Origin of the sequence: Methylopila musalis, assembly GCF_042679725.1 — a bacterium.
Classification (GTDB): domain Bacteria; phylum Pseudomonadota; class Alphaproteobacteria; order Rhizobiales; family Methylopilaceae; genus Methylopila; species Methylopila musalis.
This window is the reverse complement of record NZ_JBHTMX010000004.1, coordinates 1-56,777: the sequence shown is the minus strand read 5'-3', so window position 1 is coordinate 56,777 and position 56,777 is coordinate 1. Positions and strand designations below refer to the sequence as shown.

Genomic DNA, 56,777 nt, shown 5'->3' with positions numbered 1-56,777 from the left:
TCGACATCTCGGCGACGAGCGCTCGTGCTCTCTCCGCCGCGGCGCGCGCCGCCGGGGGCGGCCTATACCTTGCGTTGCTCGCATGCCTGCAGTCGGTCCACCGGCGGCTGACCGCCCAGCCCCGGCTGGTCGCCATGACGCCGGTCGCCAACCGCGCCTTCGCGCCGGAGGCCGAGGATCTCGTCGGCTGCTTCGCCAATGGCGTGATCGTCGCGCCGCGTATCGACGGCGGCGCGACGCTGTCCGAGGCCCTGGTCTCGATCCGCGCCGACACGCTCGCGCGCCTCGACGAGCAGTCCGTCCCCTATGATGAGGTGATCGCGGCCGCGGGACAGCCGCGCGTTCCCGGCGCCTATCCGGGAGCGCAGATCTTTTTCGCCCTTCAGGACGCAGGCGCTCTGCCGACGTCGTCGACTCTTAGGGTCGAACTCGGATCGATCCCCACCTCGCTCGGGCGACAGGACCTGTTGATCGAGCTGCGCCACGCTCCGGACGGGGGGCTGTCGGTCCGGGTCAATTTCGACGGACGCCTGTTCCGGCAGGCGACGGCCGAGGCCTACGCGGAGTTCCTGCGCCGGACGATCGAGGCGGCCGCCATGGATCCCGCCGCTCCGCTCGGCGAGGCCCCCACCCGCCAAGCGGACGTCGCGGTCTCGGGCGAAGGCCGCCGCGAGGCCGCGAAGCGCGCCGTGACGATGCTCGGTCTTGCCGCTGGCTCCAGAGTGGGCGTCGCCGTCGCCGACAGCTCTTCTGAGATCGAGGACCTCGTCGCGGCCTTCGAGAACGCCAGCGTCACGGTTGTCCGCCTCGAACGAGCGAACGACGCGTCGGTCGACCTCGTCATCGCCGCCCGTCCAGAGGCGCTGAGAGGGGCGACCTGCCCGACCCTGCTCCACAACCATATGGCGCGCGGCGCGCGCGCCATCGTCGGCACGTCCGCCATGGGATTGCTCGCGCTGGTGGAGCCCACGGACGAGGCTTTCGCACCGGTCCGCGCCCTGCGCGACGACCTCTCGGTCGTCGCAGCCAGCGGCGAAGAGCTGCTTCCCGACCTTCCCGGCAAGCTCTCGGTCGGCGGCGGCTCGCCGCTCGGCCCCTGGGCCCGACGCGATGGAAACGGCCTCATTTCTCTGAGAGTCGACCCGCAGGGCGCCGACGCGCTGTGGATCAACGGGCGTCTCGTTGATCTCGACCGCGCCGCAGCCGAGATCATGGCGCGGACGAATGTCGCCGACGCCGCGCTCGTGGCGCGCGAACATGCATCGGGGACCGAACTCGTGGCCTGGGTCGAACCCAACGGCTCTCCCGCTTCCGCCGCGACCGAGGCGGCGGTGCGGACGTCGCTCGCAGGCCACGCCACGCCGGACCATGTCGCCCGCGCAGCCGGCCTTCCGCGCGACGTCGACGGGCCGGCGCGCCGGCGACGCTCGACGGCGGACCGCTTCCCGAAGCTTTTCCGAGTGGGGGATGGAGTCCGACGGACTGGCTCGTCGACGCCGGCGCTCCTCGGGTGCTGCGGACGCTGGAGGCTGACGGCCGCGAGACGGCGACCCCGCACCACGAGGTGCTGGACGAGGCTCTGCGCTTCGCCGCCGGGCTGAGGCGGGCGGGTCTCGGAGCGGGCGACGTCGCGATCCTCGCGACGACCGACGTGCGCCAGTTCCTGGTCGCGTTCTTCGGCATGACGACGGCCGGCGTCGCGGCCGCGCCGACCGGCGCGCCGCGACTGTGGACGCGCGAGGATCCGGTCGCCGCGCGTCTCGCGCATATCGCGCGGCTGAGCGGGGCCCGCGCGGTCCTCCTCGACTCGCCCGGTCTGGGGGAGGATCTTCTGCCGCCAGGCCTCGTCCGCCTCTCCTTCGAGGCCTCCGGCGGCGACGGCCTCGCCCGGAAGGACGTCCACCGCTGGAGCGCAGACGACACGGCTCTGTTCGCCTGCACGTCGGGCTCGACGGGGGCCCCGAAGGGCGTGCCCCTGTCGGCGAGAAACCTCTGGACCACGCCCGTGGCGCTTGGTCCGGCGCTCGGGCTCGCGGCGGGCGAGGTCGCCGTCAACCTCACCGGCCTCGACCATGTGGCGTCGCTGATCGGGTTCTGCGGGGCCGCCCTCAACGCGGGAGCATCGCTCGGCGTGATCTCCGTCGCCCGCTTCCTGGCGGAGCCGCAGGACGCACTGAAGAGGTTCGAGGACTGGGGCGCGACGGTGTCCTGGGCGCCGGACTTCGCGTGGGGGCTCGTGGCCGACCAGTTGTCCCGGCCGAGCTCCGGAGTGCTCGACCTGTCGTCCTTCCGCGCCCTGTTCTCGGGCGGGGAGTGTCCGCTGGAGGCCACGTTCGCCCGGCTCCGCCCGGCTCTCGAACGCCACGGCGCGCACGGGGTCGAACTGCGCACGTCGTGGGGGATGGCCGAAACCACCTCCATGTTCACCTTCTCGCAGCCATGGGACGGGAACGAGAGCCATCTCCAGCGGTCCGGCGTGGTGGACAGCGGTTTCCCGCTTCCAGGCGCCAGGGCCCGCGTGGTGGACGAGGCCGGCGTTCCGGTCGCCCAAGGCGAGGTCGGACGCTTCGAAGTCGCCGGCTCCTCGGTGTTCCAGGGCTACCTGACCGACGGCGAAACGCCCGCCCCGACCGGTCCGGACGGCTGGTTCGCGACCGGCGATCTCGCGGCGATCGAACGCGGCCGCGTTATGATGCTCGGACGGGAAAAAGACGTTCTGGTTCTCGCCGGCCAGAACGTCGCCCAGGTTTCGATCGAAGATCTGGTCAACAGACTAGACGGCGTTGAGCCCAGCTTCACCGTGGCCGTCTCGGCCCGCGAGAGGCTCTCCGGCCGCTCGTCCCTCATTCTGTTCTTCGCACCGAAAGCCGAAGCGACGGCGCCTGATGATCTGGCGGCTGCGACCCGGCGCATCGCCGGCGCCGTCGGCGCCGCCTATGGCGTGCGGCCCGACGTCGTGCTGCCGCTCGACAAGGCCAGCATTCCGAAGACGGGCCTTGGCAAGCTCCAGCGGACCCTCCTGCGTGAGCGGTTCGTGCGCGGCGACTACGACCACGTGCTGAGACGCATGGACCTGCTGCTCGGCAACGACCGTACCGTGCCGGCGCGGCTTCACCTCCGCCGACGCGCCGTCCGGCGCATCGTTCGCCCCCTGTCTTCGTCCATGCGCCCGGTCATCCTCGTCGGCGAGCGGCGGCCGGCCGAGCGCCTCGCTTTGGCGATCGTCGAAGCGGGCGCGAAAGCGGTCCGCTGCGCGAGCATGGAGGAGGCCGTCGAGCGGCTGCGGCCGAACGGCGCCGTTCTCGTCGATCTCGCGGCGGCGGCCGCGTCGGACCCGCAGGAGCAGGCGCGTCGCGTCGAAGTCGCCCGCCGGGCGGCGCAGGCGGCGGCCGGGGCCCCGCTGCGCCTCGTCTGGCTGGATCGCATGGAAGACGCCGACGCAGGAGGAGCGCTGGCTGCGACCTTGCGCCACGAATTCACGAACGTTTCGACGCTCTCTCTGACCATTCCAGATGCGATCGACGATACCGCCACAGCGCGTCTCGCCGATGCGTTGCTGACGTCTCCGGGACAGCAGACGTCATGGGCCACGCTGCGTCCTGACGGCGCGATCGAGACCGATGTTCTGGAGCCGGCGCCGGCGGTGGACAGCGGCCTCTGGGCCGCGCCGCCGGACGACGCCCTGGTCCTCGTTCCGGGCGGCGCCGGCGTCGCGGGTCGAGTTCTGCTGCCGCAGCTTCTCGCCTGGACGTCCTGGCGCTTCCTGGTGCTCGGGCGGCGCCCCCGGTCCGAGATCGAAGCGGCGCTCGGCGAGATCACCTCCGCCACGGCCGACGCCCAGGGTCGTCTCGCCTATCGCCGGCTCGACGCCGGCGACGCGACGGCCATGGCGGCGTTGGCCGCCGAAGGACCCAGCCTCGCGATCAATCTCGCCGGCGCAGCCACCAGATCTCCGATCAGCGAGGTTTCGGCGGAGGTTCTGGCTCGGAGCGTCGAGGCCCGCCTGGCCGTGGCCCGAGGCCTCGACGCCGCGCTGAGGCCGGCGGGAGGCGCGGCCGTGCACGTGACGTCCGTTTACGCCGACTTCGGCCGGCGGGATTTCCTCGCCTACGGTCTCACCCACGCGGCCCACGGGCGCTGGATCGCCGAACGGCCGGCGGACGGCGCCCGGCATGTCGAACTGCGGTGCGGCCAGTGGCGCTCGCCGGACGGCGTCGACGAGCGGGCGACGCATATGGAGCGGCTGGGTTATGGATCAATCGACGGCGCCTCGGCCGCGGCCGCGGTCCTGCGCGCGCTGTTCGGAGGAGAAGCCGGGCTCGTGCTCGGTCTCGACCGGAACGGCTCGGAGATCCGCCCCCACGTCGCGGCCGGGTTCACCCCGCTGGACCGGGTGGTGCTTCGTCCCTCCGTGACTGTCTCCCCGGCGCTCCTACGGGCGATAGAAGACGGCGCAGCGGCCGAAGGGCTCGCCGACCTTTGGCGGGAGGTTCTGCCTGAGGGACCGCGCAGCCGCGGGGACGACTTCTTCGATCTTGGCGGTCATTCGCTCGCCGCCGCCCGGCTCGTGGCGCGCGTGCGGCGCGACTTCGACGTCGATCTCTCTGTCCGTTCGGTGTTCGAGACGCCGGCTCTCGCCGCGATGGCCGACCTGGTGGGGAGACTCGAGGTCGACGCCAGACGTCGGGCGGCGTCCATCGAAGAGTTCGTGCTCTGAATCAGAAATTTCCCGCAAGACATTGATTGTCATGGAGGAGAAGGATGCCTGTCGGCTATCGCGGTCGCCAGATCGAGATCCACACCATCAACACCCGCACCAGCGATCCGGAGGTTTACTGGCGCGATTTCAGCGCCTTGGTTCGCTTGACCGAGCAGTCCGGTTTCGATGGCATGCTGTGCTTCTCGGCGAACGAGACGCTCATCGACCCGTGGCTGGCCGCGCATTACCTGATCATGAACTCCCGGCGGCTGACGCCGATCGTGGCCGTGAACCCGATCTATATGCACCCCTACGCGGCGGCGAAAATGGTGTCTTCCTTCGCGTATATGCACGGGAGGCGAGCGGCGCTGAACCTCATCACGGGCACGGCCCAGCGCGACCGCGAGGTTCTTCACGACGCTATCGAGCATGATGATCGTTATGCGCGGCTGACCGAATACGCTGAGATCGTGCAGGCGCTGCTGACCCAGCCGCGGCTGACGGACTTTCGCGGCCGCCACTACGATCTCACTCAGGCGATCATCCTGCCTCAGCCGCCTGAGCCGTTGCGCCCGACCTTTTTGGTCGCGGGCCATTCGCCCGCCGCCGAGGCGACCGCGCAGGCCGTAGGCGCGGTGCGGCTGAGGATGCTGGCGCCGGAGCTCGAGGACGGGCTGCCGTCCGCCGCATCGGGGCTCGGCGCGCATTTCGGCGTGGTGGCGCGGGAGACCGAGGAGGAGGCCTGGGCCGCGGCCAGGCGTCGCTATCCGGACGCGCCCGAACTCGAGGGCATGCTGGAGTTCGTCATGGACGAGTCCGATTCCGCCTGGAAGCGGATCCTGTACGAGCGCGTGATCGCCCGGGGCGCAGCCCGGCCGGGCTACTGGCTGGAGCCTTTCGGGCAGCTCCGGGCGGACTGTCCCTATTTCGTTGGCTCCTACGAGGCGGCGGCGGCTTCGCTGGCCGCCCACGTGGAGCGAGGCGTCGACTGGTTCATCCTCGACCTGCCGCCCGAGGAGGATGAATTCGTCCACGCGGCCAAGGCGTTCGCGATGGCGTTCGAACGACTGGGGATTGACCGCGCCGAAGCCGCCTGAGCGGCGTCTTCCGGATGCGGCGCCCCGCATCCGGAAGACGGTCAAGAAAGGGTCAGGCGGTCGCGTCGGCGATGGCGAGATACGGCTCCATGAGGGTCTCCCAGCTCGGAGCCGGGCGCTGCAGCGGTTCCGACACCCACGTGTAGTTCAGGAAGCGCCGCCAGGTGACGTTCTCGTTGAGCGTGCTGCCGCCCCACGATCCGCATGAGATCGTCGAGGTGAACGGCATTCCGTTCCCGAAGCTGCCCGAATTGCCGAGCCCGGTCGACTGGTTCACCATCATCCGGCTGACCTCTGCGGCTTCCGCGAGCCTTTCGACATGGGAGGCGTTGGAGCTGTGTATGCCGCAGCTGTGGCCGCGGCCGGCGATGGCGGTCAGCCGGCGCACCAGCGCGACGGCCTCGTCGAAGCCGCCATATGTGGTGAACCCCATGATCGGCGAGAGCTTTTCGCCGCACATCGGGTCGCTCTCGGGGTCTGCGCCGATGTCGGCTGCGAGGGCGCGCGTGCCGTCGGGCGCCTCGACGCCGGCGAGTTTGGCGATGCGCGTCGCCGGCTGGCCGACCGCGCCGCGGAACAGCTTGCCGTCCGGCCAGACCGTGGCGCGGAGGCGCGCGCCTTCAGCCGCGTCGCAGAAGTGAACGCCGCGGGCGGTGAGTTCGGCGCGCATCAGGCCCGAAATCGCACGGGCGACGATGAGGGTGCTTTCGGCCGAGCAGGAGGTCCCGTTGTCGAAGGTCTTGCCCGCCACGATGGCGTCGGCCGCCTGGGTGAGGTCGGCCGTCTCGTCGATGATCACCACGGCGTTGCCGGGTCCGCCCGAATAGGTCGGCCGCCCGGCCGCGGAAGCGCGCCTGACGGTCGCCGCCCCTCCCGTCGCGATCACCATGTCGCATTGTTCCGCGAGCTCGACGGCGCGGCTTCTGGCCGGTTCGGTCAGAAACTGGACGAGGTCGACCGGGGCCCCGGCCGCTTTCAGGCCCTGCCGGATTACCTCGACAGCCGCCGCCCCGGCCGAACGGACGCCGGGATTGGCGCAGATAACCGCCGCGTTGCGGGTTTTCACAGCTGTCATCGCGTTGACCGTGATGGCCGCGATCGGAGCCGTCGCGGGCGTCAGCACGCCGATCACGCCGATCGGCTTCGCATAGCGGCGCAGACGCCGCTCAGGCTCAGCCTCGATCAGACCGAGCGTCTGAACGCCGTGAAAATCGGAGAGCGCGCCGTGGACGCGTCTGCCGAGCTGAACGAACGCATCCTCCGGCGAGCCGATGCCGGTCTGCGAATAGGCGCTGCCTGTGAGTTCGCGCGCGGTCTCCGGCCGGCAGATATGCCATGCGATCGCCGCGACGGCGGCGTCGACGCGTTTCTGCGGCCAGTCGGCGATCGTCCTTTGCGCCGCCCGGGCGCCGGAGATGAATTCCGAGACGGGCTTCGGCAGGACTGCGGAGCGTTCGACGGCGCGGATAGTGCCCATGTGTCGTCGCCTTCTGGCAAGCGTCAGAGAAATGTGTCGACGCGCGAGAGCACGTGATCCACGGCGTCCAGCGCGAGGTCGAGATCGTCCCGCGGGATGGTGAGCGGCGGCGCGACGAACAGCAGATCGCCCTTCGCGATCACGATCACACCGAGCGACAGCAGGCGCCGGAAGAGATCCTCCGCCAGCGTCGCCGTCTTCGGGCGGGCGCCGGCGAGGGGCGCCCGGCTCGCCCGGTCGGAGGTGAGCTCGATCGCGGCGAACAGGCCTTTTCCGCGCACGTCTCCGATCGACGGATGCGCAGCCTTCATGCGTCCGAGACGGTCCAGCGCGTAAGCGCCAAGTTCGGCCGAGCGCTCGACAAGGCTCTCGGCCTCATAGACGTCGAGATTTGCGAGCGCGGCGGCGCATGCCAGCGCATGGCCCTCGGTGGTGAGGCCGCCGACGAACGGTCGGTCGAGGAATGAATCGCGGAGGCGTTGGCTGAGCGCGACGACGCCGAGCGGGACGTAGCCGGAGGTGATCCCCTTGGCTGTGGTCAGGATATCGGGGACGAGTCCGTGGTCGTCGCATGCGAACCAGGCTCCGCTCCGGCCCCAGCCGCTCATGGTCTCGTCGGCGATCAGCAGCGCGCCGAAACGGTCGCAGAGCGCCCGCAGTCCGCGGAGGAAGGTCGACGACAGGACATAGAGGCCGCTGGTTCCGATGATCGGCTCAACGACCACGGCGGCGACGCGATCGGGACCCTCCTGCTGGAACGAGGCCTCGACGGCCGCGAGCGCCGCCTCGTCTTCCTGTTCGGGAGAAAGCTGGCCGAAGGGCGAGCGGAACTGCCCGGGGGTGTGGAAGCGCGCAACGCCCGGCGTCACGGGCTCCGCCATCAGACGCCGAGGATCGCCGGAGATCGAAGAGGCGCCGGCGGTCGCGCCATGATAGCTCTGCCAGGCCGAGAGGATCTTGGGACGTCCCGTCGCGGCGCGCGCGACCTTCAGCGCCGTCTCGATCGCGTCGGATCCGCCGTTGCAGAAGAAGATGTGGTCGAGATCGCCCGGAGTGCGCTCCGCCACGCGGCGCGAAAGCTCAAGGCGCGCCTCGGTCGCAAAATACGGGGCGACATAAGCGAGGCCGGCCGCCTGCCGCTGGATCGCCTCGCGCACCCGAGGATGACCGTATCCGATATTGACGTTGATCTGGCCCGAGCCGAGATCGACATAGCGTCGTCCTTGCCGGTCCCACAGGGCGGCGTTCTCGCCGCGCTCGAACTGCAAGGGCGCACGCTTGCTCTGCGGCCGCCAGCCGTAGACGACGTGAGGATCGTCGACGGCGCGCCATTCCGTGGGGCGCGAGGCGGTCATGCGCTGAGCCGCGCTGCGGCGCCCGTCGCTTCGAGCCGCGCTTCGGCTTCTGCGCAGACGACCGCGAGAACGTCGGCGGCGGCCTCGTTCAGGTAGAAGTGGCCGCCGGGAAACATGCGCACCGAGAAGTCGCTCGAGGTGACCGCGCCCCAGGCGCGCAGCCCCTCTTCCGTTGCGTCTTCGTCGCTGTCGCCGCACACCGTGAGCGTCGGCGCCGCGATGGGAGGCGTGATCGAAACGGGATTGGTCTCGATCAGCTTGAAGTCGTTCCGCACGATTGGCAGCACGATATCCATCAGTTCCTCATTCTCGACGATCTCCCGCTCCGTGCCGGCGAGGCGGATCATCTCCTGCCGAATTCCCTCGCGGCTTTTGAGATGGACCTGACGTGACGGGGCGACCTGCGGAGCTGGTCGTCCGCTCGGCGCGAACAACAGCGGCCGCACGCCCGCCGCCTCCAGCTCCCGGGCAACTTCGAGACCGATCGCAGATCCCATACTGTGGCCGAACAGCACCATCGGCAGATCGGCGTGCAGCGCGATCTGGGCTGCGGCCGCGCGGGCGATCTCGCCGATGTCGTCGACCAGAGGCTCGGCGATGCGCACGCCGTGACCGGGCATCTCCACCGGCCAGATCTCGACGTCGTCGGGAACGAGGCGGCCCCAGGGCCGGAAATAGCTGGCCGCGCCGCCCGCGAAGGCGAAGCAGAACAGCCGCCAGCGCGGCGCGGCGCGCAGCGTCCTGTGCGGGAACCAGAGCGGCGAGGATGAGGTCATGGCGGATCTTCCGAGGGGTCAGGCGTAGACGGGCTTGGGCACGAAGCCGCCGCGGATCAGGTATTCGACCGTCTTGCGCAGCACCTCGCGATCGGTGGACTTGAGGTCCATGCCGAGCGCGGCGAGGCGGGCTTTGGTGCGCACGCCGTCGACGGTGAACAGATGTCGGTGGTCTCGGCCGTCCGCGTTCGCCAGCGGCAGCAGACCGCCGAGACTATCGTCCGAAGGATCGGCCGCAGCGCGCGCCTTGAGCCGCTCGATCCACAGGGGAGGCTGAACGGTTTCGATCCGGTAGCCCAGCGAGCGGAGCACGTCCGCGACCGTCTCCCAGGACAATGGCTCGCCGCCGGTGATGTGGTGGACGACCGGCGCGGCTTCGGGATCGCGCGCGAGCGTCAGCATGGCCTCGACCACGCGGTCGACAGGCAGCAGGTCGAGCGGACGCGACGACCGGGGCGCGGCGCCGGAGGCGACCATGCCGCGCACCACGCGCCAAGCGATTTCGCCGGGATCGATGATGCCTTCGACGCTGTCGCCGCTGATCGGGGTCATCCGGTGAATCGTGACCGGGAGGCCGCGCCCGATGGCCCTCCGCATGACGGCGTCGGCCGCCCAGCGGCTCTTGCGATAGCCGTTTTCCAGCCCCTGGAAGGACGTGAGGTCCGTGTCTTCGTTGACGCGGAGCCCTTCCTGGTCGGCCATCGAGTGATCGATGATCGCGAAGCTTCCGACGGCGTGCATGGGCTTCGGCTTGCGATGGACGCAGAGCCGCAGCATCTCACGCACGCCGAGGACGTTGGCGGCCCGCAGCTTGCGATAGGGCTCCGTCATGTTGATGCGCGCGCCGGCATGGACGAGCACGTCGGCGCGGCGGGCCAGATCCTCCCAGTCGCCCGCCGACAGGCCGAGCTGGGGCTGATCGAGCGCGCCGGGGAGGATCTCGACGCGCTCGATCAGGTCGAGCCGTCCGAAGCCGAGCGCCGACCAGTCTTCGGCGAGGATCCGGCGGGACGAGGCAGCGTCCGAGCCGGCGCCCAGATAGATGACCTTGAGGTCGCGCTCCTGCAGAAGCCGCCGCAATATCCAGTGCGACAGCATTCCGCCGGGTCCGGAGTGGAACACGACCGCTTCGCCGGCCGGCCAGCGCGGCGTGACCGCGCCCGGCGGCGTCAGGACAACGTCCGCGATCGACACGTCCGCCTCGATCAGCGCGGCGTCGTCGGCTTCTCCGGTCGGGTCGCCATTCGCGATGACGTTGTCGACGTTGCGCGCGAGGCCGGCGAAGGACGGGTCCGCGAAAGCGGTTCGGAGCGGGAACTTGATGGCGAAGCTCTTGCCGATGGAGAAGGCGAAGCGCCTCGACGAGACCGTTGGACGCCTTCACGGCCGCGAGGCTGCCGGTCACGATGTTGCTCCCTGTCTTAGGCGGCGCAACCCGGCCGACTGTCCGTCCCCTGCCGCGCCCTGCGCGTTAGTGAGCGCCGCGTAAGCGGGACACGACCCCAGAAGTTCGTCATGCACGCCTCGGCCGACCACACGGCCCTTATCGAACACCACGATCTGGTCGGCGGCCGCGACGGAGCGCAGCCGATGCGCCACCACGATCACCGTCTTTCCGGCGCACACTGCGGCCAGCGCCTGACGGATCTCGTGCTCGGCGCCCGGATCGATCGAGGCGGTGGCTTCGTCGAGCAGGACGATCGGCGCGTCCTTGAGAATGGCGCGGGCGATGGCGATCCGCTGTCGCTCGCCCCCGGAAAGCAGCGCGCCGCCTTCGCCGACGCGGCTCTCGTAGCCATGTTCGAGCGCGGCGATGAAGTCGTGGCAGCGGGCGGCGCGCGCCGCCGCCTCCAGTTCGGCCTGCGTCGCCTCGGGCTTCGCCAGCCTGAGATTGCCCGCGATCGTGTCGTCAAACAGGAACGTGTCCTGGAACACGATCGAGAACAGGCCAGCGCGCGTCGCCGAAGACATCCGACGCAGGTCGACGCCGCCGATGCGGATCGCCCCCTCGTCGACGTCCCAGAACCGCGCGAGCAGATTGAGCGCGGTCGTCTTGCCCGAACCGGAGCCGCCGACGAAGGCGTGCAGCCGGCCAGCCGGCAGCAGAACGTCGAGCCCGGACAGCGCGCGGCGGTCGCCGTATGAGAAGCCGACGCCGGCGAACTCAATGTCGAGGTTCGTCGGGACCTTCGGCTGCGACGGCTCCGGCAGCGGAGGCAGGTCCATTATCTCGCCAATGCGGCGCATGCCGAGTTCGAGCTGCCGACGCTGGGAAACCAGTTCGAACGCGTCCGAGATCGGGCCGTAGAACACCAGTCCGACCACGAGGAACAGCAGAAGCGTCGGAAGCGCCAGCGAACCCGACGAGACCAGCAGGCCGCCCACGAGCAGGATGGCGCAGAAGCCGAGATCGAGCAGGGTCGATCCGGTCGCGACGGTGGGCGTCAGCCGCTTCAGGGTCGCCCGCGCCAGGTCGCGATGCCTGTCGAAGGCGTCGCTCAGCGCCTTGTGGCGCAACCCGCCCAGCCCAAGAGACCTGATGGTCGCTACGCCCTGCAGGTGGTCAATGGTGCGGCTGGCCAGCGTTTCCTTCGAAGCGTTCGTCTCCTGCACGACGCTCCGGAACACCCTGTCGCCCCACGCGACCGCCAGCACGAACAGCGGCAGCGTGGCGGCGGCCGCCAGAGCGAGGCGCCAGTCGATGGCCAGCATCACGACGAAGGCGAGCGTTGGGGCGACCAGCACGCGCATGACCTGCGCGGGCGGCTGCACGAAGCTCAGCTCCGTCGTGTTCTGAATCACGATATGCTCGAGCGCGCCGCTGTCGCGCGAGGTCAGGACGCCGAGTGGAATGCGGCGGAGGTGGCGCGCGAGCTTTCGCTGCAGGCTCGCGGCAGCGCGGCTCTGGACCTTCCAAAGCGTCCTGTTCGCGAGCACGTTCACTATCGCCTGCCCGACGAAGCAGCCGGCGACGATACCTGTGTAAAGCCACACCTTATCGGACGTCAGCGTTCCCGCGAACACGTCGCGAAGAGTCAGCACGGTCGCGACGACCGGGGCGCCGAGCATCAGTCCTTCCAGGAAGAGGAGCGGCAGCGCCTGACGCACCAGGGCGCCGCGCATCGGCCCCGCAAGCCTGAGGAAGAGCTTCAGCACGCCGGCGCCTGCGAATGGCGGCTCGGCCGGCTCCGGATCGCCCTGACGGGCCGCCGCGACGCCGACGGGCGTTGCGGTCGGAGCTGAGGCGGCGGCTCCCGGCAGTGACCAGCCTTCGCTCGCCTCATAGGCTTCGCACAGCCGGGCGTAAGGCGGGAACGAGCGGAGAAGCTCCAAGTGGCCGCCCCTGGCGGCGATCCGGCCTGCGTCGACATAGAGGATCTGATCGGCGCCGCGGATGGTGTCGAGCCGGTGGGCGATCGCGATGACCGTTCGCCCCTGAACGAGTTCCGACAGCGCCCTCAGCACCTGCGCCTCGTTGTCGGGATCGAGCGCGGAGGTGGCCTCGTCGAGCACGACGATCGGCGAATCGCGCAAAATCGCCCGGGCGATCGCGACGCGCTGTCTCTGGCCGCCAGACAGCCCCCGGCCGCCCTCGCCCACTCCGGCGTCGAGCCCACCGGGCAGCTCCTGAGCGAAGGGCGTCACCTGCGCTCTCCGGGCGGCGTCCTCGATCTCGGCGTCGGATGCCTCCGGCCGTCCGGATCGGATGTTGGCGCGGATCGTGTCGTTGAACAGCCAAGCGTCCTGAAGGACGAAACTCACGGTCTTCGCCAGCGTCTCGGGCGCGATGTCGCGAATGTCGACGCCGCCAATCGTCACCGCGCCCTCGTCCACGTCCCAGAACCGCGCGCCGAGACGCGCGATGGTGCTTTTTCCGGCTCCGGACGGACCGACGATCGCAGTGACGGCGCCGCGGCGCGCGACGAAATCCACCTTCTCGAGCGTGGCGTGCTCCCCATAACGGAACGACACGTCGTGAAAGGCGACGTCGTATCCGGACGGCGTCCTCGGCGTCTCCGCGCGCGAAAGCTCCGGCGCGTCGAGAACCGCAAAGATCTGCTTGCCGGCGGTCTGAAGGCGCCAGGCGAAGGCGCCGGCCGTCATCAGCAGCTTCTGCACCGGCGCGGTCATGCCAAGGCCGACAAGCAGAAACAGCACGAACGTCGGCGCGTCCGCCGCGCCGGAGAGATGCATGAAGCCGCCGACAGGGATCAGCACCAGAATGTTGGCCCGCAGGCCGACATAAAGCAGCGCGCCCGGGCCGAGAGCAGCCGTCGAAAGCCGGAGCGTCGCCTCCTCCAGCCTGTCGACGCCTTCTTCCAAGGCCTTCGCCGGCGCCTCGGCGTTCAGGAAGGCGCGAATGACCTTGATGCCCCGAATATACTGCAGCGTCGCATGCTTCAGGCTCGTCAGCGCCTCCATGTAGGTGGCGTTGAGCGCTTTGACGGCGATGAGGGTCAGCGGATACACGACAACCAGCGCGGGGAACATGGCGAAGGCCGCGCAGGCCAGCCGCCAATCCACGAACGCCAGCATCGCAGCCGACACGACGGGGACGGCGAGCGCCGAGGCGATGTCAGGCGCCGCGTGCGCGATCGCATCCTCAATCTGCTCGACGTCCTCATGGATCGTCTTCTTCAGCTCCGCCGTCGAGCGGCTGGTGACGAAGCCGAGCGGCAGCCGGTCGAGCTTCTCGACGAGCGCGACGCGCAACGCGTGCAGCACGTCATACGCCGCAATGTGCGAGACGTAGCTGGCGGCCGCCTGCAACGCTCCCTTCAGGGCGATGGCCGCGAAGGCCGCCGCCGTCCACCCGAACAAGGTCGGGGTCTCGAGCGCGTCCGCGGCGGCGAGCACCGCGATCTTGTAGACGATGAAGAAGGGCGCGAGCCCGAACGCCGTTCCAAGCACGGCGAGCGCCACGGACAGCGCAAGCGCGCCGCGGTGGGGGCGGATGAAGCGGTTCATGTCGCCTCGTTCGGTCTGAGCTGGGGACGGAAAGCGAGCGCGCACAGAACCGCGAGCGCCGCGGCGAGCGCGGATCCGGCGAAGATCGTGGGATAGCCGAGCGCGTCGCCAGCCTGTCCCGCGATGAGACCGCCGACGAGCCGGAAGGCGGCCTCGAGCGACGTCATCAGGCCGTAATCGGTCGCGGCGTGCTCGACGTCGGCGAAGCCCATGTAGAGCTGATAGGTCGCGACCATCAACGCGCCCGACAAAGCGCAGTCGAGGACGACCAGCCCGGCGACGCCAACCGGCGGCAGGGCGCCGGACAGCGCGAGCGCGGCGAGCGTCAGGCCCTTGAGAGCGTAAAGGCAGGCGATGGCGACGAAAGCTCCCTTCTGGCGGACCAGCCAGCCCGCCAGAAGGCTGGCCGGCAGGATCGATCCCAGGCCGAGCGTGCTGATGATCCAGCCGACCTCGGAGGCGGTGAAGCCGCGGTCGATCATGATGGCTGGCAACAGCGCGTCAGCGCCCGCCGCGCCTCCGGCCAGCACGATGAGCAGAAGGAGCCGTCCGAAACCGGGCCGGACGAACAGGCCCTTCCAGGCAGCCCACGCCCCGTCCCGCGCCTTGCGCGCGAAACTCCCGGCCGTCGTGGCCGGTTTCTCGAACCAGGTCGAGAAGGACAGGCCGGCGATGATCGCGGACACCACGGCGATCGCTCCGACCCAGCCGTAGCGATCGCCGAGCGTGAGGATCAGTCCGCCGCCGAAGACGCCGCCGAGCGTCACACCGGCCACCTGGGCGGCGTTGGCGAGCGCGCGCTCCTTCGTCGACGAATTCTCGATCAGCCACGCCGCCAGAACGACCTGCAACGTGGCGCCGACCGTCGCGCTCAACAGCGAGATCGCGATCAGCGGCCATTGCTGCGAGCCGGGCGGAAAGAAGGCGACGAGCAGGAACACCGCCGCCATCATGATCGGCAGCGCGCGCAGCCAAGCCACGCGAGAGTGGAAGGGCGCGGCCGCCGGATTGTCGAAGTAAGGCGCCCAGAGCCACTTGAGCGCCCAAGGGATCCAGATGACGTAGGCGAGGCTGACCGTGGCGAGCGAGGCGCCGCTGTCGCGCAGCATCGCGGGCACGCCCACGGTGAAGAAGTAGCCTGGCATGCCCTGCACGATGTTGAGCATGCCGACGGTGACGAGACGGCCCGGATTCATGACCGGCCGCCCCTGTTCGCCACGACTGTCACGCCGTCACCACGCATAGGTGGAGCCGAGGCCGATCACCCGGCCGCGGCCTACCGCCATGGCGTGGGCGTTCGCCGCATAGGTCGCGCCGAAGAGCTGGGGCCGCTTGTCCAGCAGATTGTTGGCGAAACCGTAGACCTGGAACTTGTCGATCGTCCAGCCGAGCCGGGCGTTGACGAGATGATAGGCTTTGAGATCGAACGAATTGGCCACGTCGGCGGCGCGTTTGCCGACATACTGATAGTCCGCGCGGGCGAACACATCGCCGGGAAGACCGATCGCGACGCCCGGCAGCACATATTGCGCGCCGAGCGTCACTGTGACGTTGGGCGTGTTGGGCACCTCATTGCCATTCTTGTATGTCGTGGTCGGCGTTTTCTTGACGTTCTTGAGTTCTGACTCAGTGACTCCCAGTCCTCCGCGCACCGTGAACCGTTCGGAAAGCTGGGCGCTGCCTTCTAGCTCGAAGCCGTAGCTGTCGTAGTTCTGATTGGCGAAGAAATACTGGAGCGCCCCTCCGTCGATCAGATAGCTGATGATCTGGCCGTCGGAGACATCGTTGTAGAACAGGCTCGCATTGAGCTTGGCCTTTCCGTCCAGGAACTCGCTCTTGGAGCCGATCTCGTAGGTCCAGCCGGTCGACGGTTTGAACGGCTCGTTCTGCTGATAGAGCGGCGAGCTGATGGTCGCCTTCTCAAAGCCTCCGGACGCATAGCCGTGCGCGACCGAGGCGTAGGTCATCCAGTTGTCGGTCCAGTCGTAGGAGACCGCCGCCCGACCGGTGAGATAGGTGTCGGAGATCCGGTCCCGCTGCCTGAACGGCGCGCCATCCACGGCCGGCATATAGTCGGTGCGGAAGTTCTGCCGATCATGTGCGAGGCGCAGGCCGCCTGAAATCTTCAGCCTGTCGGTAACGGGCACGGTGACGTCCGCGAAGCCGGCCCAGGTGTCAGAAACAATGTCCGTATCGAAATCGCCGTTCGCATAGGGCGAGTATGTGCGCGCCACGCGTTTCTGGTTGTAGTCCGATCGGAAGTAGGCCCCCCCGACGACCCAGGTCAGCCAAGAGTCCTCGGCCGAGTTGAACCGGATCTCCTGGTTGAACACCTTTTCATGTTCGCGCGTGTCGACCTTGTCCGCGTCTGGATTGGTCCAGAATCCTTGAATAGGAATAGGCGAAATGAGATCCATCAGGAACGTGTCGGAATAGTCGTAGCGCGACCGCAGCCGCATGTCCTGGAAGCTGGTGGTCGATGTCACTGTGAAGGCCTCGAAACGCTTCTCCACCTTCAACGAGAGGTCGCCGCGACGACGCTCGCTCCATGGGATGATGTCCGAGCCGCTGGCTGGATATTTCGGATGTTCGAGCAGCAGCGAGAATCCGCCGGTGCGCTTGTCTTCGTCATAGGAGCCGCCGAACGTCACCGTGAGGTCGTCGCCCGGCGTGAAGCGAAGGGATCCGCGCACGGCGCCGATCTTCGCTTCGCCCTCCTTGCCCCCCACGATCCTGTTCGGCACGTCGCCGTCGATCCCAGAGGCGCGCGCAGCGATGCGGCCAGCGACGCGGTCGGGGACGATCCAGCCTCCCGCCACGGCTTCGGCGAGCCGGTGACCGTCCGAGCCGACCTCGCCGGTGACGCGGAAAGTCGGCGTCCCGTCGGCCTCGTTGGTGACCACATTGACCATGCCGCCGAGCGCGTTACGGCCAAAGGTGGTGCCCTGCGGCCCACGCAGGACCTCCACCTGGCGCACGTCGAGCAGCGATGGGGGGTAACCATAGGCGGTGGTCGGAACGCCATCGACCGCGACGCCTACCGTGTTGTCCAGCGAGTTGAGCGGCAAGCCCAGCGGCCCGACGCCGCGCATGTTGAGAAAGTCCTGCCCGGTCATGCCGACGGAACCGAAGGACAGGTTCGGCGTGTCCCGCGTGATGTCGGCGCCGGGATCCGAACTCAGCGACGGAACCGACGCGCCGCCCAGCACGCTGATCGAGACCGGCGCCCTCTGCGGATCTTCGATCCGCTTGCGGCCGAAGACGGCGATCTCGTCGAGAGCGATCTCGCCGTCCTGCTCCGCCTCCTGGGCAGGGGCGGTCGTCGCCGTCACAAGCGCCGTCAGGCTGACGCCGAAAAGAACACTCGCACGAACGTGGCGACGCATTGACCTGAGCCCCTTGAAAGCCCGCCGGCGCGCGGCGACGCCGCCCTCGCCCGACGTGCCGCGAGGGTCACCCGCGCCGACATGGCTACTGCTGATGACGGGCGGAGCATGGCGGCAAGATCCGCCCTCGCCTACGCCGCCAACTTTCGTTCGCCCGGATATCGCTTTCGCGAAATCAAATCCGGCCCGCGGCGACCTTTTCGCAGCTCGGCGGAAAGCCGTAGCGGCGTCGATAGGCCGTGGCGAAAGCCGCCGGATTGCCGAAACCGACAAGATAGCCCACCTGCGACACCTGCATCGGCCGGCTCCTCAGCAGATCGCGCGCCAGCTCCAGGCGACGATTGCGAATGTATTCGAAGATGGTCACGCCATGAACCTGGCGGAACTGGCGGGTGAGCGTCGTCGTGTTGATGCCGGCGCTTCGCCCCATCTGCGCCAACGAAGGCGGATCGACGATGGAATCGTCGATGATCTTCGTTAACGCCATGACCCGCTCGTATTCGACCTCGCTCAAGCCGTGCGACGGCGCGTCGTCGTCGCTGTCGTGTTCGGCGAGCAGACGCGCCGTCTCGGCGATGAAGGCCAGCGCGCAACCCTGCAGGAAAAGACGGCTCAGCGCGCCGACGTAAGGATTGCCGAGGCTCAGGCGGGCGAGTTCGATCAGCCGGGCTGACGGCGGCAGCCATCTGAGCATGAAGGCGTCCGTCAGCATCGCACGGAGGGGCTCAAGCTGAACGCCCTCCTCCTCGTCCCGGATGGATTCGAAGAACGACGGATAGAGGCGGAAACCGGCTCCGGCGCAGTGCGTCCCCGCCCTGCAATTGCCTATGCAGCGCGCGCCCCCGCCGAATCCCATCACGATCGGGCAGGACCGCGGCAAAGTGAGGGAGCCATAACCTGAAATGTCGAGCTCGCCATCGTCGCCCGAGATCAACACGCCGCAGAAAATCGACGGCGTCTCCTCAACCTCGAGCCGCACGTCGACGAGATATTTGAGATCATAGCCGCTGGCGAAAAGGCCCGGCTGCACCTGTTTGGCCAGCATGAGACCACGCGCCACGGAATTCTCGACCCGATCCACACCGGCGTCATATGTCACGAGATTCTGGCTCAGGGTCTCCGCGATCACCGGAAGGTCATCAGCACGATAAGCGATCGGGTCCGCGCAAAAGAATTGATTCATTCTAGATAAACCCACAACCTTCGACCAAAAACATTGTTACTAAATATCAAGAAATAGCAACGAAATTTTTCTACTTTAGGATTGCTATAATAACCAACATCTTTTCGTTGGACATCGCAGGAATGTACTTTTCTGAGGGTCCCGCGTGTTGACAGCCGGGGTGCGGGGAGCGGGATCGTTCATGGCCTCCGCGACACCCTACAGCGGAAAACCGACCCTAAAGGCTACGGCCCGCGCGAGAGGCGCCGCGCGATCTCCCAGCCGTCAAGCAGCCGGCGTTCCTAGAGCTCGCCGAGCTCGAGGATCTCGGCAAGCACATGGGGGGACAGGTCGTCGGACGCGATCTTGAAGCGGCTCTGGCGCGGATGACGGGGATTGGACGAGTCTCGCCCGTCGAGGACGTCGAGGTGCGTATCGGCCGCGCCGGCGGGCTGCAGGCCACGCTTGCGCAGAGCCGCGAGCATAGGCGCGCGAGACGGGTCGCCGAGCGTCCGTGGCGAGGGCTGGCTAGTCCGCCGCCGCCCCGACAACGCGCTGCCGTTCGGCGGCGACATAGGCCGCGAGCTCGTCCGGCGTTCCCTTCGGGAAGGCCTCCCTCAGGTGGTCCAGGAACGCCGACACGCGCGCGCTGAGCAGCCGTCTCGTGGGATAGAGCGCCCAAAGCGCTGTCTGGACGCCTTCGACGTCGCCCCAAAGCGTCATCCGCCCGGCCTCGATGTCGGGGCCTGCGAGCGACAGCGGCAGGCGGGCGACGCCTGCTCCCGCGACGACGGCGTCGCGCACCATGACGAGCGACGACAGACCGAGCGTCGGATGGACCGCGACAGTCGACGGACCGTTCGGAGTGGTCACCCGCCATGTCTCCACGCCGCCCACGGCGCCGCGCACAACGGCCGGAACGGGCCTGCCGTCCGTCGGGCAAGCGACGCCGGGACCCGCCACCACCACCAGTCGGTCGTGAAGGAAGGCGCGGCCGACGAGATTGGCGTCGGGTTCGGGGTTCACCCGGATGACGAGGTCGTAGGCCTCCTCGATCATGTCGACCGGGCGGTCCTCGACGGTCACCTCGAGCCGAACGTCGGGATGCTTCAAGGCGAAGCCCGCGGCCAGCCTGCCCATGGCCGTCTGGGAGAACAGCAGGGGCGCGCTGATCCTGAGCCGTCCCCGGGGACGAGCCCCTCCCGACGCGATCTCGATCGCCGTCTCGTCGAGCTCGGTGAGCAACGCGCTTGTCCGCTCGCTGAGGGCGCGGCCCTCTTCGGTGAGAGTGAGGACCCGCGACCCGCGCTCGAACAGCCTCAGGTCGAGGCTCGCCTCAAGTTCGGCGACCCGACGCGACAGGGTCGCCTTCGGCCGCCCGGTCGCGCGGGCGGCTTTGCCGAAGCCGCCGTGACGGGCGACGAGGTTGAAATCCGCAAGGGCGAGAAGGTCCATGTGTTCCACCAGCGAGACGGTGCGTCCAAACATAGCGCCTATCGCCTCGTCTGTGGATCACCGAATTTGGGGATGTCCAAACCCGAACAGGAGCGACCCCAATGACCATCCTCGTCACCGGCGCCACCGGCCGTGTCGGCCGCCACGTCGTCGACCAGCTCGTGCGCCGCGGCGCGGCCGTGCGCGCGCTGACCCGCGACGCCTCCAAGGCGACCTTTCCAGACGGCGTCGACGTCGCGCAGGGCGACCTTCTCGACATCGACGCGATGCGCCGCGCCTTCGACGGCGTGACGTCTCTGTTCCTGCTGAACGCGGTCACGGGCGATGAATTCACCCAGGCGATCGTCACGCTCAACCTCGCCCGCGAGGCCGGGGTCGAGAGGGTCGTCTACCTGTCGGTGCTCCACGCCGACCGCTTCTCGAACGTGCCGCACTTCGCCGTGAAGTCGGGGGCGGAGCGGATGCTCGAACAGATGGGCTTCAGCGCCACGATCCTCCGTGCGTCCTACTTCATGGACAACGAGGTCATGGTCCGCGACGTCATCCTGAACCATGGCGTCTATCCCATGCCGATCGGCGGCAAGGGCGTGGCCATGGTGGACGCGCGCGACATCGCCGAGGTCGCGGCCATCGAACTGATCCGCCGCGACCAGGCGGCCGGCAAGCCGCCGATCGAGACCATCAATCTGGTCGGTCCGGACACGCTGACGGGAGCTTCGGCGGCGGCGATCTGGTCCGACATCCTCGGCCGCCCGATCGTCTATGGCGGCGACGACCCGAGCGGGTTCGAGCAGAACATGGCCGCCTTCATGCCGAAGTGGATGGCCTACGAGATGCGGCTGATGGCCGAGCGCTACGTCAGCGACGGCATGGTTCCCGAGGCGGGGGATGTCGATCGGCTGGTCAGGATCCTCGGCCGCCCCCTGCACAGCTATCGCGAAGCCGCCGCTCGCCTCGCCGCCGCGGCCGCGGGCTGAGGGGAGCCCAAGACGCCAGATCCAGGCGGTCCGGCGCGCCCGGCCGCCTGGATCAGCCAGACGCGACGCCCGTCAGGGCCGGAGCTTCTGCGCCTCACGGACCAAGACCGCGCCTTCGCCGCGCGCCGCGCCTGCCCCGCACGCGTGACGCGCGTCCAAAGAACGGCACCCTCTTGGAATATACCTTGAGTACATAAAAATTATGGATTTTGTCGATTAATTGCGTCTCGCCGGGCGGCGGACGCTCGACACTGGCCTCGATCGCGAGCCGTCGCGGACGAGGACCCTTCATGTCACACGCCGTGTTCCAGCTCGACGGCATCACCAAGACCTATCCCGCCACCGGCGCCGAGGAGGCGTTCGTCGCGCTGTCGCGGGTCGATCTCGACATCGCGAAAGGCGAGTTCCTGTCGATCATCGGGCCGTCGGGCTGCGGGAAGACCACGCTGCTGAACCTGCTGGCCGGGTTCCTGAAGCCGTCCACCGGCACGGTGTGGCGGTCGGGCCTCGCGAACCCCGCCCCCGGCCCCGACCGGACCATGATGTTCCAGGACTACGCGCTCTATCCGTGGATGACGGTGGCGGAGAACGTCGGCTTCGGCCTTCTCGCCAAGAGCCTCCCCCGGCGCGAGCGCGACGAGATCGTCCGGCATTTCATCCGGCTCGTGCGGCTTCAGGGCTTTGAGGACAAGTATCCCGACCAGCTCTCCGGCGGCATGCGCCAGCGCGTCAGCATCGCCCGCGCGCTCGCGCCCGATCCCGCCGTGGTGCTGATGGACGAGCCCTTCGGCGCGCTCGACTCGCTGACGCGCGACGAGATGCAGGAGGAGCTGCTGTCGATCTGGGCGGAGACCGGAAAGACCTTCGTGCTCGTCACCCACAGCATCGACGAGGCGGTGTTCCTGAGCGACCGGGTGATCGCCATGTCCGCGAAGCCCGGCCGCATCCAGACCGTGCTCGACATTCCGCTCGCCCGCCCCCGCCGGCCGGACATCCGCACCCGCGACGCGGACTTTCTCGAGCTGAAGCAGACCATCTTCGACCTGCTGCACCATGGGCGCGGCGCGTCCCATGGTCCGTCCGCCGGGGGCCACTGACATGTCCGCATCCGCCGTCTCCACGGCGCAGCCGGCGGCGAAGGCCGTCCGCCGCGCGCCGTCCCTTCGGGCGATCCTGACGCGGGCGCAGGGCGCGCTGGTGGTCGTCGGCCTGCTGCTCGCCTGGGAGGCCTCGGCGCGGGCCGGCCTGATCAACGTCAACCTGCTGCCGGCGCCGAGCGCCGTGCTGGTCGCGCTGCGCGACCTCTGGGACGCAGGCATGCTGGTGGACGACGTCACGGCCAGCGTGACGCGCGTCGCCATCGGCTACGCCATCGCCGCCGCGCTCGGCGTCGCGGGCGGCCTCGCCCTCGGGCGGTCGCCGCTCGCCGCGCGCCTGCTGCTGCCGATCATCGAGCTGGTGCGGCCGATCTCGGTGATCGCCTGGATCCCGATCGCCATCCTGTGGTTCGGGCTGGGCGATCGTCCGGCCTGGTTCCTGATCGCGCTCGGCGCGTTCTTCCCCATCTTCACCAACGCCTACGACGCCGCCCGCGCCCTGCCGGAGATCTACACCCGGGTGGCCCAGTGCTTCGGCGCGCCGCGCGGACTGGTGATCCGGAAGGTGCTGATCCCGGCCGCCACGCCGCAGATCCTGACGGGGCTGCGCATCGGCCTCGGCGCCGGCTGGGCCTGCGTCATCGCCGCCGAGCTGATCTCGGCGACCTCCGGGCTCGGCTACATGATCCAGCTCGCGCGGACCACGATCGAGATCGAGAAGGTCCTCGCCGGAATGGTGATCATCGGCCTGATCGGTTTCGCCATGAACGGCGCGATGCTCGCGCTGGAACGCTTCCTCGTGCGCGGCGCGACCCCGCGCTGACCTCAAGCCTCCAAGGACCTCGACCCATGAAACGACGGACATTCCACGCCGGCGCGGCCGCGGCCGTCGGCGGCGCCACGCTCGCCCGCCCCAGCCTCGTGCGCGCCGCGGCCGATCCGCTGCAGATCCGCCTCGGCTACCAGACGCTCTACGGCGGCGTCGGCGAGGTGTTCGAGACGCTGCGCCACACCAACATCCTCGCGCTGCACGGCATCGAGGCCAAGTTCAGCACCTTCACCTTCGGCGGGCCGCTGGCGGAGGCCGCGGTGGCGGGCAGCATCGACAACATCTCCGGGGCCGACGCGCCGGTGCTGCGCGGCTCCTCGCGGGTTCCCGGCACCAAGATCTTCCAGCGCACCCACGACTTCCGCTTCGCCGTGATCGGGCGGCCGGACTTCGAGGGCGGGCTGGCGGAGCTGAAGGGCAAGCGGCTCTCCGGTCCGTTCGGCACCACCGTGTTCCCCCGCAGCGTGCGCGCCATCGTTGCCGCCGGGATCAAGGAGCCGTTCAAGGAGATCCGGATCATCAACCAGGACATCGCCGAACAGGCGGATTCGCTGAAATCCGGCCTGGTGGACGCGGTCACCACCTGGGATCCGACCTACGAGCGCCTGCTGCAGCAGAAGATCGGCAAGGAGATCTGGACCAGCAAGGTCGGCGACGGCGCCGGCTATCAGGCCGTCACCGGCCCGTGGATCAAGGCGAACGGCGACGACGCCCTGGTGCGCCTGCTCAAGGCCTGGACCATCGCCACGTGGTGGACCTCGAACAACCTCGCCCAGTCGCGCGGCTGGTTCGGCGAGACCTCGCGGCTCGACGCCTCGCTGGTGGCGCCGGGCGCCGCGGCCGACCGCTACCTGCGCGCGCCGGTGAAGGACGCGGGCGCGATCGACCTCACGGTCACCCCGGACGAGATCGAGGGCACCAAGGCCGTGCTCGCCTTCCTCCGGGAGCAGAAGCTGCTGACGGCCGAGATCGACGCCGCCGCCTTCTACGACAATGGCCCGCAGGCCCGCGCCCAGAAGGAGATCGCGGCCGGCGACCACATCGACCTCGCCAAGATCGCCGCGACCTCCTGACCGGGGCCGCGCCCTCAGGCGCCCGAAGCGCCGGCCGGCCTCACCGCCGGCCGGCGCTTTTCGCATGCGAAGGACCCATGACCGACACCGCCGTGCTCTACCGCGTCGAGGACGGCGTCGCCGTGCTCACGCTGAACCGACCCGACGCCCGCAACGCCGTCACGCAGGAGATGATGCGCGATCTCCGCAGGGCGCTCGCGGAGGCGAACGCCGACGACGCCGTGCGCGCCGTGGCGCTGCATGGAAACGGGCCGTGCTTCTCCGCCGGCTTCGACATCAAGGAGCAGATCGAGAACCGGCCGACCGGGGCCGAGGCCTGGGACGGCATCCTGCGGAACGAGTTCGAGACCGTGATGGGGTTCTGGCGCTCGCGGAAGCCCACGGTCTCGGCGGTCCACGGCGCCTGTTTCGGCGGGTCGCTCCAGCTTGCGACCGCCTGCGACCTGACCATCGCGTCCGAGGAGACGCGGTTCGCAGAGCCTGAGCTCCAGTTCGGCGCGACCGTGGTGGCGCTGACGCTGCCGTGGCTGGTGGCGCCCAAGATCGCCAAGGAGATCATCCTCACCGGCGAGGCGAACCTCTCCGCGCGCCGGGCCTACGAGATCGGGCTCGTGAACCGGATCACGCCCACCGGCGCAGCGCTCGACGAGGCGCTGTCGGTCGCGCGCCGCATCGCGGCGATGGACCCCGGTCTGGTCCAGCGCACCAAGGGCGCGATCAATCTGGCGTTCGAGGCCGCCGCCATGAGCGACGCGCTCGAACAGGCGCTCGCCATCGACCTCGAGATCGAGGCGGTCGGATCGCCCGACAAGCTGCGCTTTCTGGAGATCGCGCGCACGCAGGGGCTGAAGGCCGCCTTCGCGTGGCGCGACAGCCGCTTCGCCCGCGACGGAGACTGACCCGGCCGCGGGCCGCGCGTCTCAGGCGACCGCGGGGTCGACTGTGCGCGCGGCGTCGAGCAGGCGGACGATCGCCGTCCGGTCGCCCTTTCCGGTCGATCCCGTGGGTATGGCGTCCACCACATGGATGTGGTCCGGCACCTTGAACCGCTCCACGCGCTCCGCGGCCCAGGCCTTCAGCTCGTCGGAGGTGACGCGCGCGCCGTCCTTCAGCCGCACGAACAGATGGATCGCCTGGCCGAGCCGCTCGTCCGGCGCGCCGGCCGACAGGGCCGCCTCCACGGCGGGATGGCCCTCGAACAGGTGGTCCAGCTCCAGCGGCGCCACCTTGTTCGCGCCCCGGGAAATCACGTCCTTGATGCGCCCGGTCAGCTCCACGATTCCGCCGCGTCGCTCGCGGCCGAGATCGCCGGTGCGGTAGTAGTCGTCCTGAAAGGCGGCGGCCGTCTGGTCGGGGCTGTCGAGATAGCCCGACATGCCGAACGGCGTCCGGATCTGAAGCTCGCCCTCCTCGCCGAGCGGCGCGGAGGAGCCGTCGGCGCGCGCGATGCGGAACGTCACCCCGGCGGTCGCCCGGCCGATCGTCCCGAACCCGTCCGGCGTCTCGGCGCTGTCGAAGCAGAAGTCGCAGGAGCCGGTCTCGGTCGAGCCGTACATGTCGACGATCGCGGCCTGGGGCGAGGCCGCCGCCACCCGCCGCCCGAGCGCGGCGCCCAGCGGCTCGCCGCCGGTGATCCAGACGCGCAGTGGCGCAGGGTAGGCGGAGGCGTCCGAGAGCATGGTTCGGAACATGGTCGGCACGGCGGTCGCGACCGTCGCGCCGTCGCGGACGGCCTCGTCCATGGCAGCGGGCGAGAACCGCGGCACGAGGGTCAGCCGGGCGCCCGACAGGATCGAGACGAGGCTGACCCAGATGCCGAACACGAAGGTGAGCTGCAGCGGCATCACCGAATGGTCGGCGGGCGTCAGCGCGAGACGCTGGGTCAGGACGCGGAGCTTGCCCGCGAACTCCTTCTGCCCGAGCAGGACGCCCTTCGGCGTTCCCGTGCTGCCCGACGTGAAGATGATGAGGCCCGTGTCCGGCTCGTGCAGGCGGGGCTCGGCGCGGGAGACGCGGCGCGCGCGCCCGTCCGTGACCACGATCCGGGCCGACACCCTCGCCACGATGCGATCGACGGCGGGCTTCGGCGACGAGACGTGGATGGGCGTGACCGCGAGGCCGAGACGCCACGCGGCGTAGTAGGCCGCAAGGTCCGCCGGCGCGTTGCGGATGCGGATCGCGACCGCCTCGCCCGGCGCCGCCTTGAGCCGTCGCAGGTCGGCCTCGGTCTCGCCCGCCAGCGCCTCGAACGCGGCGGCGTCGAGGCGGACGTCGCGATCCCCGACCGAGAAGGCGCCCTGCGCCACGGCTCCGGAGATCAGGTCGGCGAGGGGGAAGGTCATGGGTCGTGCGCTCGACGGGTTGGCGGCGGGGGCGAAGGGTTCGGTCATGCGCCGAGAAAGACGCGCGCGATCCGGGGGTCGTCCCGGAGGTCCGGCGAGGGACCGGAGGCGACCAGACGCCCGCTCTCCAGCACATAGGCCCGGTCCGACATCGTGAGCGACAGCGTCACGTTCTGCTCGATGAACAGGATCGCGACGCCTTCGGCGCTCAGCGTCCGGAACACCTCGCGCAACTGCCCGATCACCTGCGGCGCGAGGCCGAGGAAGGGCTCGTCCACGATCAGCAGGCGCGGCAGCGACATCAGCCCGCGGCCGAGCGCCAGCATCTGCTGCTCGCCGCCGGACATCTCGCCGGCGAGCTGCCCCCGCCGCTCGCGCAGCTTCGGGAACAGGCCGTAGACGCGCTCCAGCGACGCCGCCCGGGCGGCCCGGGCGCGGGGATGCCAGGCGCCGAGCCTCAGGTTCTCCAGAACGGTCAGCTTGGGGAACACCGCCCGGCGCTCCAGCACATGGGCCACGCCGCTCTCGGCGCGGCGGTGGGTCGGGCGCGCCAGAAGGCTTTCGCCGTCCAGCCGCACGTCGCCGCCGACCGCCGTCACCAGCCCGCTGATGGCGTTGACCACGGAGCTTTTGCCCGAGCCGTTCGGCCCGAGCAGGGCCACGGTCTCCCCTGCCCCGACCGTGAGCGAGACGTCCCAGACGACCTGATAGTCGCCATAGGCGACCTGCAATCCCTCGACCTCAAGCAGCATCGGTCGCGGTTCCGAGATAGGCGTCGATGACCGCGGGCGTCGCCCGCACGCTGTCGGGGGCGCCGAAGGCGATGCGCCGCCCGCTCCGCAGCGCGAGCACCCGGTCGGCGAGCCGCATCAGCACCTGCATGTTGTGCTCGATCGTCACCACCGTGACGCCCCGCTCCTTCAGCGACAGCACCAGATCGACCAGCCCCGGGATGGTGCGCTGGTCGACGCCGCCGGTGACCTCGTCCATCAGCAGCAGCTTCGGCCGGGTCGCGAGGCCGCGGGCGAGTTCGAGCCGCTTGCGCTGCCCGGTGGAGAGCTCGCGGGCGAAGCTGTGGCGCTTCTCCAGCAGATCGACCTGGTGGAGCGCGTCGAGAGCGGCGTCCCGCGCCTCCGCGAGCGACGCCGTGCGCGAGATCGCCCCGACGATCACGTTCTCCGTCACCGTCATGTCCGCGAACGGCTTCAGCTTCTGGAACGTGCGCGCGACGCCGGCCCGGCTGATGACGTCGGGGCGCAGCCCGCGCAGCTCCCGCCCCTCCAGCAACACAGAGCCGCGATCGGGCCGCTGGAACCCGGTGAGCAGATCGAACAGCGTGGACTTGCCGGCGCCGTTCGGGCCGATGACGCCGAGGATTTCTCCGCGCTCGACCTCGAAGCTGATCCCGTCGTTCGCGGTCAGGCCGCCGAAGGCCTTGCTCAGATCGGACACCACCAGCAGCGCGCTCATGCGGCGCGCTCCCGGCGGCGGAGGCGTTCGCCGAGCAGGCTGAGGACGCCGGCGGGACGCCAGACGCAGATCGCGAGGATCAGCGCGCCGTAGATCAGCAGGTCCGCCGCCCGGCCCGTGCCCCCGAACAGGCCGCGCGCATACTCCTGCAACGGCACCAGAATGAGCGCGCCGACGATCGGCCCGAGCACCGTGCCGCAGCCGCCGAGCACGGTGACGAGCACCACCATCGCCGACAGCTCGACCGAGAAGAAGCGCTCCGGATCGAGCGACAGCAGGTAGACCGACAGGAACGAGCCCGACACCGACATCAGCGCGGCGGAGATCGCGAAGGCCACCACCTTGTCGCGCGCCACGCGGACGCCAAGGCTCGCGGCCGCGTCCGGCTCGTGCCGGATCGCCTGCAGGCGATAGCCGAGCCGGCTGCGTCCGAGCGCCCAGGCGACCAGCGTCGCGCCCGCCGCGAGCGTCGCCGCCATGCCGTAGTAGGGCGTCTTGGAGCCGAAGAACTGCAGGCTCCACCACGGGTTCGCGCGATCGAGCGGCAGCAGCAGGCCGGACGCCGCGCCGACCCATTCCCAGCGCGCGAAGACGATCTGCAGGCTGAAGCCGACGAGCAGCGTCGCAAGCGTGAAGTGGTGGCCCTTGAGCCGCAGCGTCGCCACGCCGATGAAGGCCGCGGCGAGGACCGACAGCGCGACGCCGACGACGGCGCCGACCCACGGCGTGACGCCGTAATGGGCGTAGAGCACGCCCGTGGCGTAGGCCCCGAGGCCGAAGAAGGCGGCGTGGCCGAGGCTGATCTGGCCCGAGAACCCGGCCATGATGTTCCACGACTGCGCCATGGCGGCGTAGAGGAAGATGGTGATCAGCACGTGGAGCTGGTGGCTGTTCTGGGTCGCCAGCGGCGCCGCGAAAACCGCGACGGCGCCGAGAACCAGCAGGGCCTTCGCCCAGCCGGGGACGGGCGGGTGCAGCGGCTCGGCCTTCGCCTGCGCGAGACGATCGTCGGGAGCGCTCATGGTCACGCCCGCCCGAACAGGCCGTTCGGCCGCGTCAGCACCACCACGAAGAACAGCGCGTAGACGATCAGCGTCTTGTAGGACGGGTCGATGAAGACGCCGCCGACCGACTCCACCAGCCCGATCAGTATTCCGGCGTAGAGGCTGCCGAACAGACTTCCGAAACCGCCGAGCGCGACCGTGACATAGGCGAGCGGCGCGAAGTTGATCGCGACGTCCGGGAAGATGTAATAGAAATTCGACAGCGCGGAGCCCGCGATCCCGAGACAGCCGAGGCTGATCGCCCAGCCGAGCGCGTAGGTGCGGTCGGTGGGCACGCCGAGCACCGCGGCGGCCTTGGCGTTCTGCGCGGTGGCGCGCAGGGCGAGCCCCGTCTCCGTGCGCGTGACGAACAGCCAGAGCGCCACGAAGGTCGCCACGCACAGCACGCCCGCGAGCGCCTGGGGGCGGCCGACGAAGGCGTCGGCGATCTGGAGGCGGCCGGCGGCGAGCGGCTCCTGGATCAGGCGGTAGTCCGGCCCCCACAGGAACTGCGCGCCGGCGCGCAGCGTGATGGCGAGCCCGAACGTGCCGCAGATCTGCACCAGCATCGGCGCGCCGAGGAAGCGCCGGATCAGCCCGTAATGCACGAGCACCCCGGCGATCGCCAGCAGCGCGACCACCGCCGGCAGCGACAGGAGCGGATCGATCCCGCCCAGCGCCCAGAACCAGAACGAGGCGTACATGGCCAGCATGAGAAACTCGCCATGGGCGAAGTTCACGATCTCCATCAGGCCGAACACCAGGTTCAGCCCGACGGCGACCAGCGCATAGATCAGCCCCATCAGCAGGCCGCTGATCAGCGCCTGAACCAGCATCTCGGTGGTCATGGTCGCCTCCCCGCCCCCATCGGCCGCCGGCTCAGATCTCGATCTCGAGACCGTCGTGGGTCGCGACCACGTTCGCGGCGGCGAGCGCGTCCGCGTGCTCCGCGAAGCCCTGCTCGCGCAGCGACAGGATGTGATGCACCGCCACGCGCTTCAGGCCCGCGCGCTTTACGAAGGCGAGCAGCTGCTCCGCCGGGAAATGGGCGCCTTCGATGAAGACGAGATCCGCCGCGCCCGCATGGGGCTCGATCTCCTCGATCGCGGCGAGATCGCTCGAATAGAGCGTCTTCCGGCCATCGGACTCCACCAGGATGGAGTAGCTGTCACGCACCGCGTCGGTGCCTTCGAGCTCCGGATAGTACTCGCGGATGTGGTTGTTCGGGATCGCGGTGAGCGTGAAGTCGGGATCGTCGTGGAACACGCCCTCGCCGAACGGCAGAACCTCGATGCTGAAGTTCACGAACACCTCGGGGCGCAGATAGAGCACGGCGAGGTAATCGCGGATCACCTTCTCCACGCCCGCCGGCACGTAGATGCGCAGGACGTTCTGGATGTTGTCGTAATCTTCCGCCGCCGGATGGCGGATCTGGGAGCGGTAGGTCGGATCGGTCCGCGTCAGCAGCGCGCGGGCGTAGATCGGGTCGATGTAGTGGTGCTTGATGTGGGCGAGCTGGCCGATGCTCGTCACATGATCGGCGTGGAGATGCGTCAGCACCACCGTGTCCACCGAGGCGGTGTCCACGCCGTGGTGGAACAGCAGCTCGCTCGCCGGCTGGGCGCAATCGAGCAGAAGCGTCCGGGCGCCCTTGAGAAAGGCGAGCGTCGTGTTGAAGCGGCCTTTGGCGGGGAGAGCCGCGCCGGAGCCGAGAACCAGCACCTTGGTCATGATCTGTCCGTGACGTCGATGGGGAGAGAACCGTTCGCGGACGCAAGGCCGGCGGAGCGGGCGGATGGCCGCGAACGGGTCTTCAGAAAGGATGAAAGGAGGCGCGGAAGGCCTTGAAGCTTAGAGCTTGGCGTCCTGCGCGGCCTTCTGCGCCCAGTTCGGCGCCGGATAGACCAGTTTGCAGACCGCGAGCTCGGCCGGATAGAACGTGCAGTACTTGCCGTTCTGGACCTGGATCATGATCGAGCGGGCTTTGACGTTCTGGCCGGTCTGATCGAACTTCACGCCCTCATAGGGCACGACCAGCTGATCGGACGGCAGATCGGTCGCGGCGAGCGCCGCGCGGATCTTCTCCGGCTCCACCGAGCCCGCCCGGTTCACCGCGTCGAGCAGCACGTAGATCGAGGTGAACTCGCGGGCCGGGATGTCGGTCAGCTCGCGCCCGTTGGAGTGCTTCTTGAACAGCTCCTGCACCTTGGCGATCAGCGGGAAGCGCTGCGCCAGATCGCCGTTGAAGGGGGAGCGGGTGATGGCGCCTTCGGCGTCACGGCCGAGCGTCTTCAGGAAGCTCGGATCGACGAAGCCGGCGCCCTGGGCGATGACCAGCGGCGGGTTGTAGTCGAGGTCCTTGGCGGTCTTGTAGAGCAGGATGCTGTCGGCCGTGAAGCCGGTCTGCAGGACGACGTCGGCGTTGGCGGCCTTGAGGCGCTGCACCTCGGAGGTGAGGCTCGGGGTCTGAACCTTGTAGGAGATCGACTCCAGCACCTTGACGCCGCGCTCCTTGGCGACCCGGTTCTGCACCCGCGCGCTGTCGGAGCCGAGCGCGCTGTCCTCGTTCAGGATCGCGACGGTCTCGATCTTCTTGCCGTAGAGCTTCTCGAAATCCTTCAGGAAATCGAACTGGAACCGCACAAAGTGCTCGTCATGGGGCGTGGTGCGGAAGAAGTACTGGAAGCCGCGGTTGGTCAGCGACGGGGCCGACGACGAGCCGTTGACGAAGGGCACGGCGGCGCGCTCGCTCACCTGGCTGATCGGCGCGCTGACCGACGACATGATGCCGCCCAGCAGCACGTTGACCTTCTCTTGGGCGATCAGGCGCTCGGCCTCGCTCTGGCCCACGTCCGGCTTGCCCTGATGGTCGGCGACGACGAGCTCGATCTTGCCGCCCTTGAGGCCGGGAAGCCCGCCGCCCTTGGCGAGCGGCAGCGGCAGGTCGGCGCCCTCGTTCACGATGTCGACCACGGTCTTGAGCGCCGCGAGCGAGTCGACGCCGAGCTGCGCGTTCGGACCGCTCAGGGCGTAGAGCACGCCGATCTTGAGATTTTCCTGCGCGACGGCCTGAGACCCGAACGCAAGCGACGCCACCGCCGCCGACAGAAGCCACGTTTTCATGTTCCAACCCCGAAGCTCGCGCGCCCCCATGGCGCGAGATTCATTCGACAAAAACCATCGAATGTGTCGGCTGGAACGTGGCAAGCCGGACCGCCCCGCTAAAGCAATTAATTTTCTCCCCGCTCGGGTCCTACGGGCGAAATCCGTGGAAAGACGCGCAAATCCCTACGCGTCAGGCCCGGCTGCGGCGGGCGAGCCAGAACGTGGGGCCCGCGACCGCGCCATAGGCGACGAAGCCCGCAAGGCCGAGCAGGGCCGCCGGACCGAGGTCCGGCAGCGCCGGGATGACGCCGCGGGCGATCGCCGCATGGTCGCCCGCGAGCGCGATCACGCCGATGGCCGCGATGGTGGCGACGGTCAGCCCGACCACGTTGACGACGAAGCGGCGGTCGGCGGCGAACCCCTCGCGGCGGGCGAGCAGGCCGAGCAGGATCGCGAAGTTCACCCAGGCCCCGATCGAGGTGGCGAAGGCGAGTCCCGCATGGGCCCAGGGGCCGATCAGCGCCAGCTTCAGCCCGAGATTGACGAGGGTCGCGATCGCCAGCGCCTTCACCGGCGTCGCGGTGTCGCCGGAGGCGTGGAAGGCGGGCGTCACGCAGCGCAGCGCCACGATCGCCGGCAGGCCGAGCGCGTAGGCCTGAAGCGCCGCGGCCGATCCCGCCACCGCCTGCGCGTCGAAGGCGCCGCGGCCGAACAGCGCCGCGACGGTTGGAGCCGCCGCCGCCGCGAACAGCGCCACGAAGGGCAGCGTCAGCCCCCAGGCGCCTTCGAGCGCCCGGTTCAGGCGGTCCCGCGCGCCGCCCTGGTCGTTTTTGGCGAGCCGGCGCGACAGTTCCGGCAGCAGCACCGTGCCGATGGCGATGCCCACCACCGCCAGCGGCAGCTGGTAGAGCCGGTCGGCGTAATAGAGGTAGGACACCGACCCGGTGGGCAGGAACGAGGCCAGGATCGTGTCCGCGAACATGGCGATCTGCACGCCGGCGGAGCCCAGAACCGCCGGCCCGAAGCCGGTGAGGAAGCTCTTCACCCGCTCGGTGATCCGCGGCGCCTTCAGGCTGAGCCCGAGCCCGGCGCGCTTCAGCTCCGCCAGCACCAGCGCGAGCTGCGCGACGCCCGAGACCAGCACCCCGACCGCCAGCGCATGGGCGGGCGTCGGGAACAGGTCGGAGGCCACAAGCGCCGCGATCATGCACAGGTTCAGCAGGATCGGCGTGGAGGCCGCCACCGCGAACCGGTCATGGGCGTTGAGCATGCCGGTGACGAGCGTCATCACCGAGATGAACAGCAGATAGGGGAAGGTGACGCGGGTGAGCGTGGTGGTGAGGTCGAGCTGGTCGGGCTCGGCGGTGAAGCCCGGCGCAAGCGCCGCGACCACCAGCGGCGTCGCGGCGAGCGCAAAGCCGAGCAGCGCCAGATGGGTGACGACGGTGATCGACAGCACGTCGTCGGCGAAGGCCCGCGCGGCGCCCTCCCCGTCCTGGGTCAGGGCCTTGGTGTAGCGCGGCACGAAGGCGGCGTTGAAGGCGCCCTCGGCGAAGATGGCCCGGAAGTGGTTCGGCAGCCGGAACGCCACCATGAAGGCGTCGGCCAGAGGCCCCGCGCCCAGAAGCGCCGCCATCATGACGTCGCGGACGAAGCCGAACAGCCGCGAGACCAGCGTCAGACCGCTGACCGAGGCCACCTTGCGCCACATGAACCCTATCCCGCCCCGAACGCACGCCCGCGCCGGTGAATCGGCGCGTCACGGGGCGCGACCGTAGCCGCCGGGCGCCGATCCGGAAAGGCGGCGCCCGGAGGAAACGAGACCCGGCCGATCAGGCGGTCGCGGGCGCGCTGTCCGCGGGGAACAGGGCGTAGCGCTGGAACACCAGACCGACCGTGTCGCCGACCGAGATCGGCGCGTTGGTGGGCAGCAGCGCCTCGACGCGGGTCTTGCGGGCGCCGACCTCGATGTCGGCGCGGCGGTAGGCGCCGGTGCGGCGCAGCGCCGCCACGGTGCCGGCCACCGTCGAGGAGCCGTTCAGCTCCTTCACGGTCACGTCCTGCGGGCGCACGAAGAACTTCGCCGGCCCGTCCTGCGCCGAGACGCCGGACACCGGCAGCGGCGCGCCGTCGAGCGCGGCCGAGCCCGCCTGCACCGTGACCGGGATCGCGCTCGACTCGCCGATGAAGGCGTAGACGAACGGGGTCGCCGGGCTGTCGTAGATCTCGTCCGGGGTGCCGATCTGCTGGAGGTCGCCCTTGTGCAGCACGGCGACGCGATCCGCGAGCTCCAGCGCCTCCTCCTGGTCGTGGGTCACGAACACGGTGGTGTGGCCGGTCTCCTTGTGGATCTGACGCAGCCAGCGGCGCAGGTCCTTGCGCACTTGGGCGTCGAGCGCGCCGAACGGCTCGTCCAGCAGCAGCACCTGCGGCTCGATGGCGAGCGCGCGGGCCAGCGCCACGCGCTGGCGCTGGCCGCCGGAAAGCTGGGACGGATAGCGCTTCTCGAGCCCGGTGAGCTGGATCAGTTCCAGCAGCTCCAGCACCTTGCTCCGGATCTGGCCTTCCGCCGGCCGACGCGCCTTGTCCCGCACCCGGAGACCGAAGGCGATGTTGTCGAACACGGTCATGTGCCGGAACAGGGCGTAATGCTGAAACACGAAGCCGACGTTGCGCTCCTGCACCGACTTCGACGAGGCGTCGATGTCGCCGAACAGGATCTTGCCGCCGTCCAGCGACTCCAGGCCGGCGATGGCCCGGAGCAGCGTGGTCTTGCCGGAACCGGACGGCCCCAGCAGGGCGACGAGTTCGCCCTCGCGGATGTCGATGCTGACGCCGTTCAGGGCGGCGAAGGAGCCGTACTGCTTGCGGACGTCGCGGATCTTGAGCTCAACGGACATTGGAACGCCCTCACTTCCTGTGTTTCGAGGAAATTTCGTCGCCGTAACGCCATTCCAGCAGCGACTTCACCACAAGCGTGACGAGCCCGAGCCCCGCCAGCAACGTCGCCGCCGCGAAAGCCGCGACGAAATTATAGTCATTATAGAGAATCTCTACCTGCAATGGGAGAGTGTTCGTGAGGCCGCGAAGGTGGCCGGACACCACGGACACGGCGCCGAACTCGCCCATCGCGCGGGCGTTTGAGAGCAGCACGCCGTAGAGCAGCGCCCAGCGCACGTTCGGCAGCGTCACCGACCAGAAGGTGCGCCAGCCGTTGGCGCCGAGCGAGAGCGCCGCTTCCTCCTCGCTCGTGCCCTGCTCCTGCATCAGCGGGATCAGCTCGCGGGCGACGAAGGGGAAGGTCACGAACACGGTGGCGAGCACCAGGCCCGGAACCGCGAAGATGATCTGCAGGCCGTGCTTGTCGAGCCAGGGGCCGAAATAGCCGTTGGCGCCGAACAGCACGATGAAGCAGAGGCCCGACACCACTGGCGAGACCGAGAACGGCAGGTCGATCAGCGTCAGCAGGAAACTCTTGCCGCGGAACTCGAACTTGGCGATCGCCCAGGACGCCGCGAGGCCAAACACCACGTTCAGCGGCACCGCAATCGCCGCCACCAGCAGGGTGAGCCGGATCGCGGCCTGGGTGTCGGGATCCGCGAAGGCCTCGAAATAGGCCGCCACGCCGTTGCGGAACGCCTCGGCGAACACCGCGAACAGCGGCACCACAAGGAACAGGGCGAGGAAGCCGAGGCCGAGCCCGATCAGCAGCCGCCGGGCGGACGAGCTTTCGGAGGTCGGATTGGAGAGCGGGCGGGCCGCAGGGGCGGCGGCGACGTCAGCGGACATGTCCGAGCCTCCGGCGGGTCCAGGCTTCAAGCAGGTTGATCAGCAGCAGGAGCGCGAAGGAGATCAGGAGCATGATCGTGGCGACGGCGGTCGCCGCGCCGTAGTCGAACTCCTCGAGCTTCATGATGATGATGAGCGGCGCGATCTCCGACACGTAAGGCACGTTGCCGGCGATGAAGATGACCGAGCCGTACTCGCCGACCGCGCGGGCGAAGGCGAGCGCGAAGCCGGTGAGCAGAGCGGGGAACAGCGTGGGCAGCACGACGCGCAGCAGCGTGACCGGACGATCGGCGCCGAGCGTCGCGGACGCCTCCTCGAGCTCCTTGTCCAGATCCGTCAGCACCGGCTGCAGCGTGCGCACCACGAAGGGCAGCCCGATGAAGACCAGCGCCACGAAGATGCCGAGCGGGGTGTAGGCGACCTTGAACGGCAGCCACTGCCCGATCCAGCCGTTCGGCGCGTAGATCGCGGCGAGCGCGATGCCGGCCACCGCGGTCGGCAGGGCGAAGGGAAGGTCGACGGCCGCGTCCACCAGACGGCGTCCGGGGAAATCATAGCGGGTCAGCACCCAGGCGAGGATGAGGCCGAACACGGCGTTCAGCAGTCCAGCCAGCAGCGACAGGCCGAAGCTGACGCGCAGGGCGGACAGCGTGCGCGGATCGGAGGCGATCTGCGCCAGCCGCTCCACGCCGAGCGATCCCGCCCAGAGGATGACGCCGCCGAGCGGCAGGAGGATGATGAGCGTCAGCCACAGCCAGGTGAACCCGAAGGTCAGCCCGAAGCCGGGCAAGGCGCTGGGCGTTCGAAACGTCGTTCGACTCATGAGAATTCAGGTCTCGTGCGGCGGACCGCGTCCACGGAAGATCGCCGCGCGGCGTTCGGGGAAGGACCCGGCGCGCGCACGGCGATCAGAAGGCGAAACATCGTTGGGCCGGGCGTTACTTCGGCTTGAAGATCTGGTCGAACACGCCGCCGTCGCCGAAGTGCTCGGTCTGGGCCTTGGCCCAACCGCCGAAGGCGCCGTCGATAGTGACGAGTTCGAGCTGCTTGAAGCGCTCCACGTCGGCCTTGTTCGACACGGTCTCGGGCTTGGCCGGGCGGTAGAAGTGCTTGGCCGCCAGCGACTGGCCCTCGGGCGAGTACAGCAGGTTCAGGTAGGCCTCGGCCGCCTTGCGGCTGCCGTTCTTCTCGACGTTGGCGTCGACGATCGCGACCGGCGGCTCGGCCAGGATGGAGATCGACGGGAACACGATCTCGAACTTGTCGTCGCCGAACTCCGCGAAGGAGAGATAGGCCTCGTTCTCCCAGGCCAGCAGCACGTCGCCGAGACCGCGCTGGGCGAAGGTGGTGGTGGAGCCGCGCGCGCCGCTGTCCAGCACCGGCACATGCTTGAACAAATCGGCCACGAAGGCCTTGGCTTTCTCCGGATCGTCGCCGTTCTGCTTAAGGCCGTAGGCCCAGGCCGCGAGATAGTTCCAGCGCGCGCCGCCCGAAGTCTTCGGGTTCGGGGTGATGACCTCGACGCCCGGCTTCACCAGATCGTCCCAGTCCTTGATGCCCTTAGGGTTGCCCTTGCGGACCAGGAACACGATCGTCGAGGTGTACGGCGAGGAGTTGTGCGGGAGACGCTTCTGCCAGTCGGCCGGCAGCTTGTTCGTGGCTTTGACGATGGCGTCGATGTCGGAGGCGAGCGCCAGCGTGACGACGTCGGCGTTCAGACCGTCGATCACGGAACGGGCCTGCTTGCCCGACCCGCCATGGGACACCTGAACCTTGATGTCCTGTCCGGTCTCGGCCTTCCAGTGCTTCACGAACAGCGCGTTGAAGTCCTTATAGAGCTCGCGCGTCGGATCGTAGGAGACATTGGTGATCGTGGACTGGGCGGCGGCGGGTAGCGCGCCGAAGGCGATCGGAGCGGACAACGCCAGCGCGGCGAGCAGGCGAGAGGCGGAGCGACGGTTCATTTCAGGTCTCCAGGAACACTAAGGCTTATTCCACATTCTCCATCGCGTTTGTCAACTTAAAAGGCGCGCCATGCGCGGCCTTTGACCTTAAATACATTCTATATATGTTTATTAAGCGAGGCGGGATAACCGCGCGGAGCGGGATTGCGTCTCTCCCGCGCCGACACTATAAGGCTCGCCAGTCGGAGTGTGGCGCAGCCCGGTTAGCGCACTAGTCTGGGGGACTAGGGGTCGTGGGTTCAAATCCCGCCACTCCGACCATTTCTTTTTCACTGCGAGGCGCGGCGAGATGCGGCGACGAAGCGTTTCCCCAGAACGCCGCAGACAGACGCCACCGCCGAGGACCGTTCGCCCGTATGGAAGACTACAAGGCCCTGCTTGAGCGCATGAAGGCCGCGCAGCTCGCATTGCTCGCCGCCGCCGCCAAGGCCCGCACCCTTCCCTCCGAGGGCGCCCTGCGCAAGATCGCGGATCTCGAAGTGGCCATCGGCGCGCTCGAGCATCTGATCGACGAAGGCGCGCTCAATTCGGCCTGACCGCCGGGCCATCTCTGAAGGAAACATGAAGATTTCGGCTTGCGCCGGAACCGCTGCCGGGCTGCGCGCGTTTGGTTCGCGAAGTCAAGGCCAGAGCAGCCCCATGTTTTATGTTTTTCCCGTTCGTTCCACCGATCTCGACAACGCCATCACCGTCGCCGTCGATCCGGCGCTGGAGCCCGCTCAGGCGGCGCAGGCCGACGCCGCCCTCGACGGGTCCGAGGATGTGGACTTCGTCGACGACACGCTGCTGAACACGGCGCCCCACAACGCCATTGAGCGCCAGCTGTTCACCGGCGATATGGTGGGTCTCGCGCTCATGTCGGGCGCGATCATCTGGACCGCCATGGGCGCGATCGCCTGACGTCTTCATCTCCACAGCGCGCGTAAGGCCGCATGCACGATCCAACCGGGCGCGCGGCGCCAGAGAATCCGTCGAGCCCCGACGCGGCTCTGAACGTTCTCTATGTGGACGACGACGACGACATCCGCGCCGTCGTGGAGATCGCGCTCGGCATCGATTCGAACATGACGACCGCCTGCGTGTCGTCGGGACAGGCGGCGCTGGACGCGGTGGCGGAATTCCGGCCCGACATCATCCTTCTCGACGTCATGATGCCCGTGATGGACGGGCCGACCACGCTCGCGCTGCTGCGGACCCGGGAGCCCGCCGACGCGACGCCGGTGGTGTTCGTCACCGCGCGCACCCAGGAGCGCGAGGTGGAGCGGTTCCTGGCGCTTGGCGCTGCGGGCGTCATCGCCAAGCCGTTCGATCCCATGACGCTTGCGGCGCAGGTGCGCGCCTTCCTCACGCCCGCGGGCTGAACGCGCGGTCAGGGCGTCCGGCGCAGGAAGGTTCCGAAGGCGCGCGGCCCGTCGCCGGTGGCGTGTTCCGCCTCCACCTTCAGCGTCGCCACGTCGATCACGCTCAGGCTGTTGCCGAACCAGTTCGCCACATAGACCCGGCGCCCGTCCGGCGACGCCTCGATCCCTTCCGGATACTCGCCGACCTCGATCTCGGCCACCGGCTTCAGCGTGGCGAGATCGAAGACCGACACCTGCGAGGCGTACTGGTCGGTGACGAAGCCGCGCCCGCCCGCCAGCGCCACCGCATAGGGCCGCTCGCCGACCTTCACCGCGCCCACGACCTTGCGCGCGGCGATGTCGATCACCGACACGTCGTTCGAGCCCACATTGGCCACATAGGCGCGGCGGCCGTCCGGCGCGATGGTCACGCCGAAGGGCCGCGCGCCGACCGCGATCTGGTCCACCCGCTTGCCCGCCGCCAGATCCACCACCGAGACCTGATCGGAATCCCGGTCGGCGGAGAGCAGCAGCGCGCCGTCCGGCGTCACCGCGAGGCCGGACGGCGAGACGCCCACGTCGTAGCGGGCGGTGATCTTGCCCGCAGCCGGATCGACCGCGAGCACATGGGCGGCGTACCAGTCCGCCACATAGACCGTGCGGCCGTCCGGATGGACGGCGACGCCGAGCGGCCCGCCCTCGAGCGGGATGCGCGCCGTCACCGCGCGGGCGGCGGCGTCGATCACGGCGAGGGACTTGCCCTCGGGGCTGGTGACATAGGCGCGCGCGCCGTCCGGGGCCATGGCCACGCCCGCCGGCTTGCCGCCGATGGGAATGGTCGCGACCGTGCGGCCGGACGCGAGGTCGATCACCGACACGTCGTCGCCCGTCTGGTTGGTCACGAAGGCCTCGTCGCCGTGGGCCGCGCCCGCCGCGAGGGCGAGCGCCAGCGCCGCGGCGCAGAGACGGCGCACGCGCCGCGTCCTCACTGGCCCTTCTCGGCCTTGTCCTTGAGCGACTTCAGGCTCGCCTCGTACAGCCCGTCCACGGCCTTGATGGCGGCGGCGTCGCTGAGCTCGGCCGGCGGATCGTTGTTCGGATAGCCGCGGTAGAACGCGCCGTTCCACACCACGGTGGACTTGTCGCCCTCGCCGGTCACGGTGATGTTGGACGAGTAGTTGGTCACCGGCAGGACCTTCACGTCCACCTCGGTGATGCGGTAGGCGAGCGACTTCTTCTCGGCGTCGTACTTGGTGATGGTCTCCTTCACCGTCGCGCCGTCCTTCAGGGTCAGCGTGCGGGTGGCGTCCTTGTCGTTGCCGCCCTGCCCTTCGGTCTTCTCCACCACCGGAATCCAGCTGGCGTCCTGGAAGTTGCCGACGATGGTCCACACCTTGTCCGGCGCGGCGTTGATCTCGATGGTCCGGCTGGTCTTCTGCCGGGTCGGTCCGTGGGCTTCCGCCGCCCCCGCGAAAGCGAACACGAGCGCCGCCGAGGCGGCGAGAATCTGGAGCTTCATCGGTTGTTTCCTTCCATCACGGTCGTCGGCGCCGCGGGGGCTGCGGCGGGCGCCGTTCGGCCTTAAGCGGCCGCGACCGGCATACAACCAAAGCTGAAGTTCTGGATAAAGCCCCCAGGCACTTGTTCCTTCGCCGAACCGGTCAAAATCGGCATCCGACGCCCAGCATCGCGCCCTTCTCGTCGAGGGAATCGCGCCCGGCCACGCTGACGAAGCCCGCCGCGTGCACGAACAGCCACGAGCGCAGATCATAGACCGCGCCGGTCTGGATCTTGTGGGTCCGCTGCTTCAGCGGGTACGGCCCGCTCCAGCGGCCGAGGCCGATGGCGCTGAAGCTCTGCGTCAGCCACAGCCAGCGGGAGCCGCGCTTGCGCCAGCCGAGCGTGGCGTCGAGCCGCGCCTCGTCGGCGGGGTCGCCGAAGCGCGCGCGGTAGCCCGCCGCCACGTCCACGAAGCCATCGCCGCCGAAGGCGGAGAAGCTTCGCGCCACCAGCACGCGGGCGTCGAGCTGGTCGTCCTGCTCGCCGACAGCGGCGAAGCCGTCGCCGCGCTTTGCGCCTCCGAGCGCGCCGGAGCCCTGCGCGGAGACGACCCAGCGCCCGTCCGTCCAGAGCCGCGCCCGAAGGCCGATCTCCGTGCGGCCGAAGCCCTGACGCCGGGACGTTTCGTACTCGTCCGCGGACGAGATGCGCTGCAGCGCGCCTGCGCCGACCAGCGTGAACGCGTCGGTGAGGCCATACTCCACATAGAGCTGGAGCTCGCGCTTGGAGAAGCGGCCGCGGGGCTTCAGCCGGCCGCGGCGGTCGTAATAGGCCGCGCCTTCGCTGGCGTAGCCGGACAGGATCGCCTGCCCCTGCCCCGCGGGCTGAGTGTAAGCGCCCGCCTCCACCTCCGCGCCGCACAGCGCGAGCGCCGACGCCATTCCCCCAACGACCGCCCGCACCACTCTCACGCGCCCCGCGCCCGTCGTCCCCGCACATCAGGACGAGCAGCGTTGAGCGTGACTCAACCGCGGGGCGTCGGCAATCCGGTGATTCGCTTAGTCGGCCGCCAGCGCCGCGACGCGGTCGGCGAAACCGGCCGGCCAGACGCGGGCTTCCGTCGCGGACAGGATCTCCATCTCCAGCGCGCGGGCCTGCGCGCCGAGCGCCGGCAGGCCGACGGTTCCGGCGGAGCCGGCGAGACTGTGGAGATCGATGCGGAGCGCGTCCGCCGCCGCCGCGTCGCCCGAGACCGCCGCCCGCGCCAGGGCGGCGTTTCGCGCCACGCGCTCGGGAAGCTCCGCCAGCAGGCGGCGGCGCACGTCGGCCACCACCGCCTCGATCCGCGCCCGCGCGTCGTCCGCCGTCGAGGGCATGGCGGTCAGTAATCCCACTCCACCGCGACGCCCGCCGCGCTGTTGCCGGCGGCGCCGGTTTCGCCCTGCACCTTGATGTTCTTGGTGACGTCGATATCCACCGTCACCTTGCTCGATTCCGGCGTCGTGCCCTGCTTCACCCCGAGATAGATGTTGTCGGAGATGTAGCGCCCGACGCCGACCGACGGCCCGCTGCCCTGCCCGTCGCCCGCGGTCACGTCCAGCACGTCCACGCCGAGGCTCTTGCGCACGCTCTCGAGCGCCCCGCCGCCGCCGGACGTATACTGGGCGATGCCTTGCGCGAGCTGCAGCGCCTCGCTGGCGCTGAGCTCGCCGGCCGCCTTGTTGAACAGCAGGCGCGCCAGCACCTCGTCGGTGGGCAGCGCCGGCTGGGAGGTGAAGGTGATCTGCGGCCGGGAGGCCGTGCCCGTCACCACAACCTGCGCCGTCACGTCCTTGGCCTGCGTCTCCGCGAGGAAGTCGATGGTCGGGTCGAGATCGCCCGCGAACGACAGCGAGCCGCGGGTGAAGGTCAGCCGCTGGCCGATCACCACGATCTGGCCGCGCCCGGAGCGCAGCTCGAACGCGCCCACCGGCTGCGGGTTGGCCGAGGTGCCGCTGAGCTTGATCTGGCCGCCCGCCTCCGCCGTCATGCCCATGCCGCGGATGAAGATGCGGTTGTTGGCCTGCACGTCGATGTCGAGCGTGGCGACGAAGCCGTCCTCCGCCTTGGATCCGGCGCGCTTGCCGGCGTTGGCGGCGTTGAGCTGGCGCTGGATGCGGGCCGGCGCGTTCTTGTGGCGCACCCCGTCGAGCGGGGTGTACTGGGCCGGCAGCCGGTCCGGGATCTGCACCTCGACCGAGCGGGCGTTGATCGTGCCCGACACCACCGGCCGGCGGGCCAGCGGCCCGCGCAGGCTGAGATCGCTGTCCACCACGGCGGTGACGATGTCGGTGCCCACCACTTCCGCGTTCTGGGTGCGGATCTGGATCTCGCCGGGGAAGCCCGCCGCGGGATTGACCGCCACCCGGCCGGAGCCGGTGATCGAGCCGCCGTTGCGGGTGGTGGCCCGCAGAGTGCGGATTTCGATGTTCGGCCCGTTCGCCACCACCAGCGCCTGAATGGCGCGCAGCTGCACGCCCGAGGCCCGGTTGGAGTAGGAGGCGTTGTCGAGCCGCGCCGAGCCGTTCACCACCGGGCTCGATGTCGCGCCCGAAACCTTCACGTCGAAGGTCGCGGCGCCGTCGATCCGGTCGCCGGACACCGACAGCGTGTCGTTGAGGAAGGCGAGCGGCGCGCGGCCGTTGACGGCGAGATCGAGATTGCCCTGCCCGAGCGGCGCGGAGCCGGCCGCCGTCACCCTGAGGCCCCCGGCGCCGGTGACCGTGGTGTTGGTGGTCACGCGCTGGCCCTGAAGCTCGCCGCGACTGTCGATCTGGGCCTGCGGCACGCCGGCGCTGCGGGTCTGCATGGTCGAGAGGTTCGACACCTTCAGCGAATAGGTGCCCCGCGGCGCGGAGACCGGGCCGGTGACGCGGGCGTCGCCCTGCAGCACGCCCTGCGCGCCGAGCCCCGGCGAGAAGCCGTTGGCGAGCGCCAGCGGAACGCTGCGCAGCTCCACTGTCATGTCGAGATCGCCCTGGCCGAGCGGCGCGGAGCCCACCGCGCTGACGCGCATGCCGCCCGCGCCCGTGAGCAGGGTGGTGGTGGTGACGCGCTGGCCCTCGAGCTTGCCCTTGGTGGTCACCTGCAGCGGCGGCACGCCCTTGGCCTGCGCGGCGGTGAGGTTGGTGATCTTGAAGTCGTAGCCGCCGGTCGGCGCGCTCACCGGACCCGTCACCTTGGCGCCGCCCTGCAGCACGCCGCCGAGGCCGAGCGACGGCTGGAAGGCGTTGGCGATGGCGAGCGGCAGCGCGGCGACCGCCACATCCATGTCGAGATCGCCCGCGCCCACCGGCGCCGAGCCCTTGATGGTGGCGCGCACGCCCCCGCCGCCGGAGATCACGGTGTCGGTGGTGACGCGGTTGTCCGCGAAGCCGCCGCGGCTGTCGATGGCGACGCCCGGCACGCCCCGCGCCTGCGACGAGGTGAAATCGACGACCTTGGCCGTGTAGGTGGCGCGCGGCGCGGAGACCGGACCTTCGACCCGCGCGTCAGCGTTCAGCTTGCCCGCGAGGCCGAGCCCGGAGACGAAGCCGTTGGCGAGCGAGAGCGGCACGTCGCGGGCCGCGACGGTGAGGTCGAGGTCGCCCTGCCCGAGCGGCGCGGAGCCGAGCGCGGTCAGGCGAAGCCCCGAGCCGGTGACCGCCATGTCGGTGGTGACGCGGCGGTCGGCGAGCTGGCCCTTGGCGGTAACGGCGAAAGGCCCGGCGCCCTTCGCCTGCGCGGCGGTGAGGCCCGCGACCTTGAAGTCGTAGGCGCCGACGGGCGCCGTCACAGGGCCGGTGACCTTGGCCGTGCCGGACAGCGCGCCGCCGAGGCCGAGCGTGGGCGCGAAGGCGTTGGCCAGCGCCAGCGGAAGCTGCGCGATCGCCACATCCAGATTGACGTCGCCGGCGCCGAGCGGCGCGAGTCCCTTGATGGAGGCCTGCACCCCGCCGCCGCCGGTGATCTCGGTGTCAGTGGTGACCCGGAGGCCCTCCAGCCGGCCCTTGGTGGCGATGGTGACGGCGGGGACGTCCTTCGCCACGGAGGAGGTGAAGTTGTCGATCCGGGCCTGATAGGTCCCGCGCGGCGCGGCGATGGGGCCGCCAATGCGGGCGTCGCCGTTCAGCAGCCCCGCGAGACCAAGGCCCGGCGAGAAGCCGTTGGCGAGCGACAGCGGCGCCTCACGGATCTGCACCGTCATGTCCAGATCGCCCTCGCCCACCGGCGCGGAGCCCACGGCCGAGACGCGCAGACGCTCTGCGCCCGTGATCACGGTCTCGGTGGTGACGCGCTGGTTCTCGAACCGGCCGGTGGAGGTCACCTGCAGCGGCGGCATGCCGCTGGCCCGGGTCTGCGCCGCCGACAGGTCTTTGCCGCGCACGTCGAACACCGCGACCGGCGAGGCCGCCTCGCCCGTGACCTTGGCGTTGGCGGTCAGTTCGCCCGCAAGGCCAAGCTCGGAGGCGAAGGCGTTGGCGAGCGCCAGCGGCAGCTCCCGAAGCTTGAGGTCGAGATCGAGCTTCGGGCCGGCGGTTCCCGCCACCTCCAGCGCGCCGCCCCTGCCGGTCTTCAGCGCGAAGCTGTCGAACAGCACGGTCTGCTCCACCACTCGCACCCGCGCGGGCCGCGCCAGCGCCGCCGTCTGGCCGCCGCCCTTGAGGTCGAGCTTCGACAGCTCGATCACGGTGGCGGCGGGCGCGTAGAGCACCCGGGCGGCGGTGGAAAGCGCCGAGCCGAAGCCCGCCACGTCCGCGGTCACGTCCATGCGGTCGGGCTGGCCGACCGCCTTCAGCGACAGCGTGTCCACGAGCTGGCCGCCGGCGGCCAATCCCTTCGCCTGCACAACGCCGTCGAGGGAGATCTTGCCAAGCGGGTCGAACACCGTGGCCGCCACGTCGAAGGTCTTGACCCGCGCGCCCGGCGCGATGATGTCGGCGCCGTCGGCCTTGATGACCGCGCGCTGGGCGCCGTTCTCGACGCTCAGGACCACGTCGCTCTTGAAGCCGCCGGCGAGTTCGGTCAGCGCCAGCGCGCCCACCTCCGACAGGTCCGGCGCGCCGATGGCGAGACGTCCGGTGGCGAGGCCCGCCGGCGTCACCGCCACGTCGCCCTTCACCGTGGTCGAGGCGATGGCGAGATCGAGCCCCTCCACCCGGCGCACGCCGTCCGCTTGCGTGACGAGGCGGCCCGAGCCCGTCACCGGCTTGCCGTCGAGCGAGCCGCCGAGACGCACCACGCCGCCGACCGCTCCGGTGACGTCGGTGGCGTCCACCTCCACCTTCAGGTCCTTCAGCGGGCGCTGCATGGCGGCGCCCTCCGGCACGGTCAGCGCCGCCTTGACGGCGAGCGCGTCGAGCTTGCCGGTGATGGCGGCGTTCAGCAGCGCGCGGCCGAAGGCGCGCTCGTCCACCTTGGCGAGGTCGGCGATCTCGCCGTCGATGCGCACGTCGGCGTTCTGGTCGGTGGCGGAGCCGTTCGCCGTCAGGCGCACATGCCGGCCGTTCAGCTTCAGCGCGTCGAAGGCGAAGGCGCCGTTCTCCGCCCGTCGCAGGCCGCCGTCGATCGCGACCTCGCCGCCGGTCAGCCCGTCCACCTGCGCGACGCCGGTCGCGAGATTCCTTGCGCCGCCCTTCAGCGCCACGTTCAGCCGCGACAGGTCGTACGCGAGGTCGAGGTCGGCCGCGAGATCGACGGCGCCGGCGAGCGTGCGGCCCGCGAGCGCGGAGAACATGGCGGTGTCCGGCGCGGACAGGGTGGCGCGGCCCTTGGCGGCCTCGGGCGACACCTCGCCCACATAGGACGCCTTGGCCTGGCCGAGCGCGAGATCGGCGCGCTTCACCGTGGCGGCGCCGTTGAGGTCGCTGTCCACGTCGGCGTCGAGCGACAGGTCGCGCCCAACGCCCGCCATCAGCGCGTCGTTGGCGAAGCGCACGCCGCCGGCGCGCAGGGCCGCGGTGGCGGCGACGCGGGAGCCCGGCTCGGTCAGCGGGCCGTTCGGCGTCAGGTTCAGGGTGAGGCGCGCGGTGTCGACGCCCGCCTGCGGCGCGTTGATCCCGGTCCCGTCCAGCTCGGCGATCACCACCGGCTGGGTGAACGGCCCCTTGGCCGTGCCCTTCAGCGCCAGCGCGCCCCAGCCGACGCCCGGCGGCAGCAGGGTCGCGAAGCGCGCGCCCTCGCCGGCCTTCAGGTCATAGGCCACGTCCAGCGTCCTGGCGTCGGGGTCCACCGCGCCGGTGAGCCCGAGCTTCAGCGCCGCGCCCGAGATCGTGACGCTGTTCAGACGGATGGCGCCCGTATCCGGCACGACCGCGTCCGCCACGATCCGCGTTCCGCCGGCGGCGAGCTCCGCATAGGCCGGCGGCAGCAGGCGCGCGACGTCGCCTTCCATGGTGAATTTCAGCGCCCGCTCGCTGCCGGCGCGGCCGAGATCGAACTGGCCGTCGATGCGGCCACGGTCGCCCGCGGTGATCACCGCCTGCGCCTTCAGCGCGTCGAGCGTGCCGCCGCCATCGATTCCGATGTCGATGGGCGGCAGGCCGGGGATCTGCGCCGCGCGGGCGATCAGGCCGCCCGCGGGCTCGCCGCCGCGCAGCGACAGCTTGATCCGGTCGGAGGCCGGCACATAGGCCGCGTCGCCCTTGAACTGGCCCGCCACGCCGTCGGTGCGCTTCACGTCGAACTGCAGCGCGAGCCCCTGCGACGGCTCCCGCAGCGTCAGCGAGGCGAGCGCGGTGAGCTTGGCCGGCACGCCGATCAGCGGCTCCGCCAGATCGAGCTCCTGCAGCGAGAACCGGCGGAGGTCGATCTCGATCGGCAGTTCGGGGATCAGCGGCGCGTCGGGGTCCGACACGGGCTCGGGCTCAGTGGAAGGAGCGACGATCGGCGCGCGGGCGACCGACACCCGGCCGACCTCCACCGCGTCGATCTCCAGCCGGCGGCTGATCAGCGCCAGCGGCGACCAGGCGAGACGCGCGCTGTCGATCGCGAGCCATTGCCCGTCGCGGTCGGCGAGGCGGACGTCCTTCAGCGTCAGGTCGGACGGGAACGAGCCCTCGATGGCCCCCACCGCCACCTTCTGGTCCTCGGACGAGCCATAGGTGGTGATGAGCTTCGCGATGGTGGCGAGGCCGGCGTCGGTCTTCGCGAACAGGAACAGGCCGCCCAGCGCCAGCACCGGCAGCAGCGCCAGGACCAGAAGGACGAGAAGAGCCCGCTTCACAATGGCCATGGACGCCCGTTCCCTGCTCCGCCGCCGCCGATGCGGCGCACGCCCACCCTATACGACGTTCCGCCGCCGCGCACGCCGAAGACCCACCGGGATACCTCGGACCTGCGCGTGACGCCGCTCAGAACGCCTGCCCGACGCTGACGTAGAAGGCCACCGTCGGGTCGTTCTTGTCCTTGCCGACGACCGGCGTGGCGACGTCGAATCGAATCGGCCCGATCGCGGTGTAGTAGCGCAGACCGACGCCCGCGCCGATGCGGATGTCCTCGCCGAAATCGGGGTAGGCCTTGTCGAAGGCCGCGCCGGCGTCGACGAAGGGCACGATGCCGATGGTGTCGGTCACCTTGATGCGCATCTCGGCGGAAGCCTCCAGCAGGCTGCGGCCGCCGATGGGCTGGTCGTCGTCGCAGCGCAGGGCGTTCTTCGGCCGCGGCGCGTTGGAATCGCATTTCGGGCTGGCGTTCTGATAGGCGAAGCCGCGGATGGAGCCGCCGCCGCCGGCGAAGAAGCGCCGGTTGGCGGGCACTTCGTCGGTCGCGGTCGGCCCCACGATCGCGCCCGCGGCGAGCCGCCCGGCGAGCACGTAACGGCCGGCGTCGTCGAAGCCCCAATAGGTCGAGACCTGGCCCTTGAAGATGTTGATCGAGGACGCGCCCTTGCCGGAATTGAAATAGGGCGCGGCGATCAGCGTGGCGCGCAGGCCCTCGGTCGGGTCCAGCTTGCTGTTGGTGTTGTCGAAGGTGGCGCTCAGCGGCGCGCCCACCAGCACGAACTCCCGCTCCCCGAAGGTGTCGCGGATGCTGGAGCCCTCGACCTCGAGCCCGACCTGCGCCGACAGCTGGCTGGAGATGCGCCGCCGCACGGCGACCGCCGCCCGCGCGCCGTCGCGCCAGTAGGCGTCCGGACGCTCGCGCATGGCCTCCACGTCGATCAGCAGGTCGTCGAAGCCGGTCCAGATGCCCGGCTTCTCGAACGAGGTCTTGAGGCTGTACTCGTAGTTCTCAGGATCGTTGCTGATCAGCCGCGACGACGTCGCCTCGATCCGGAACTTCTCCGCGCCGCCGAACAGGTTGCGGTGGCCCCAATAGGCGTTGAGGCTCGCGCCCTCGGTGGTGCCGTACTTGGCGGCGGCGCCCACGTAGCGGAACTTCTTCTCCTCGACGTCGATGTAGACCGGCACCCGCCCCTGCGCGTCCGGGCCGTCGCCCTCCTTCACGCGGATGGAAGAGAACACGTCGAGCTTGGCCAGCTCGTCGCGCAGCTCGATCATCTTCTTCGGGTCGTAGCGGTCGCCCGGATCGAACGGCACGCGGCCGCGCACCACCGTGGGATCGACCTCACGCGTGCCGCGCACCACCACCTCGCCGAAGGGCGCGCGCAGGCCGGAGGCCACGTTGATGGTGACGTCGAGCTGCTTGCGGGCATGATCCGCCACCGCCTCGCGGTTGGCGATCCGCGCGAAGGGGAAGCCCTCGCCCCGCAGGCGGTCGACGATTTTGGCCTCGGCCGCGAACACCACGCCGGAGGGCGCCGGCTCGCCGGTCTTGAGCCCGACCTCTTCGGGGCGGATCGCGGACGGGCGGTGCGGGCCGCGATCCGCCGCCAGAATCTGCACGCGGCCGACGGTGAACACCGGCCCCGGCTGGATGCGGATGACCATGGGCACCGGCCGCGCCGCGCGCTGCACCACGTCCGGCGCCGACGGCGAGCCGACCGACACGCCGGCCGCGGTGACGTCCACCGCCGCGCCGTAGCGGCCGGTCGCCATCATGGCTGCGGTGATGCGTTCGATGTCGAGCTTGGCGCGGCCCACGAGGCCGGGGGGACCGGGCGGCGGGTCCTTCTCCAGCGACTTCAGGCTCGAGGTCTCGGTGGCGATCTTCTCGACGCCCGAATCTCCGCCGTCCACCTCGACGCGGGTGACGTAGGACACGCCGGGCACCACGGCGGCGGCCGCGGCCTTGGCGGGGCTGTCGGGGGCCGGCCCCTGCGCGGAGGCCTGAATGGAGCCAAGCGTCAGGCAGGCTGCTCCTGCCAGCAGCGCGCCGCGCATGCCGGTATGGGGGCTTCGTCTACGCAACGCTCGAACTCCACACCATCCGCCGCATCTCTCCCCAGATACCCCTCATATCCGGTTAACGAGAGGCGACGCCACCTGTCTGACCCGGATTGTAGAGCGTCACAAGCGTTCTTCGAGGATACGACGGCACGCGTCGAGCTCGAGCAGCGCGGCGCGCAGACGCCTGGTCTGCTCCGGCGACAGGGTCGGTCCTGCGATCGGAGCGGCGGGCGCCGGCTCGTCCGGCGGCGCGAACTCCGAGGTCCGCCCCTCATGAGGCGCCGCCGCGTGGGACAGGGTCTCGTGGGGCGGAGCCGGACGGCCCGGCGAGGGAATCGGCGCCTGCGGCCCGCGCCGCTGGGGCGCCCACATTTCGGGGCCGCCGACCGGACCCGACAGATCGCGACGGTCCGGAGGCGGCGCGAACGGCGTCCGCTCGGCGACGGTCGGCGCGTTGTCCGATGGCGCGTCGGCCTGCGGGGCGAACCGCGGCTCGTGCCGTCCGGCCGGGTCGAACGCCTGCGGATCGGGATCCCGCTGCTCCACGTCCTGCGGGCGCGGCTCCTGCGGCTCCAGATCCTGCGGGTCGGGCGCGGGCGCGCCGCCGTCGGCGTAGCCCGCCACCCGGCGCTGGCCCTGCTCCCGAAGGATGCGCTGGACGCCGCGGATGGTGTAGCCCTCGCCGTAGAGCAGATGCTTGACGCCCCGCAGCAGATCGACGTCGTTCGGCCGGTAGTAGCGCCGGTTTCCGCCGCGCTTGATCGGCTTGATCTGCGGAAACCGCGTCTCCCAGAAACGCAGCACGTGCTGCGGCACGCCGAGATCGTCCGCGACCTCGCTGATCGTGCGGAAGGCGTCCGGCCCCTTTTCCGCGCCCGGCCGGCCGTCGTCCGTCACGCCGCGCCGTTCTTGCGCCGCGTGGGCTCGGCCTCTTCAGCCTCGACATCAAGGCCGTTGATCCGGGCCTTGAGAATGTTGGACGGCTTGAACACCATCACCCGCCGCGGGGGGATCGGAACCTCCTGCCCGCTCTTCGGGTTGCGGCCCACGCGCAACCCCTTCTCGCGCACCACGAACGAGCCGAAGGAGGACAGCTTCACGGTCTCGCCCTTCTCCAGGCAATCCGCGATCTCGCTCAACACCATCTCCACGAGCGCAGCGGATTCCGTGCGCGAAAGACCTACTTTCTGGTAGACCGCCTCGCACAGGTCCGCGCGCGTCACCGTGCGCCCAGTCATTTCAGCTCCCCACGAACGTCTCGACCGCCTCTGCGACGACGCGCCGACTATCAGCCCCACGATCGAGTGCGCGAGAGGCTAAGTGTCTGACAAGCGTCGGTCAACGCCGCCGGGCCGAGGCAAAAGGCGAATTGGTCTTTAGCTCACCACCGTAGCAGCGCGGCGCCCCATGTGAAACCGCCGCCCATGGCCTCCAGCAGCACCAGATCGCCGTCCTTGATGCGACCGTCATGGCGGGCGGTGGCGAGCGCCAGCGGAATCGACGCCGCGGAGGTGTTGCCGTGCACATCCACGGTCAACACCACTTTTTCCGGCGCGATGCCGAGCTTCGACGCGCTGGCGTCGATGATGCGGCGGTTGGCCTGGTGAGGCACGAACCAGTCGATGCTCTCCGCGCTCTCGCCGGTGGCGGCGAAGGCGGCTTCGATCACGTCGGTGATCATGCCGACCGCGTGGCGGAACACCTCGCGGCCCTCCATGCGCAGATGGCCGACCGTGCCGGTGGAGGACGGTCCGCCGTCCACGAACAGCTTGCCGCGGTGGCGGCCGTCCGAGCGCAGATGCGAGGTGATGAGGCCACGGTCCGAGGCGAGGCCCGGCTGCTCCTGCGCCTCCAGCACCACCGCGCCCGCGCCGTCGCCGAACAGCACGCAGGTGGTGCGGTCGGTCCAGTCGAGGATGCGCGAGAAGGTCTCGGCGCCGATCACCAGCGCGCGCTTGTGCTGGCCGGACACCAGGAACTTGTCGGCGATGGTCAGCGCGTAGAGGAAGCCCGAGCACACCGCCTGCACGTCGAAGGCGAAGCCGTGGGTGATCCCGAGCGCCGCCTGCACCGTGGTGGCGGTGGCAGGGAAGGTGTAGTCGGGCGTCGCGGTGGCGAGCACGATCAGGTCGATGTCGGAGGCGTCGATCCCGGCGTCGGCCAGCGCCGCGCGGGCGGCCGCCACGGCGAGGTCGGAGGTCATCTCGCCCGGCGCCGCCACATGGCGCTCGCGGATGCCGGTGCGCTGGACGATCCACTCGTCGGAGGTGTCGACCGTCTTCGCCAGTTCGGCGTTGGTGAGGGCCTCGGCAGGCAGGTAGGAGCCGCAGCCCAAGACGACGGAGCGGAGCGCGCTCACGGCGTGGCCCCCGCGAGCCGCTGCATCTCGGCGCCGGCGGCGTCCGCCACGAATGGCCCGTCGGCCTCGTGCGCCATGCCCTGCCGGATCTTCGAAATGAGGTCGTAGCGGGCCATCTCGTAGCCGACCTCGACGGCGGAGGCGAAGCCTTCCGCGTCGGCGCCGCCGTGGCTCTTGATCACGACGCCCTCGAGTCCGAGGAACACGCCGCCGTTCACCTTCCTGGGATCCATCTTGTCCTTCAGCGTGTCGAAAGCCGAGCGCGCAAGCAGGTAGCCGAGCTTCGACAGCCAGGTGCGCCCCATGGCGGAGCGCAGGTAGGAGGCGAGCTGGCGCGCGGTGCCTTCCGCGGTCTTGAGCGCGATGTTGCCGGCGAAGCCCTCGGTCACCACCACGTCCACGGTGCCCTTGCCGAGGTCGTCGCCCTCGACGAAGCCCCGGAAGTCGATGGAGGGGAACGGGTCCTCGCGCAGCAGGCGGGCCGCCTCTTTCACCTGCTCGACGCCCTTGATCTCCTCCACGCCCACGTTCAGCAGGCCGACGGTCGGGCGTTCGATGTCGAACAGGATGCGGGCCATGGCGGAGCCCATGACGGCGAAGTCGACGAGCTGGCGGGCGTCCGCGCCGATGGTGGCGCCCACGTCCAGCACGATGCTCTCGCCGCGCAGGGTCGGCCACATGGCGGCGATGGCGGGTCGCTCCACGTCCGCCATCATGCGCAGGCAGAAGCGGGACATGGCCATGAGCGCGCCGGTGTTGCCGGCGGAGACGGCGGCGTGGGCGGAGCCGTCCTTCACCGCCTCCAGCGCCAGCCACATGGACGACTTGTAGCGTCCTTTGCGCAGGGCCACGCTCGGCTTGTCGTCCATGCGCACGGCGACGTCGGTGTGCCGGATCTCCGACACCGCCTTCAGCGCGGGGTGCGCGTCGAGCTGCGGCGCGACGAGGCTCTCGTCGCCGACGAACACGAAGCTGAGGTCGGGGCGACGCTTGAGCGCGATCGCGGCGCCGGCCGCCACGACGGCGGGGCCATGATCGCCCCCCATGGCGTCAAGCGCGATGCGGACATTGTCTGTCATGGAGCGTGCGACCGGCGATCCTTGGGTTGCGCCCGGGCGTGAACGGCCCGGCTCAGGCGGCGGGACCATAGCGTCTGTCGGGACGGTGGCAACCCTTGGCGCCCGTGGCTCAGGCGGATGAATCGTCGCTGTCGGCCGCTTTCAGCCGCGACAGGGCCGCGAACGGCGAGCCGCCCTCCCTATCGCCCGCGTCCGCCGGCAGCGCCGCGCCGGGCTTGCGGGGATAGGGATCGAGCCCGAGCGTCAGGAACTCGCTGACCACCGCGCCGAGGTCGATCACGCCGTTGACGTAAGGGTCGGGCAGATCGTTCTCGGGCAGCTCGATCTCCTCGCCGGGCTGGCCCTGCGGCAGGGCCTCGGCGGGGACGAAGCGCACGGATATGGTTTCGTCCACCTCGGTCGGGAACGGCTCCAGCGAGACGACGCAGATGCGGACCACCTCGGCGGAGATGCGCCCCGTCACCTCGATTCCCGCGACGCCGAAGGGGCGCGCGTGCAGGCGCGCCTCCAGACGCTCGATCTCAGGCGCGTCGTTGAGGGCTGCGAGCGCAGCCCGCTCCACCGCGTCGGCGACGATGTCCACGTCCACGCCCTCGGGCGGCACGGTGGCGACCACAAGCGGGCGGGAGAACGGCGAATCGGTTTCGGTCACGCGAATTCTCCTTCCGGAGGCGTTTGGGACGGCGCGGGCGGGAACGCGGGACCGTCCGCCGCCAGCTCCGCGCCGGATTGTTGATCGAGCGCCGCGGCGGCGGCGATCACATAAGACGCAAGCGCGTCCTGCGCGTCGTCCAGAAGCTCGTGCGAGACGCCATAGACGCGCCGGCCGACGAGGGAGGCGAGCGCCGCGTGGTCGGGCGCGGGGCTGAGCGCCGCGTCGAGCCCCTGCGCGCTGGCGTAAAATCCGCCGATCAGCGCCTTCACCCGCTTCGGCACCGAAGGGTCGCCGACGCCGATTTCCCGAAGAGAATCCTCAAGGTCCTCGACCATGACGTCGAGCACGCCCTGGGCGATCTGCGGCCCGCCGTCGACCGCGCGCAGCCGCCGCATCACCAGCGCGGCGTGCAGCGCGATCAGCTCGAAGCGGGCGACCGGCGTGTCCGGAACCCCGAGTTCGCGGTAGAATTCCGGCCGCCGGGCGGCCGCCACCACGCCGGCGTAGAGCGCGCGGGCGGGGCTATCGTCCGGCTTTCGGCGAAACAGCGCGAAGATCATGGCCCTCACCCGACGCGAACGGAGGTCGCGGATCGCGTCCGCCTGTTGAACTGGGCTCTTTCGCGAGGTACGCCAAGTGCGGCGAGGGCGCAAGCTTGGGACGTTGCGCGCCTTCGCGGGGGCCGGCCCCAACCGACGCCCTCTGACGTGTTGCGTTTCGGGGAGGAGCCACACCCATGACCACGCCGTACCGGACCCGCTCGCCGATCGGCCGCGCCGCGGCCGTCGCGATCGCCGCCGCAGCGCTCGCCGGCGCGCTGTCGGCCTGCGCCGAAACCCAGCAGAAGGGTTATGTCCTGTCCGAGAGCGCGCTGGCGCAGGTCCCGGTCGGGTCGAGCCAGGACCAGGTGCTGGTGGTGCTCGGCACCCCCTCCACCACCGCGACCCTGAAGGGCGAGGTCTACTATTACATCTCGCAGACCACGAACCGCCCCGTGGCCTTCATGAACCCCAAGATCACCGATCAGCGCGTGCTCGCGGTCTATTTCAGCAAGGACCGCCGGGTGGAGCGCATCGCCAATTACGGCCTGAAGGACGGACGGGTCTTCGACTTCATCGGCGAAGTGACCCCGACGGCCGGCCAGGAGACCACCTTCCTGGAGCAGGCCTTCAAGGGCATCCTCTCCTCGGAATGAGACGGACGGCGCGCAGCCTCGCGCGCCTTCCACCCTCCCCTCCACGCCTCGTTCGGAGCTGCCGCCATGCGCCTGCGGGCCGCGCTTTTCGCTCTCGCCGTGCTCGGCCTGTCGCCGGAGACGGCCGCCGCCGCGCCCGGCGATTCGCAGTTCGTGGGCATCGAGAACCACGATCCGCGGGCGTTTCAGCGGGCGCTGCGCGCCGGTTCCGATTTCGTGAAGAGCGGGCGCGGCCGGCGCTTCAGCGTGATCCTGGCCGGGCGGGGCGTGATCCTCGTCATCCCCGGCTCGTCCTACGTCCAGCGCGACCTGCCGAAGCTCCGGGTGCCGGGCCTCAAGATCATCGCCTGCCGGGAGACGGTGGAGGCGCTGTCCCGCGCCAACAAGCGCCGCGTGCCCGTGGTCGCGGGCGTGACGGTCGAGCGCTGCGACGGGCTGCGCTCCCGGCTCACCACCACCGGCTGGCAGGAAGCGCCGGGGATCTGACGGCGCCGGACGTCCGGACGCCGCTTTCCATCGCGTTCGAGCGGCGCCCTGCGCCGCCCGCCTCATCCCTGAACGCTCACGCGCCCCAGCGCGTCACCACCTCGGCGAGGTCCGGGCGCGGCCGATCGGGCAGCGTCTGGGTCGGCGTGCCGATGTGGATGAAGCCCGCCACCTTCTCCTGCGGCCCGACGCCCAGAATCGCCAGCGCCTCCGGGGCGTAGGCCGCCCAGCCGGTCAGCCATTGCGCGCCGAAGCCGAGCGCGTTGGCGGCGACGACCAGATTGAGGCACACGGCGCCCGCGGACAGCACCTGCTCCCATTCCGGAATCTTCACATGCGGGGCCGCGCGGCTGACGACGCCGATCACCAGCGCCGACTGGGAGAACATGGCGGCCTGCTGCGCCAGACGTCCGGGCGAGACCTCCGGATCCGACGCCTTTAGCGCCTCCGCGAGACGGGCGTCGAGCCGCGCGCGGGCCTCGCCCTCGATCACCACGAACCGCCAGGGCGCGAGCTTGCCATGATCCGGCACCCGGGCGCCGATGGTGAGGATGCGCTCCAGCTGCTCCGGCGAGGGGCCGGGCTCGGCGCAGGCCACCGCCGGCGTCGAACGCCGCGCCGCCAGCAGCGCGATGGTGGGGGTGTCGGCGTCGGCGCTCATTCAGCGGCTCCTCGATCGGTCGGCCTCGTCGCGAAGTCCGGGGCCATCGCACGCCCCGGAGCGGCGCGCAACGCCGCCGCGCACTTGCCAACGGCGCGCCGGGGTGGCATCGCAGCCGGATGGGCCGTTC

The 56,777-nt window shown here is 69.9% G+C and carries 48 protein-coding genes and 1 tRNA gene (1 of these 49 running past the window's edge); 14 read left to right on the top strand and 35 right to left on the bottom strand.

The genetic code is table 11. The features are described from left to right. The 3 genes in view from ACFQ4O_RS01645 to ACFQ4O_RS01635 are tightly spaced (at most 44 nt apart) and all read left to right on the top strand, a layout consistent with a single transcriptional unit that may run on beyond the window. Window positions 1-1,601, top strand: the 3' portion of a protein-coding gene (locus ACFQ4O_RS01645) for a condensation domain-containing protein (protein WP_378773880.1). The gene continues 844 nt to the left of window position 1, outside the view; 1,601 of the gene's 2,445 nt are visible here — the last part of the coding sequence; the start codon falls outside the window, past its left edge; its stop codon occupies window positions 1,599-1,601. Next, on the top strand, window positions 1,511-4,717 hold the full coding sequence (locus ACFQ4O_RS01640; RefSeq protein WP_378773879.1) for an AMP-binding protein: 3,207 nt from the start codon (window positions 1,511-1,513) through the stop codon (window positions 4,715-4,717). Before ACFQ4O_RS01645 ends, ACFQ4O_RS01640 begins: the two co-directional genes overlap by 91 nt. A 44-nt stretch (window positions 4,718-4,761) precedes the next feature. Continuing rightward, window positions 4,762-5,796: an LLM class flavin-dependent oxidoreductase gene (locus tag ACFQ4O_RS01635; RefSeq protein ID WP_378773878.1), complete on the top strand. Its 1,035-nt coding sequence runs from the start codon at window positions 4,762-4,764 to the stop codon at window positions 5,794-5,796. Window positions 5,797-5,848: 52 nt separating this feature from the next. Here ACFQ4O_RS01635 and ACFQ4O_RS01630 read toward each other — a convergent pair whose 3' ends face one another. From ACFQ4O_RS01630 to ACFQ4O_RS01585, 10 genes are all read right to left on the bottom strand, one after another. Beyond that, on the bottom strand, window positions 5,849-7,273 hold the full coding sequence (locus ACFQ4O_RS01630; RefSeq protein WP_378773877.1) for an aldehyde dehydrogenase family protein: 1,425 nt from the start codon (window positions 7,271-7,273) through the stop codon (window positions 5,849-5,851). A 23-nt stretch (window positions 7,274-7,296) separates the two neighbouring features. Further along, window positions 7,297-8,628, bottom strand: coding sequence for an aminotransferase class III-fold pyridoxal phosphate-dependent enzyme (locus ACFQ4O_RS01625; RefSeq protein WP_378773876.1), 1,332 nt, complete (start codon window positions 8,626-8,628; stop codon window positions 7,297-7,299). Next, window positions 8,625-9,404 (bottom strand): thioesterase II family protein, encoded by a 780-nt coding sequence (locus ACFQ4O_RS01620; protein WP_378773875.1) that lies wholly within the window; start codon window positions 9,402-9,404, stop codon window positions 8,625-8,627. Before ACFQ4O_RS01620 ends, ACFQ4O_RS01625 begins: the two co-directional genes overlap by 4 nt. 18 nt (window positions 9,405-9,422) lie before the next feature. Then, on the bottom strand, window positions 9,423-10,598 hold the full coding sequence (locus tag ACFQ4O_RS01615) for an SDR family oxidoreductase (RefSeq protein WP_378773874.1): 1,176 nt from the start codon (window positions 10,596-10,598) through the stop codon (window positions 9,423-9,425). 207 nt (window positions 10,599-10,805) lie between these two features. Continuing rightward, on the bottom strand, window positions 10,806-14,327 hold the full coding sequence (locus ACFQ4O_RS01610) for an ABC transporter ATP-binding protein (protein WP_378773873.1): 3,522 nt from the start codon (window positions 14,325-14,327) through the stop codon (window positions 10,806-10,808). A gap of 41 nt (window positions 14,328-14,368) precedes the next feature. Beyond that, the gene (locus ACFQ4O_RS01605) at window positions 14,369-15,538 is read right to left on the bottom strand and encodes an MFS transporter (RefSeq protein ID WP_378773885.1); all 1,170 of its coding nucleotides are present in this window, start codon (window positions 15,536-15,538) and stop codon (window positions 14,369-14,371) included. A 66-nt stretch (window positions 15,539-15,604) separates the two neighbouring features. Beyond that, window positions 15,605-17,758 (bottom strand): TonB-dependent receptor, encoded by a 2,154-nt coding sequence (locus ACFQ4O_RS01600; protein ID WP_378773872.1) that lies wholly within the window; start codon window positions 17,756-17,758, stop codon window positions 15,605-15,607. 175 nt (window positions 17,759-17,933) lie between these two features. Beyond that, window positions 17,934-18,887: a helix-turn-helix transcriptional regulator gene (locus tag ACFQ4O_RS01595; protein WP_378773871.1), complete on the bottom strand. Its 954-nt coding sequence runs from the start codon at window positions 18,885-18,887 to the stop codon at window positions 17,934-17,936. A 335-nt stretch (window positions 18,888-19,222) separates the two neighbouring features. After that, on the bottom strand, window positions 19,223-19,405 hold the full coding sequence (locus tag ACFQ4O_RS01590; RefSeq protein ID WP_378773870.1) for a hypothetical protein: 183 nt from the start codon (window positions 19,403-19,405) through the stop codon (window positions 19,223-19,225). Between the two features lie 43 nt (window positions 19,406-19,448). Then, window positions 19,449-20,375, bottom strand: a complete 927-nt coding sequence (locus ACFQ4O_RS01585) for a LysR family transcriptional regulator (protein WP_378773884.1) — start codon at window positions 20,373-20,375, stop codon at window positions 19,449-19,451. Window positions 20,376-20,476: 101 nt separating this feature from the next. Between ACFQ4O_RS01585 and ACFQ4O_RS01580 the strand changes: the two genes are divergently transcribed. From ACFQ4O_RS01580 to ACFQ4O_RS01560, 5 genes are all read left to right on the top strand, one after another. Then, window positions 20,477-21,352 carry an SDR family oxidoreductase gene (locus ACFQ4O_RS01580; RefSeq protein ID WP_378773869.1) on the top strand — a complete coding sequence of 292 codons (876 nt, stop codon included), beginning with the start codon at window positions 20,477-20,479 and terminating at the stop codon, window positions 21,350-21,352. Between the two features lie 290 nt (window positions 21,353-21,642). Further along, entirely contained in the window at window positions 21,643-22,449 is an 807-nt protein-coding gene (locus ACFQ4O_RS01575) for an ABC transporter ATP-binding protein (RefSeq protein ID WP_378773868.1), read from the top strand. 1 nt (window position 22,450) lies between these two features. Then, window positions 22,451-23,272, top strand: a complete 822-nt coding sequence (locus ACFQ4O_RS01570; protein ID WP_378773867.1) for an ABC transporter permease — start codon at window positions 22,451-22,453, stop codon at window positions 23,270-23,272. A 26-nt stretch (window positions 23,273-23,298) separates the two neighbouring features. Next, window positions 23,299-24,351 carry an ABC transporter substrate-binding protein gene (locus ACFQ4O_RS01565; protein ID WP_378773866.1) on the top strand — a complete coding sequence of 351 codons (1,053 nt, stop codon included), beginning with the start codon at window positions 23,299-23,301 and terminating at the stop codon, window positions 24,349-24,351. Between the two features lie 77 nt (window positions 24,352-24,428). Then, window positions 24,429-25,250 (top strand): enoyl-CoA hydratase/isomerase family protein, encoded by an 822-nt coding sequence (locus ACFQ4O_RS01560; protein WP_378773865.1) that lies wholly within the window; start codon window positions 24,429-24,431, stop codon window positions 25,248-25,250. 21 nt (window positions 25,251-25,271) lie between these two features. Here the strand turns inward: ACFQ4O_RS01560 and ACFQ4O_RS01555 are convergent, their stop codons facing one another. The 12 genes from ACFQ4O_RS01555 to ACFQ4O_RS01500 all read right to left on the bottom strand — a co-directional run bounded on the left by ACFQ4O_RS01555 (window position 25,272) and on the right by ACFQ4O_RS01500 (window position 38,064). After that, a complete protein-coding gene (locus ACFQ4O_RS01555; protein WP_378773864.1) occupies window positions 25,272-26,693 on the bottom strand; it encodes a class I adenylate-forming enzyme family protein in 1,422 nt (473 codons plus the stop codon). Window positions 26,694-26,737: 44 nt separating this feature from the next. Continuing rightward, window positions 26,738-27,445 (bottom strand): ABC transporter ATP-binding protein, encoded by a 708-nt coding sequence (locus ACFQ4O_RS01550; RefSeq protein WP_378773863.1) that lies wholly within the window; start codon window positions 27,443-27,445, stop codon window positions 26,738-26,740. Further along, the gene (locus tag ACFQ4O_RS01545; protein ID WP_378773862.1) at window positions 27,435-28,163 is read right to left on the bottom strand and encodes an ABC transporter ATP-binding protein; all 729 of its coding nucleotides are present in this window, start codon (window positions 28,161-28,163) and stop codon (window positions 27,435-27,437) included. The genes ACFQ4O_RS01550 and ACFQ4O_RS01545 overlap by 11 nt, the downstream gene beginning before the upstream one ends. Beyond that, entirely contained in the window at window positions 28,160-29,185 is a 1,026-nt protein-coding gene (locus tag ACFQ4O_RS01540) for a branched-chain amino acid ABC transporter permease (RefSeq protein ID WP_378773861.1), read from the bottom strand. The genes ACFQ4O_RS01545 and ACFQ4O_RS01540 overlap by 4 nt, the downstream gene beginning before the upstream one ends. A 2-nt stretch (window positions 29,186-29,187) precedes the next feature. Continuing rightward, a complete protein-coding gene (locus tag ACFQ4O_RS01535; protein ID WP_378773860.1) occupies window positions 29,188-30,054 on the bottom strand; it encodes a branched-chain amino acid ABC transporter permease in 867 nt (288 codons plus the stop codon). Between the two features lie 31 nt (window positions 30,055-30,085). Then, on the bottom strand, window positions 30,086-30,937 hold the full coding sequence (locus ACFQ4O_RS01530; RefSeq protein ID WP_378773858.1) for an MBL fold metallo-hydrolase: 852 nt from the start codon (window positions 30,935-30,937) through the stop codon (window positions 30,086-30,088). Between the two features lie 120 nt (window positions 30,938-31,057). After that, window positions 31,058-32,329: an ABC transporter substrate-binding protein gene (locus ACFQ4O_RS01525; protein ID WP_378773857.1), complete on the bottom strand. Its 1,272-nt coding sequence runs from the start codon at window positions 32,327-32,329 to the stop codon at window positions 31,058-31,060. A gap of 172 nt (window positions 32,330-32,501) precedes the next feature. Further along, window positions 32,502-34,022 (bottom strand): murein biosynthesis integral membrane protein MurJ, encoded by a 1,521-nt coding sequence (murJ, locus tag ACFQ4O_RS01520; protein WP_378773856.1) that lies wholly within the window; start codon window positions 34,020-34,022, stop codon window positions 32,502-32,504. Between the two features lie 121 nt (window positions 34,023-34,143). After that, on the bottom strand, window positions 34,144-35,211 hold the full coding sequence (locus tag ACFQ4O_RS01515) for a sulfate/molybdate ABC transporter ATP-binding protein (protein WP_378773855.1): 1,068 nt from the start codon (window positions 35,209-35,211) through the stop codon (window positions 34,144-34,146). A gap of 10 nt (window positions 35,212-35,221) precedes the next feature. Continuing rightward, the gene (gene cysW, locus ACFQ4O_RS01510; protein WP_378773853.1) at window positions 35,222-36,100 is read right to left on the bottom strand and encodes a sulfate ABC transporter permease subunit CysW; all 879 of its coding nucleotides are present in this window, start codon (window positions 36,098-36,100) and stop codon (window positions 35,222-35,224) included. After that, a complete protein-coding gene (gene cysT / locus ACFQ4O_RS01505; protein WP_378773852.1) occupies window positions 36,090-36,923 on the bottom strand; it encodes a sulfate ABC transporter permease subunit CysT in 834 nt (277 codons plus the stop codon). The genes cysW and cysT overlap by 11 nt, the downstream gene beginning before the upstream one ends. Before the next feature lie 115 nt (window positions 36,924-37,038). Further along, the gene (locus tag ACFQ4O_RS01500) at window positions 37,039-38,064 is read right to left on the bottom strand and encodes a sulfate ABC transporter substrate-binding protein (protein WP_378773851.1); all 1,026 of its coding nucleotides are present in this window, start codon (window positions 38,062-38,064) and stop codon (window positions 37,039-37,041) included. 183 nt (window positions 38,065-38,247) lie between these two features. Here ACFQ4O_RS01500 and ACFQ4O_RS01495 point away from each other — a divergent pair. From ACFQ4O_RS01495 to ACFQ4O_RS01480, 4 genes are all read left to right on the top strand, one after another. Then, a tRNA-Pro gene (locus tag ACFQ4O_RS01495) sits at window positions 38,248-38,325 on the top strand. A 95-nt stretch (window positions 38,326-38,420) separates the two neighbouring features. Next, the gene (locus tag ACFQ4O_RS01490; RefSeq protein ID WP_378773850.1) at window positions 38,421-38,600 is read left to right on the top strand and encodes a hypothetical protein; all 180 of its coding nucleotides are present in this window, start codon (window positions 38,421-38,423) and stop codon (window positions 38,598-38,600) included. A 103-nt stretch (window positions 38,601-38,703) separates the two neighbouring features. Further along, window positions 38,704-38,964: a hypothetical protein gene (locus ACFQ4O_RS01485; protein WP_378773849.1), complete on the top strand. Its 261-nt coding sequence runs from the start codon at window positions 38,704-38,706 to the stop codon at window positions 38,962-38,964. Between the two features lie 32 nt (window positions 38,965-38,996). Next, window positions 38,997-39,425, top strand: a complete 429-nt coding sequence (locus tag ACFQ4O_RS01480) for a response regulator (protein WP_378773847.1) — start codon at window positions 38,997-38,999, stop codon at window positions 39,423-39,425. An 8-nt stretch (window positions 39,426-39,433) separates the two neighbouring features. Here ACFQ4O_RS01480 and ACFQ4O_RS01475 read toward each other — a convergent pair whose 3' ends face one another. The 12 genes from ACFQ4O_RS01475 to ACFQ4O_RS01420 all read right to left on the bottom strand — a co-directional run bounded on the left by ACFQ4O_RS01475 (window position 39,434) and on the right by ACFQ4O_RS01420 (window position 54,865). After that, the gene (locus ACFQ4O_RS01475) at window positions 39,434-40,378 is read right to left on the bottom strand and encodes a YncE family protein (protein WP_378773846.1); all 945 of its coding nucleotides are present in this window, start codon (window positions 40,376-40,378) and stop codon (window positions 39,434-39,436) included. 11 nt (window positions 40,379-40,389) lie between these two features. Then, window positions 40,390-40,923, bottom strand: a complete 534-nt coding sequence (locus ACFQ4O_RS01470; protein WP_378773845.1) for an SRPBCC family protein — start codon at window positions 40,921-40,923, stop codon at window positions 40,390-40,392. A 142-nt stretch (window positions 40,924-41,065) separates the two neighbouring features. Continuing rightward, complete coding sequence (locus ACFQ4O_RS01465; protein WP_378773844.1) at window positions 41,066-41,845, bottom strand: hypothetical protein; 780 nt, start codon at window positions 41,843-41,845, stop codon at window positions 41,066-41,068. A 117-nt stretch (window positions 41,846-41,962) separates the two neighbouring features. Further along, the gene (locus ACFQ4O_RS01460) at window positions 41,963-42,280 is read right to left on the bottom strand and encodes an Hpt domain-containing protein (RefSeq protein ID WP_378773843.1); all 318 of its coding nucleotides are present in this window, start codon (window positions 42,278-42,280) and stop codon (window positions 41,963-41,965) included. Window positions 42,281-42,285: 5 nt separating this feature from the next. Further along, entirely contained in the window at window positions 42,286-48,156 is a 5,871-nt protein-coding gene (locus ACFQ4O_RS01455; RefSeq protein WP_378773842.1) for a translocation/assembly module TamB domain-containing protein, read from the bottom strand. A gap of 118 nt (window positions 48,157-48,274) precedes the next feature. Further along, complete coding sequence (locus tag ACFQ4O_RS01450) at window positions 48,275-50,233, bottom strand: autotransporter assembly complex protein TamA (RefSeq protein ID WP_378773841.1); 1,959 nt, start codon at window positions 50,231-50,233, stop codon at window positions 48,275-48,277. 99 nt (window positions 50,234-50,332) lie between these two features. Beyond that, window positions 50,333-51,109: a MerR family transcriptional regulator gene (locus ACFQ4O_RS01445; protein WP_378773840.1), complete on the bottom strand. Its 777-nt coding sequence runs from the start codon at window positions 51,107-51,109 to the stop codon at window positions 50,333-50,335. Next, window positions 51,106-51,450: an integration host factor subunit alpha gene (locus ACFQ4O_RS01440; RefSeq protein WP_378773839.1), complete on the bottom strand. Its 345-nt coding sequence runs from the start codon at window positions 51,448-51,450 to the stop codon at window positions 51,106-51,108. Before ACFQ4O_RS01440 ends, ACFQ4O_RS01445 begins: the two co-directional genes overlap by 4 nt. 143 nt (window positions 51,451-51,593) lie before the next feature. Beyond that, a complete protein-coding gene (locus ACFQ4O_RS01435; protein WP_378773837.1) occupies window positions 51,594-52,571 on the bottom strand; it encodes a beta-ketoacyl-ACP synthase III in 978 nt (325 codons plus the stop codon). Then, a complete protein-coding gene (gene plsX / locus ACFQ4O_RS01430; protein WP_378773836.1) occupies window positions 52,568-53,650 on the bottom strand; it encodes a phosphate acyltransferase PlsX in 1,083 nt (360 codons plus the stop codon). Before plsX ends, ACFQ4O_RS01435 begins: the two co-directional genes overlap by 4 nt. Window positions 53,651-53,759: 109 nt before the next feature. Then, window positions 53,760-54,302, bottom strand: coding sequence for a YceD family protein (locus ACFQ4O_RS01425; protein WP_378773835.1), 543 nt, complete (start codon window positions 54,300-54,302; stop codon window positions 53,760-53,762). Next, on the bottom strand, window positions 54,299-54,865 hold the full coding sequence (locus tag ACFQ4O_RS01420; protein WP_378773834.1) for a ubiquinol-cytochrome C chaperone family protein: 567 nt from the start codon (window positions 54,863-54,865) through the stop codon (window positions 54,299-54,301). Before ACFQ4O_RS01420 ends, ACFQ4O_RS01425 begins: the two co-directional genes overlap by 4 nt. A gap of 176 nt (window positions 54,866-55,041) precedes the next feature. Between ACFQ4O_RS01420 and ACFQ4O_RS01415 the strand changes: the two genes are divergently transcribed. Together ACFQ4O_RS01415 and ACFQ4O_RS01410 are read left to right on the top strand one after the other, a co-directional pair. Beyond that, window positions 55,042-55,500 carry an outer membrane protein assembly factor BamE gene (locus ACFQ4O_RS01415; RefSeq protein WP_378773832.1) on the top strand — a complete coding sequence of 153 codons (459 nt, stop codon included), beginning with the start codon at window positions 55,042-55,044 and terminating at the stop codon, window positions 55,498-55,500. Between the two features lie 66 nt (window positions 55,501-55,566). Next, the gene (locus ACFQ4O_RS01410) at window positions 55,567-55,986 is read left to right on the top strand and encodes a hypothetical protein (RefSeq protein WP_378773831.1); all 420 of its coding nucleotides are present in this window, start codon (window positions 55,567-55,569) and stop codon (window positions 55,984-55,986) included. A gap of 76 nt (window positions 55,987-56,062) precedes the next feature. Here ACFQ4O_RS01410 and ACFQ4O_RS01405 read toward each other — a convergent pair whose 3' ends face one another. Further along, on the bottom strand, window positions 56,063-56,647 hold the full coding sequence (locus ACFQ4O_RS01405; RefSeq protein WP_378773830.1) for a nitroreductase family protein: 585 nt from the start codon (window positions 56,645-56,647) through the stop codon (window positions 56,063-56,065). Between the last annotated feature and the right edge of the window lie 130 nt (window positions 56,648-56,777).

What these genes read in the sequence shown, in the direction of transcription:
- ACFQ4O_RS01635 (WP_378773878.1), top strand. Translation starts at nt 4,762, where the DNA reads ATGCCTGTCGGCTATCGCGGTCGCCAGATCGAGATCCACACCATCAAC.
- ACFQ4O_RS01630 (WP_378773877.1), bottom strand. Translation starts at nt 7,273, where the DNA reads ATGGGCACTATCCGCGCCGTCGAACGCTCCGCAGTCCTGCCGAAGCCC.
- ACFQ4O_RS01625 (WP_378773876.1), bottom strand. Translation starts at nt 8,628, where the DNA reads ATGACCGCCTCGCGCCCCACGGAATGGCGCGCCGTCGACGATCCTCAC.
- ACFQ4O_RS01620 (WP_378773875.1), bottom strand. Translation starts at nt 9,404, where the DNA reads ATGACCTCATCCTCGCCGCTCTGGTTCCCGCACAGGACGCTGCGCGCC.
- ACFQ4O_RS01605 (WP_378773885.1), bottom strand. Translation starts at nt 15,538, where the DNA reads ATGCTCAACATCGTGCAGGGCATGCCAGGCTACTTCTTCACCGTGGGC.
- ACFQ4O_RS01600 (WP_378773872.1), bottom strand. Translation starts at nt 17,758, where the DNA reads ATGCGTCGCCACGTTCGTGCGAGTGTTCTTTTCGGCGTCAGCCTGACG.
- ACFQ4O_RS01590 (WP_378773870.1), bottom strand. Translation starts at nt 19,405, where the DNA reads ATGCTCGCGGCTCTGCGCAAGCGTGGCCTGCAGCCCGCCGGCGCGGCC.
- ACFQ4O_RS01585 (WP_378773884.1), bottom strand. Translation starts at nt 20,375, where the DNA reads ATGGACCTTCTCGCCCTTGCGGATTTCAACCTCGTCGCCCGTCACGGC.
- ACFQ4O_RS01580 (WP_378773869.1), top strand. Translation starts at nt 20,477, where the DNA reads ATGACCATCCTCGTCACCGGCGCCACCGGCCGTGTCGGCCGCCACGTC.
- ACFQ4O_RS01575 (WP_378773868.1), top strand. Translation starts at nt 21,643, where the DNA reads ATGTCACACGCCGTGTTCCAGCTCGACGGCATCACCAAGACCTATCCC.
- ACFQ4O_RS01570 (WP_378773867.1), top strand. Translation starts at nt 22,451, where the DNA reads ATGTCCGCATCCGCCGTCTCCACGGCGCAGCCGGCGGCGAAGGCCGTC.
- ACFQ4O_RS01565 (WP_378773866.1), top strand. Translation starts at nt 23,299, where the DNA reads ATGAAACGACGGACATTCCACGCCGGCGCGGCCGCGGCCGTCGGCGGC.
- ACFQ4O_RS01560 (WP_378773865.1), top strand. Translation starts at nt 24,429, where the DNA reads ATGACCGACACCGCCGTGCTCTACCGCGTCGAGGACGGCGTCGCCGTG.
- ACFQ4O_RS01555 (WP_378773864.1), bottom strand. Translation starts at nt 26,693, where the DNA reads ATGACCTTCCCCCTCGCCGACCTGATCTCCGGAGCCGTGGCGCAGGGC.
- ACFQ4O_RS01550 (WP_378773863.1), bottom strand. Translation starts at nt 27,445, where the DNA reads ATGCTGCTTGAGGTCGAGGGATTGCAGGTCGCCTATGGCGACTATCAG.
- ACFQ4O_RS01545 (WP_378773862.1), bottom strand. Translation starts at nt 28,163, where the DNA reads ATGAGCGCGCTGCTGGTGGTGTCCGATCTGAGCAAGGCCTTCGGCGGC.
- ACFQ4O_RS01540 (WP_378773861.1), bottom strand. Translation starts at nt 29,185, where the DNA reads ATGAGCGCTCCCGACGATCGTCTCGCGCAGGCGAAGGCCGAGCCGCTG.
- ACFQ4O_RS01535 (WP_378773860.1), bottom strand. Translation starts at nt 30,054, where the DNA reads ATGACCACCGAGATGCTGGTTCAGGCGCTGATCAGCGGCCTGCTGATG.
- ACFQ4O_RS01530 (WP_378773858.1), bottom strand. Translation starts at nt 30,937, where the DNA reads ATGACCAAGGTGCTGGTTCTCGGCTCCGGCGCGGCTCTCCCCGCCAAA.
- ACFQ4O_RS01525 (WP_378773857.1), bottom strand. Translation starts at nt 32,329, where the DNA reads ATGAAAACGTGGCTTCTGTCGGCGGCGGTGGCGTCGCTTGCGTTCGGG.
- murJ (WP_378773856.1), bottom strand. Translation starts at nt 34,022, where the DNA reads ATGTGGCGCAAGGTGGCCTCGGTCAGCGGTCTGACGCTGGTCTCGCGG.
- ACFQ4O_RS01515 (WP_378773855.1), bottom strand. Translation starts at nt 35,211, where the DNA reads ATGTCCGTTGAGCTCAAGATCCGCGACGTCCGCAAGCAGTACGGCTCC.
- cysW (WP_378773853.1), bottom strand. Translation starts at nt 36,100, where the DNA reads ATGTCCGCTGACGTCGCCGCCGCCCCTGCGGCCCGCCCGCTCTCCAAT.
- cysT (WP_378773852.1), bottom strand. Translation starts at nt 36,923, where the DNA reads ATGAGTCGAACGACGTTTCGAACGCCCAGCGCCTTGCCCGGCTTCGGG.
- ACFQ4O_RS01500 (WP_378773851.1), bottom strand. Translation starts at nt 38,064, where the DNA reads ATGAACCGTCGCTCCGCCTCTCGCCTGCTCGCCGCGCTGGCGTTGTCC.
- ACFQ4O_RS01490 (WP_378773850.1), top strand. Translation starts at nt 38,421, where the DNA reads ATGGAAGACTACAAGGCCCTGCTTGAGCGCATGAAGGCCGCGCAGCTC.
- ACFQ4O_RS01485 (WP_378773849.1), top strand. Translation starts at nt 38,704, where the DNA reads ATGTTTTATGTTTTTCCCGTTCGTTCCACCGATCTCGACAACGCCATC.
- ACFQ4O_RS01480 (WP_378773847.1), top strand. Translation starts at nt 38,997, where the DNA reads ATGCACGATCCAACCGGGCGCGCGGCGCCAGAGAATCCGTCGAGCCCC.
- ACFQ4O_RS01470 (WP_378773845.1), bottom strand. Translation starts at nt 40,923, where the DNA reads ATGAAGCTCCAGATTCTCGCCGCCTCGGCGGCGCTCGTGTTCGCTTTC.
- ACFQ4O_RS01465 (WP_378773844.1), bottom strand. Translation starts at nt 41,845, where the DNA reads ATGGCGTCGGCGCTCGCGCTGTGCGGCGCGGAGGTGGAGGCGGGCGCT.
- ACFQ4O_RS01460 (WP_378773843.1), bottom strand. Translation starts at nt 42,280, where the DNA reads ATGCCCTCGACGGCGGACGACGCGCGGGCGCGGATCGAGGCGGTGGTG.
- ACFQ4O_RS01455 (WP_378773842.1), bottom strand. Translation starts at nt 48,156, where the DNA reads ATGGCCATTGTGAAGCGGGCTCTTCTCGTCCTTCTGGTCCTGGCGCTG.
- ACFQ4O_RS01440 (WP_378773839.1), bottom strand. Translation starts at nt 51,450, where the DNA reads ATGACTGGGCGCACGGTGACGCGCGCGGACCTGTGCGAGGCGGTCTAC.
- plsX (WP_378773836.1), bottom strand. Translation starts at nt 53,650, where the DNA reads ATGACAGACAATGTCCGCATCGCGCTTGACGCCATGGGGGGCGATCAT.
- ACFQ4O_RS01420 (WP_378773834.1), bottom strand. Translation starts at nt 54,865, where the DNA reads ATGATCTTCGCGCTGTTTCGCCGAAAGCCGGACGATAGCCCCGCCCGC.
- ACFQ4O_RS01415 (WP_378773832.1), top strand. Translation starts at nt 55,042, where the DNA reads ATGACCACGCCGTACCGGACCCGCTCGCCGATCGGCCGCGCCGCGGCC.
- ACFQ4O_RS01410 (WP_378773831.1), top strand. Translation starts at nt 55,567, where the DNA reads ATGCGCCTGCGGGCCGCGCTTTTCGCTCTCGCCGTGCTCGGCCTGTCG.
- ACFQ4O_RS01405 (WP_378773830.1), bottom strand. Translation starts at nt 56,647, where the DNA reads ATGAGCGCCGACGCCGACACCCCCACCATCGCGCTGCTGGCGGCGCGG.